General features: G+C 68.1%; 59 protein-coding genes and 3 pseudogenes (1 of these 62 running past the window's edge). 35 read left to right on the top strand and 27 right to left on the bottom strand.

The features are described 5' to 3' along the window. The 3 genes from AB0M59_RS47515 to AB0M59_RS47505 form a co-directional block, all read left to right on the top strand. Positions 1-378 carry the final stretch of a GRP family sugar transporter gene (locus AB0M59_RS47515; protein WP_364628974.1) on the top strand. Its footprint begins 459 nt before the window's first position, so the window shows 378 of its 837 coding nt (coding positions 460-837); the start codon falls outside the window, past its left edge; its stop codon occupies positions 376-378. Between the two features lie 236 nt (positions 379-614). After that, positions 615-812, top strand: coding sequence for a hypothetical protein (locus AB0M59_RS47510; RefSeq protein WP_364628972.1), 198 nt, complete (start codon positions 615-617; stop codon positions 810-812). A 135-nt stretch (positions 813-947) separates the two neighbouring features. Beyond that, entirely contained in the window at positions 948-1,385 is a 438-nt protein-coding gene (locus AB0M59_RS47505; protein WP_364628970.1) for a VOC family protein, read from the top strand. A gap of 339 nt (positions 1,386-1,724) precedes the next feature. Here the strand turns inward: AB0M59_RS47505 and AB0M59_RS47500 are convergent, their stop codons facing one another. The 4 genes from AB0M59_RS47500 to AB0M59_RS47485 all read right to left on the bottom strand — a co-directional run bounded on the left by AB0M59_RS47500 (position 1,725) and on the right by AB0M59_RS47485 (position 5,076). Next, on the bottom strand, positions 1,725-1,967 hold the full coding sequence (locus tag AB0M59_RS47500; RefSeq protein WP_364628967.1) for a hypothetical protein: 243 nt from the start codon (positions 1,965-1,967) through the stop codon (positions 1,725-1,727). A gap of 47 nt (positions 1,968-2,014) precedes the next feature. Continuing rightward, complete coding sequence (locus tag AB0M59_RS47495) at positions 2,015-4,006, bottom strand: WD40 repeat domain-containing serine/threonine protein kinase (RefSeq protein ID WP_364628965.1); 1,992 nt, start codon at positions 4,004-4,006, stop codon at positions 2,015-2,017. Then, positions 3,901-4,344, bottom strand: a complete 444-nt coding sequence (locus AB0M59_RS47490; protein ID WP_364628985.1) for a DNA cytosine methyltransferase — start codon at positions 4,342-4,344, stop codon at positions 3,901-3,903. Before AB0M59_RS47490 ends, AB0M59_RS47495 begins: the two co-directional genes overlap by 106 nt. 282 nt (positions 4,345-4,626) lie before the next feature. Further along, positions 4,627-5,076 carry a MarR family winged helix-turn-helix transcriptional regulator gene (locus AB0M59_RS47485; RefSeq protein WP_364628962.1) on the bottom strand — a complete coding sequence of 150 codons (450 nt, stop codon included), beginning with the start codon at positions 5,074-5,076 and terminating at the stop codon, positions 4,627-4,629. Between the two features lie 91 nt (positions 5,077-5,167). Between AB0M59_RS47485 and AB0M59_RS47480 the strand changes: the two genes are divergently transcribed. From AB0M59_RS47480 to AB0M59_RS47470, 3 genes are all read left to right on the top strand, one after another. Further along, entirely contained in the window at positions 5,168-6,385 is a 1,218-nt protein-coding gene (locus tag AB0M59_RS47480; protein ID WP_364628960.1) for an amidohydrolase family protein, read from the top strand. 321 nt (positions 6,386-6,706) lie between these two features. Then, positions 6,707-7,354 carry an MFS transporter gene (locus tag AB0M59_RS47475; protein ID WP_364628957.1) on the top strand — a complete coding sequence of 216 codons (648 nt, stop codon included), beginning with the start codon at positions 6,707-6,709 and terminating at the stop codon, positions 7,352-7,354. 46 nt (positions 7,355-7,400) lie between these two features. After that, on the top strand, positions 7,401-8,174 hold the full coding sequence (locus AB0M59_RS47470) for a class I SAM-dependent methyltransferase (RefSeq protein WP_364628955.1): 774 nt from the start codon (positions 7,401-7,403) through the stop codon (positions 8,172-8,174). Positions 8,175-8,354: 180 nt separating this feature from the next. Here AB0M59_RS47470 and AB0M59_RS47465 read toward each other — a convergent pair. Together AB0M59_RS47465 and AB0M59_RS47460 are read right to left on the bottom strand one after the other, a co-directional pair. Next, positions 8,355-8,945, bottom strand: a pseudogene (locus AB0M59_RS47465) (transposase); the annotation flags it as partial. A gap of 101 nt (positions 8,946-9,046) precedes the next feature. Beyond that, entirely contained in the window at positions 9,047-9,223 is a 177-nt protein-coding gene (locus tag AB0M59_RS47460) for a peptidase inhibitor family I36 protein (RefSeq protein ID WP_364628982.1), read from the bottom strand. 478 nt (positions 9,224-9,701) lie between these two features. Between AB0M59_RS47460 and AB0M59_RS47455 the strand changes: the two genes are divergently transcribed. From AB0M59_RS47455 to AB0M59_RS47445, 3 genes are all read left to right on the top strand, one after another. Continuing rightward, a complete protein-coding gene (locus AB0M59_RS47455) occupies positions 9,702-10,124 on the top strand; it encodes a hypothetical protein (protein WP_364628952.1) in 423 nt (140 codons plus the stop codon). A gap of 108 nt (positions 10,125-10,232) precedes the next feature. Then, the gene (locus tag AB0M59_RS47450; RefSeq protein ID WP_364628949.1) at positions 10,233-10,478 is read left to right on the top strand and encodes a Clp protease N-terminal domain-containing protein; all 246 of its coding nucleotides are present in this window, start codon (positions 10,233-10,235) and stop codon (positions 10,476-10,478) included. Between the two features lie 153 nt (positions 10,479-10,631). Beyond that, positions 10,632-11,798, top strand: a complete 1,167-nt coding sequence (locus AB0M59_RS47445; protein ID WP_364628947.1) for an aminotransferase class V-fold PLP-dependent enzyme — start codon at positions 10,632-10,634, stop codon at positions 11,796-11,798. Positions 11,799-11,892: 94 nt separating this feature from the next. Here the strand turns inward: AB0M59_RS47445 and AB0M59_RS47440 are convergent, their stop codons facing one another. Both AB0M59_RS47440 and AB0M59_RS47435 read right to left on the bottom strand, forming a co-directional pair. After that, positions 11,893-12,276 (bottom strand): hypothetical protein, encoded by a 384-nt coding sequence (locus tag AB0M59_RS47440; RefSeq protein WP_364628944.1) that lies wholly within the window; start codon positions 12,274-12,276, stop codon positions 11,893-11,895. A gap of 366 nt (positions 12,277-12,642) precedes the next feature. After that, positions 12,643-12,864 carry a hypothetical protein gene (locus AB0M59_RS47435; protein ID WP_364628941.1) on the bottom strand — a complete coding sequence of 74 codons (222 nt, stop codon included), beginning with the start codon at positions 12,862-12,864 and terminating at the stop codon, positions 12,643-12,645. 111 nt (positions 12,865-12,975) lie between these two features. Here AB0M59_RS47435 and AB0M59_RS47430 point away from each other — a divergent pair, with 111 nt between their 5' ends. Further along, positions 12,976-13,224 carry a hypothetical protein gene (locus tag AB0M59_RS47430; RefSeq protein WP_364628939.1) on the top strand — a complete coding sequence of 83 codons (249 nt, stop codon included), beginning with the start codon at positions 12,976-12,978 and terminating at the stop codon, positions 13,222-13,224. Between the two features lie 120 nt (positions 13,225-13,344). Here AB0M59_RS47430 and AB0M59_RS47425 read toward each other — a convergent pair whose 3' ends face one another. Together AB0M59_RS47425 and AB0M59_RS47420 are read right to left on the bottom strand one after the other, a co-directional pair. Next, positions 13,345-14,256: a hypothetical protein gene (locus AB0M59_RS47425; RefSeq protein ID WP_364628936.1), complete on the bottom strand. Its 912-nt coding sequence runs from the start codon at positions 14,254-14,256 to the stop codon at positions 13,345-13,347. 206 nt (positions 14,257-14,462) lie between these two features. Then, a complete protein-coding gene (locus AB0M59_RS47420) occupies positions 14,463-15,353 on the bottom strand; it encodes a hypothetical protein (protein ID WP_364628933.1) in 891 nt (296 codons plus the stop codon). A gap of 351 nt (positions 15,354-15,704) precedes the next feature. On the opposite strand from AB0M59_RS47420, the gene AB0M59_RS47415 reads away from it, so the two are divergent. After that, entirely contained in the window at positions 15,705-16,055 is a 351-nt protein-coding gene (locus tag AB0M59_RS47415; RefSeq protein WP_364628931.1) for a hypothetical protein, read from the top strand. A 1,237-nt stretch (positions 16,056-17,292) separates the two neighbouring features. On the opposite strand, the gene AB0M59_RS47410 is transcribed toward AB0M59_RS47415, so the two are convergent. Beyond that, positions 17,293-17,445 carry a hypothetical protein gene (locus AB0M59_RS47410; RefSeq protein ID WP_364628929.1) on the bottom strand — a complete coding sequence of 51 codons (153 nt, stop codon included), beginning with the start codon at positions 17,443-17,445 and terminating at the stop codon, positions 17,293-17,295. 130 nt (positions 17,446-17,575) lie between these two features. Between AB0M59_RS47410 and AB0M59_RS47405 the strand changes: the two genes are divergently transcribed. Further along, positions 17,576-18,295, top strand: coding sequence for a hypothetical protein (locus AB0M59_RS47405; protein ID WP_364628927.1), 720 nt, complete (start codon positions 17,576-17,578; stop codon positions 18,293-18,295). Positions 18,296-18,748: 453 nt separating this feature from the next. Here AB0M59_RS47405 and AB0M59_RS47400 read toward each other — a convergent pair whose 3' ends face one another. From AB0M59_RS47400 to AB0M59_RS47375, 6 genes are all read right to left on the bottom strand, one after another. Then, positions 18,749-18,949 (bottom strand): hypothetical protein, encoded by a 201-nt coding sequence (locus AB0M59_RS47400; protein ID WP_364628924.1) that lies wholly within the window; start codon positions 18,947-18,949, stop codon positions 18,749-18,751. Positions 18,950-19,031: 82 nt separating this feature from the next. Then, positions 19,032-19,460, bottom strand: a complete 429-nt coding sequence (locus AB0M59_RS47395; protein ID WP_364628921.1) for a hypothetical protein — start codon at positions 19,458-19,460, stop codon at positions 19,032-19,034. A gap of 787 nt (positions 19,461-20,247) precedes the next feature. Then, entirely contained in the window at positions 20,248-20,802 is a 555-nt protein-coding gene (locus AB0M59_RS47390; RefSeq protein WP_364628918.1) for a 3-oxoacyl-[acyl-carrier-protein] synthase III C-terminal domain-containing protein, read from the bottom strand. Positions 20,803-20,811: 9 nt separating this feature from the next. Then, entirely contained in the window at positions 20,812-21,579 is a 768-nt protein-coding gene (locus AB0M59_RS47385) for a glucose 1-dehydrogenase (protein ID WP_364628915.1), read from the bottom strand. Positions 21,580-21,593: 14 nt separating this feature from the next. Beyond that, a complete protein-coding gene (locus AB0M59_RS47380) occupies positions 21,594-22,067 on the bottom strand; it encodes a cyclophilin-like fold protein (protein ID WP_364628912.1) in 474 nt (157 codons plus the stop codon). Next, positions 22,064-22,453 carry an SDR family NAD(P)-dependent oxidoreductase gene (locus AB0M59_RS47375; protein WP_364628909.1) on the bottom strand — a complete coding sequence of 130 codons (390 nt, stop codon included), beginning with the start codon at positions 22,451-22,453 and terminating at the stop codon, positions 22,064-22,066. Before AB0M59_RS47375 ends, AB0M59_RS47380 begins: the two co-directional genes overlap by 4 nt. Positions 22,454-22,581: 128 nt before the next feature. Here AB0M59_RS47375 and AB0M59_RS47370 point away from each other — a divergent pair, with 128 nt between their 5' ends. The 6 genes and pseudogenes from AB0M59_RS47370 to AB0M59_RS47345 all read left to right on the top strand — a co-directional run bounded on the left by AB0M59_RS47370 (position 22,582) and on the right by AB0M59_RS47345 (position 29,345). Beyond that, positions 22,582-23,490, top strand: coding sequence for a helix-turn-helix transcriptional regulator (locus tag AB0M59_RS47370; RefSeq protein ID WP_364628906.1), 909 nt, complete (start codon positions 22,582-22,584; stop codon positions 23,488-23,490). 200 nt (positions 23,491-23,690) lie between these two features. After that, complete coding sequence (locus AB0M59_RS47365) at positions 23,691-24,707, top strand: zinc-dependent alcohol dehydrogenase family protein (protein ID WP_364628903.1); 1,017 nt, start codon at positions 23,691-23,693, stop codon at positions 24,705-24,707. Between the two features lie 218 nt (positions 24,708-24,925). Further along, a pseudogene (locus AB0M59_RS47360) lies at positions 24,926-25,323 on the top strand (MFS transporter); the annotation flags it as partial. A 207-nt stretch (positions 25,324-25,530) separates the two neighbouring features. Continuing rightward, positions 25,531-26,166, top strand: a complete 636-nt coding sequence (locus AB0M59_RS47355) for a (2Fe-2S)-binding protein (RefSeq protein ID WP_364628979.1) — start codon at positions 25,531-25,533, stop codon at positions 26,164-26,166. Between the two features lie 6 nt (positions 26,167-26,172). Beyond that, positions 26,173-27,153 (top strand): xanthine dehydrogenase family protein subunit M, encoded by a 981-nt coding sequence (locus tag AB0M59_RS47350; RefSeq protein ID WP_364628900.1) that lies wholly within the window; start codon positions 26,173-26,175, stop codon positions 27,151-27,153. Next, the gene (locus AB0M59_RS47345; protein ID WP_364628897.1) at positions 27,150-29,345 is read left to right on the top strand and encodes a xanthine dehydrogenase family protein molybdopterin-binding subunit; all 2,196 of its coding nucleotides are present in this window, start codon (positions 27,150-27,152) and stop codon (positions 29,343-29,345) included. The genes AB0M59_RS47350 and AB0M59_RS47345 overlap by 4 nt, the downstream gene beginning before the upstream one ends. A gap of 124 nt (positions 29,346-29,469) precedes the next feature. On the opposite strand, the gene AB0M59_RS47340 is transcribed toward AB0M59_RS47345, so the two are convergent. Continuing rightward, complete coding sequence (locus AB0M59_RS47340; RefSeq protein ID WP_364628895.1) at positions 29,470-29,865, bottom strand: hypothetical protein; 396 nt, start codon at positions 29,863-29,865, stop codon at positions 29,470-29,472. A 598-nt stretch (positions 29,866-30,463) separates the two neighbouring features. Here AB0M59_RS47340 and AB0M59_RS47335 point away from each other — a divergent pair. The 6 genes and pseudogenes from AB0M59_RS47335 (at position 30,464) to AB0M59_RS47310 (ending at position 34,385) form a co-directional block, all read left to right on the top strand. Then, positions 30,464-31,075, top strand: coding sequence for a zinc-binding dehydrogenase (locus tag AB0M59_RS47335; protein WP_364628893.1), 612 nt, complete (start codon positions 30,464-30,466; stop codon positions 31,073-31,075). An 85-nt stretch (positions 31,076-31,160) separates the two neighbouring features. After that, positions 31,161-31,826, top strand: a complete 666-nt coding sequence (locus AB0M59_RS47330; protein ID WP_364628890.1) for an SDR family NAD(P)-dependent oxidoreductase — start codon at positions 31,161-31,163, stop codon at positions 31,824-31,826. A 291-nt stretch (positions 31,827-32,117) separates the two neighbouring features. Then, positions 32,118-32,366 carry a cyclophilin-like fold protein gene (locus AB0M59_RS47325; protein WP_364628887.1) on the top strand — a complete coding sequence of 83 codons (249 nt, stop codon included), beginning with the start codon at positions 32,118-32,120 and terminating at the stop codon, positions 32,364-32,366. Between the two features lie 39 nt (positions 32,367-32,405). Then, entirely contained in the window at positions 32,406-33,671 is a 1,266-nt protein-coding gene (locus tag AB0M59_RS47320) for an MFS transporter (protein ID WP_364628884.1), read from the top strand. A gap of 233 nt (positions 33,672-33,904) precedes the next feature. After that, positions 33,905-34,030, top strand: a pseudogene (locus AB0M59_RS47315) (glycerate kinase); the annotation flags it as partial. A 52-nt stretch (positions 34,031-34,082) separates the two neighbouring features. Next, complete coding sequence (locus AB0M59_RS47310) at positions 34,083-34,385, top strand: glycerate kinase (protein WP_364628976.1); 303 nt, start codon at positions 34,083-34,085, stop codon at positions 34,383-34,385. 151 nt (positions 34,386-34,536) lie between these two features. Here AB0M59_RS47310 and AB0M59_RS47305 read toward each other — a convergent pair whose 3' ends face one another. Together AB0M59_RS47305 and AB0M59_RS47300 are read right to left on the bottom strand one after the other, a co-directional pair. Further along, a complete protein-coding gene (locus AB0M59_RS47305; RefSeq protein WP_364628882.1) occupies positions 34,537-36,036 on the bottom strand; it encodes an aldehyde dehydrogenase family protein in 1,500 nt (499 codons plus the stop codon). 32 nt (positions 36,037-36,068) lie between these two features. Beyond that, positions 36,069-37,097, bottom strand: coding sequence for a zinc-binding dehydrogenase (locus tag AB0M59_RS47300; protein ID WP_364628879.1), 1,029 nt, complete (start codon positions 37,095-37,097; stop codon positions 36,069-36,071). A 379-nt stretch (positions 37,098-37,476) separates the two neighbouring features. Between AB0M59_RS47300 and AB0M59_RS47295 the strand changes: the two genes are divergently transcribed. From AB0M59_RS47295 to AB0M59_RS47255, 9 genes are all read left to right on the top strand, one after another. Further along, positions 37,477-38,919 carry an MFS transporter gene (locus AB0M59_RS47295; RefSeq protein ID WP_364628876.1) on the top strand — a complete coding sequence of 481 codons (1,443 nt, stop codon included), beginning with the start codon at positions 37,477-37,479 and terminating at the stop codon, positions 38,917-38,919. Positions 38,920-38,979: 60 nt separating this feature from the next. Beyond that, positions 38,980-39,864: an ABC transporter permease gene (locus tag AB0M59_RS47290; RefSeq protein WP_364628873.1), complete on the top strand. Its 885-nt coding sequence runs from the start codon at positions 38,980-38,982 to the stop codon at positions 39,862-39,864. 14 nt (positions 39,865-39,878) lie between these two features. After that, entirely contained in the window at positions 39,879-40,895 is a 1,017-nt protein-coding gene (locus AB0M59_RS47285) for an ABC transporter substrate-binding protein (RefSeq protein WP_364628870.1), read from the top strand. Continuing rightward, entirely contained in the window at positions 40,886-41,779 is an 894-nt protein-coding gene (locus tag AB0M59_RS47280; protein ID WP_364628867.1) for an ABC transporter ATP-binding protein, read from the top strand. The genes AB0M59_RS47285 and AB0M59_RS47280 overlap by 10 nt, the downstream gene beginning before the upstream one ends. Before the next feature lie 53 nt (positions 41,780-41,832). Beyond that, positions 41,833-43,314: an aldehyde dehydrogenase gene (locus AB0M59_RS47275; RefSeq protein ID WP_364628864.1), complete on the top strand. Its 1,482-nt coding sequence runs from the start codon at positions 41,833-41,835 to the stop codon at positions 43,312-43,314. Between the two features lie 89 nt (positions 43,315-43,403). Next, a complete protein-coding gene (locus AB0M59_RS47270; protein WP_364628861.1) occupies positions 43,404-44,168 on the top strand; it encodes an SDR family NAD(P)-dependent oxidoreductase in 765 nt (254 codons plus the stop codon). 39 nt (positions 44,169-44,207) lie between these two features. Continuing rightward, entirely contained in the window at positions 44,208-44,885 is a 678-nt protein-coding gene (locus AB0M59_RS47265) for an aspartate/glutamate racemase family protein (RefSeq protein WP_364628858.1), read from the top strand. A gap of 41 nt (positions 44,886-44,926) precedes the next feature. After that, the gene (locus tag AB0M59_RS47260) at positions 44,927-46,183 is read left to right on the top strand and encodes a four-carbon acid sugar kinase family protein (RefSeq protein WP_364628856.1); all 1,257 of its coding nucleotides are present in this window, start codon (positions 44,927-44,929) and stop codon (positions 46,181-46,183) included. Continuing rightward, positions 46,180-47,028 (top strand): class II fructose-bisphosphate aldolase, encoded by an 849-nt coding sequence (locus AB0M59_RS47255; RefSeq protein ID WP_364628854.1) that lies wholly within the window; start codon positions 46,180-46,182, stop codon positions 47,026-47,028. The genes AB0M59_RS47260 and AB0M59_RS47255 overlap by 4 nt, the downstream gene beginning before the upstream one ends. Before the next feature lie 147 nt (positions 47,029-47,175). On the opposite strand, the gene AB0M59_RS47250 is transcribed toward AB0M59_RS47255, so the two are convergent. The 7 genes from AB0M59_RS47250 to AB0M59_RS47220 form a co-directional block, all read right to left on the bottom strand. Then, a complete protein-coding gene (locus AB0M59_RS47250; RefSeq protein WP_364628851.1) occupies positions 47,176-48,624 on the bottom strand; it encodes an MmgE/PrpD family protein in 1,449 nt (482 codons plus the stop codon). 11 nt (positions 48,625-48,635) lie between these two features. Continuing rightward, positions 48,636-49,436 carry an MFS transporter gene (locus AB0M59_RS47245; protein ID WP_364628849.1) on the bottom strand — a complete coding sequence of 267 codons (801 nt, stop codon included), beginning with the start codon at positions 49,434-49,436 and terminating at the stop codon, positions 48,636-48,638. Continuing rightward, positions 49,382-49,984: an MFS transporter gene (locus tag AB0M59_RS47240; RefSeq protein ID WP_364628847.1), complete on the bottom strand. Its 603-nt coding sequence runs from the start codon at positions 49,982-49,984 to the stop codon at positions 49,382-49,384. Before AB0M59_RS47240 ends, AB0M59_RS47245 begins: the two co-directional genes overlap by 55 nt. 62 nt (positions 49,985-50,046) lie before the next feature. Further along, on the bottom strand, positions 50,047-51,033 hold the full coding sequence (locus AB0M59_RS47235) for a 2-dehydropantoate 2-reductase (protein WP_364628844.1): 987 nt from the start codon (positions 51,031-51,033) through the stop codon (positions 50,047-50,049). A 28-nt stretch (positions 51,034-51,061) separates the two neighbouring features. Continuing rightward, complete coding sequence (locus AB0M59_RS47230; protein ID WP_364628841.1) at positions 51,062-51,853, bottom strand: aldolase/citrate lyase family protein; 792 nt, start codon at positions 51,851-51,853, stop codon at positions 51,062-51,064. Between the two features lie 32 nt (positions 51,854-51,885). After that, positions 51,886-53,337: an aldehyde dehydrogenase family protein gene (locus tag AB0M59_RS47225; RefSeq protein ID WP_364628838.1), complete on the bottom strand. Its 1,452-nt coding sequence runs from the start codon at positions 53,335-53,337 to the stop codon at positions 51,886-51,888. 26 nt (positions 53,338-53,363) lie between these two features. Next, on the bottom strand, positions 53,364-54,188 hold the full coding sequence (locus AB0M59_RS47220) for an SDR family oxidoreductase (protein ID WP_364628836.1): 825 nt from the start codon (positions 54,186-54,188) through the stop codon (positions 53,364-53,366). A gap of 89 nt (positions 54,189-54,277) precedes the next feature. Between AB0M59_RS47220 and AB0M59_RS47215 the strand changes: the two genes are divergently transcribed. Continuing rightward, entirely contained in the window at positions 54,278-55,117 is an 840-nt protein-coding gene (locus AB0M59_RS47215; RefSeq protein WP_364628834.1) for a hypothetical protein, read from the top strand. Positions 55,118-55,259: 142 nt separating this feature from the next. Next, the gene (locus tag AB0M59_RS47210) at positions 55,260-56,039 is read left to right on the top strand and encodes an IclR family transcriptional regulator (RefSeq protein WP_364628831.1); all 780 of its coding nucleotides are present in this window, start codon (positions 55,260-55,262) and stop codon (positions 56,037-56,039) included. The last annotated feature ends 720 nt before the right edge of the window (positions 56,040-56,759 follow it).

The raw sequence follows: 56,759 nt of genomic DNA, 5'->3' as shown, positions 1-56,759 counted from the left end.
GCCGGGATCGGCTTTGCGCTGCAGAACATCGCGCTGGGACAGGTCGACCCAGCCGCGGGGATGTGGCCGATCGCTATCAGCCGGCTCGTGTCCGCGCTCACCTTGTTCCCGGCCGTCCTCTCCACACCGCAACGATTCCGCGTTCCCCCGCGACTCCTCCTGCCCGCCGCGGTGACCGGTATCGTCGCTGCCGCCGCGATCGTGCTCTACACGTTGGCCACCCGGCAGCAGCTCCTCGCGATCGCGGTCGTTCTGTCGTCGCTGTACCCGGCAATCCCGGTACTGCTAGGAATCTCACTGCTCAAAGAAGAGCTGCGCGCTACGCAGGTACTGGGGTTGGTCGGGGCGGGAGCCGCGATTGTGTTGCTGGCAATCTGAGTCGCTATCGGACCGGTACGGATCCTGGACAGGACGAGTAGCTCAAGTGATCGCCATGGCTGCAGGGCACCACAAAGGTTGTCGGCATAGAAGCTTGCGACGTCACCCTCCGAACCTGAATTTCAGGCGTGCCAGGGTTATCGTCGCGTTCCGACGGCTCAAAGGGGAGAACCCAGCAGGTCGCCCAGCGCTACAACCGTGACGCGACAGGCGTGGTTGCTGGTGACGGTGGCGTCGTGAGCAGGCGTGAGCCGCGGCCGTGTCAATGGCCGGCGGTGTCACTGGTGTGGGCGCTGGACGAGGTGTTCATCGGGTTCGCGGGCCGACCGGTGGCGGTGGTCCGCCGCGAGCTGGAGGATGCCTGCGAGGTGTTGGACTGCCGGCTGGACGACGACACGTTGGACGTGTTCGCGGCCGAGCTCGGCCGCCGGTGAGCGACCACATCAAGCAATGGCGAGGACTCGCGGACCGATACGACAAGCACGCCACCGTCTACCGCGCCGGGCTTGTTCGATCGAGTCCGGGCTCACCACCGGAGCTAATCGGCCCGGCTCGGTAGCATGCAACACGTGACCATCAAACTTGAGAACGTCGGCATCACCGTTCGCGACCTCGAAGCAGCGATCTCCTTTTTCACAGACCTCGGTCTCACGGTCGTCGGCCGTGACACGGTCAGTGGTGAGTGGACCGACACTGCCGTCGGCCTTGATGGCAACCACGCCAACATTGCAATGCTCCAGACGCCAGACGGTCACGGTCGCCTTGAGCTCTTCGAGTACATCCACCCCAAAGCGATCGAGTCGAATCCCACTCGTCCCAACGAGATTGGGATGCACCGCGTCGCCTTCTCAGTCGATGACATCGACGAAGCCCTCAAGATAGCCGCGAAACACGGATGTCGTCCGCTTCGGGGCGTGGCGACCTATGAGGACATCTACAAGCTCACGTACGTCCGCGGTCCCAGCGGCATCATCGTGATGCTCGCCGAGGAGCTGAAGAAGAACTGACGCCCGATCGGCACAATCAGGATGTGTTGCTAACCTCCTCGGGGCTATAAGCAGACAGCCGAAGAGTTTTCGCTGGTGACAGCCCACTACGTGCCATCCGCAGGCTATTTCCCCCTGCCGGATGGGCCGGGCTCGTGGTCCTCTGCGGCTACACCGCGGCTGTACTCGGCCTCGCCGCTTTCCGGCTACGACAGCGGAACCCAGCTCACCACCGCAACCGGAATGGGGATAGCGAGGGCATGGCTGAAGAGTGGCTGCCGGCCTCGACGCTTGTTAGCGCGAATTCCTGCCCGACCAGCCTCAGGCCCGGGACGCGCGGCCGGACGCGGGCTGACGTGCTCACCGGCCGCGGTCGCGATACTCCCGCCATGCGCACTGCAGCTCGACAACTGCGGCGTCCTCGTCGACGCCCGGAAGCGGAGGATCCGGTTCGCATGGCTCGCCGTCGTCGGCGACGAGCTGATGCAGTTGCTCCAGCAGCCCGATGCCGCAGTCGTAGTGACTCAGCTGCCGCGGCCGGACGAGATCACGAGCGAAGACCAGGTCGGGACGCTGTGGTGTCAGCTTGAGCCGATAGGGCACCGGGCGGGTGGCGTGGCGCCGCCACGGTTCCCTGGGCGCCGTGACGCTCAGCCGATCCGCACCAGCGAGAGGGCGAGCGAGTCCCGGGTCACGGTCACCGCGACGTGCCCGTCCGGACCGAGCACCAGGCCGTCGAGCGTGGCCGTCCCGGGCAGCTTCGCCTCGCCCTTGAAGGTCGGTTCGCCGCCGTCGGGAACGTCCCAGAGCCCGACTGTGCCGACGTGGGTGGTGAGGGTCAGGACGCGGCCGCCCGCACCGAACGCCAAGCCGCCGGCTCCGTACTCGTGCTGCTGAGCCGGACCGGCCGTCCGGGCCGGAGCCGCGGCCGTCCAGAGCTGGACCGAACCCCACTTGGCGAGCGCGAAGCCCCGGCCGTCGGGGCGCACCGCCACCGCCGCCAGGTCGTCCTCGTCCGAGCTGCTCGACGTCGTGATGTGCGCCGGGTCGGGCACGTCCAGCACGAGCACCGGGCCGACGTCCTCCTGGCCGGCGACGAGGGTGCGGCCGTCGGGGCCGAACGCCATCAGCTCGGCGGACGAAACACCGGTCAGCTTCACCGAAGAGCCCAGCTTCGCCGGGTGGGCGGGGTCGGCGACGGTCCACAGCTGCACCTCGCCCGAGCGGGTCACCGCGAGTGTCCGGCCGTCCGGGCTGAACGCGAGGGCGTTGATGGCGCAGCACGGCAGCTCCCGCGCCGACAGCTGCCCGAGTTGCGCCGGGTGCGCCGGATCGGCGGTGCTCCACAGCTGGACGTTCTCGTTCTGGTCGTCGGTCACGGCGAGCACGTGGCCGTCGGGGCGGAAGGCGGACCGCTCGGCGTAGGGCTGCTTGCCCAGCCCGGGCCGCGGGATCCGGCCCGCCGGGCGCGGGTGGCCCGGGTCGGCCAAGTCCCAGAACTGCACGGCCGACTCGACCGCGGTGACGAGCACGCGCCCGTCGGGACTGAACGTCGCCGCCTGCGTGACCTCGGTCCCGCCCAGCGCCACCGCGCCCGGCAAGTCCCCGAGCGCGGTGACGGGCACGACGGTCACCGGCGGCTTCTTGTCCCCGGGGTTCGCGATGGCCAGCACCACCACGAACGCGACGACCAGCCCCACGATCGTGAGCACCACAGGGAGCTTCACCCGTGATGGCGCCGGGCCGTGGGGCACCGTCGCGGCGACGGTCGCCTTGGGGTGCGGCACCGTCGGTTCGGTGCCGGGCGCCTGCGGGGCGGTGACATCGGAACCCAGCAGCGCCAAGGCCTGCTGGGCCGTCAGGCGCCGCCCGGGTTCGCGGACCAGGCACCCGGCGACGACCCGCCCGAGCGGGCCGCCGCACGGGGGCGCCGGGACCTCGGCGTAGAGCACGGCGTGCACGACGGCCGCGGCGGCGGGGTGGTCGAACGGGCCGCGGCCCGCGAGTGCGTGGAACAGCGTGGCCCCCACCGACCACAGGTCCGCGGCCAGCGTGGGATCTTCGCCGTGGAACAGCTCGGGCGCCATGTACGCGGTGGATCCCATGACGCCGTCGCGGGTCAGCCGGGTCTCGTCGACCGCGTGCGCGATGCCGAAATCGACGAGCTTCACCCGGTCGCCGGGCAGGACGAGGATGTTGCCCGGCTTGACGTCCCGGTGCACCACGCCGATCCGGTGGGCCGTGGCGAGCGCTTCCAGGATTCGCACCGCCAGCGCCGCGACCCGCGCCTCCGGCAGGCGCCGGTCGCGCTCCAGCACCTGCGCGAGGGACGGGGCTTCGACCAGCTCCATGACGACGTACACCGCATCGTCGTCCTCGGTAGCGGGCAGGACGTCGTGGATGGCGACGACCCCAGGGTGGCTGATCTGCCCGGCGGTGCGCGCCTCCCGCAACGCGCGGCGCCCGACCAGCGCTTTCTCGTCGGCCGGGAGCCCGGGCGGCGGCCGCAGCTCCTTGACGGCGACGGCGCGCTCGATCAGCTCGTCCGTTGCGCGCCACACCTTGCCGAAACCGCCCTCGCCGAGCACCGAGCCCAGTCGGTAGCGCCCCCGGAGGAGCTGCGGCGACGCAGCTTCCACCATCGACTCTCCTCGCCCCGGATCCCCAGTTGATCGGTCGCAAGGTAACAGGTGGCGGCGGTTTCCTCAGGCGTAACAGCCGGAAAGGACGCCGAACGCGGCCTTCGGCTCCCACGGCACGCCCGGGTACGGCGTCCCGTGACGAGCGGGCGGTAGGTCGGCGTCGGTAGCACGGTCGTGCCGGACCGCTTCGCCACGAGGATCGCGCGGGAGCGGGTCTGTGGGACGCCGAACTCCTCGGCGGCGAGGAGCCCGGTGTCCACTGAGTAGCCCTCGCGGCGAAGCACCTCGGCGACGGCCTCCCAGACCGGCGGCAGGGGGCCTGCTCGAACGCAACCCACTCCGCCGAGGTCGAGGAGCGCGAGGAGCCACTGGAGCGGCTGCAGCACGAGGGCGGTCCTCTCGTCAGCGAAAGCGGACGTGTCGACGACCTGACGGGCTTCGAGACTCTTGATTCCGATGAGGACGAGGTCGAGAGCCTTCCGCCAGGCGCCCTTCCCTGTCGGCGAGAAGGTCTGGCAGGGAAACCCTTACCTGACCGATGACGATCCGATGCGCCTGGCCTTCCTGACAACCCCGCCGGGCCCCGAAGTCACCGCCGCGTCGGCATCGACGCCCCTCCGTCACCGCGCTTTCGCCGCCCGGCGGCGGGACCACGCGCCGGCGTCAGCGGTGTAGCGGACCAGGAGCCGCGCAAACTGGGCGCGTTCCTCCGGCGACCAAGTGGCTGTGATGTCTTCGAATGCCGCGCGCTGGTCGGCGGCGAACCGGGTTCGCTCGGCCTCGCCGCGTTCGGTGAGCTCGAGCACCGTCCGGCGACCGTCGGCCTGGGAGGCCGCCCGCCGCAGCAAGCCGTCGGCGATGCAGGCCGCGACCGTCCGACTCGCCACCGGCTGCACGACACCCATCTCCGCGGCGAGCCCGCCGACCGTCAGCTCACCCGGAGCGTCGGCGACCACGTTCAGCACCAGGTTGCGGGACATGTCACGGCTCGTGGCCGGAGTGCGGCGGCGCAGCCGGGACAGGGCCGGGCCGATCTGGTCCAGCAGGGAATCTTCGGCGGAACTGCTCACCTCCCGGATCGTAGTACCCCGCGCATTTGCATACCAAGTCAAAACTACATAGCATCAGGTATGTAACTACGAGCGAGGAAGCGAGGCTGCCATGGCCACCACCGCCATCACCGGAGCCCGGGTGTTCGACGGCGAGAAGACGCTGGGGGTGCAGACCGTCGTCCTCGACGGCCGGACGATCCGCAGGATCGGCGGCGAGGTGCCCGACGGCGCCGAGGTCGTCGACGGCCGGGGCGCAACCCTGCTGCCCGGCCTGATCGACGCACACGTCCACTCCGGCCCCGGCACCCTGGGACTGGCCCTGCGGTTCGGCGTCACCACCGAACTGGAGATGCAGGGCATGAACACCCGCGAAAACCGGGCGCACATCACCGAGGACGACACGGTCGCCGACGTCCGCTCGGCCGGCTTTGCCGTCACCCCACCCGGAGGTCACCCCAGCGAACTCATGCCCGAAGGGTTCCGGCCGGCCGGCGACCTGCCGCCGGTGATGCCGCTGATGCCGTTCTCCACCACCCCGGAAGAGGCCGCCGCGTACGTCCCGCAGTTGCTGGCGCGCGGCTCCGACTACATCAAGTTCATGATCGACGACGGCAGCGTCGAAGGACACCCCGGCCTGCCGATGCTCGACCAGGCCACGCTCGACGCGGGCGTCGCCGAGGCCAAGAAGTACGGCGCCCTCACCGTCGCTCACACCCTGACCCTCGACGCCACCCGCATGGCCGCCGAAGCCGGCGTCGACGGCGTCGTCCACGTATTCATGGACCAGCCGCACACCACGGAAATCGTGGACCTGATCGCCGAAGCCGGAATGTTCGTCGTGCCGTGCGTCTGCCTCGACGCGTCGATGATGGGCATCACCGGCAGCGACCTCGCCGACGATCCCCGGGTCGCCCGCCGCCTCGACGACAAGTGGGAAAAAACCCTGCGATCCAGCTACAACCGTTACCCGCAAGGCAAACTCGACGACGTCCTGGCGACCGTACGGGCGCTGGCCGTCGCAGGCGTGGACCTGCTGGCCGGCACCGACGCCTCCATGGCCGAGACCTTCTTCGGCGGCCTGGCGCACGGCGCCAGCCTGCACCACGAACTGCAGTACCTCGTGGCCGCCGGCCTGGCGCCCGCCCACGCGCTGCGCGCTGCGACGGCGACCGCAGCCCGCCGATTCGGCCTCGGCGACCGAGGCCGAATCGCCGAAGGACTCCGCGCCGACCTGCTGCTCGTCGACGGCGACCCGACCGAGAACATCGGCGACACGCTCAACACCCGCGCGATCTGGCGACGCGGCAGCCGACCCGAGCAGGCGTGACAGCGCCGGTCTTCCTGGGTGCCGCACACCCAGGAAGACCGAGATGACGAAATGCTGGACTACGTGCGCACGCAGGGCCGCGGTAGCGTGATCGCGGCCGGTCCTTGCTTCCGGAGCACCGACCGGCGACGCCCGCGAACACGCTCCAGAGCCATCGTGCAGACCGACCATGGCGACAGCATCGAACCTCTGAAGTAACCGATGAGCGATCACGCGAGCAGCTGCCCGGGAACAGCGTCAAGGCGATACGGTAAGCGCATGTACGTGACGCCGCCGACGCCGCATGTCACTCGCCCGGTTGCCGCGCCTGCCTGGTGGCAAGTGTTCGGACCCGGGCTCGCCGCGCTGATCGGGCTGTTCATGCTGACCGTGATCTACCGGTTCGACGGCATGTCGGAAATCCAGCGCAACCTCGGCTTGTCCAGCCAGAGCCTGCTCCTGATCGGATTGGTCTCCTATCTGGTCGGGGCAGCGCTCGCGGTACCCGTCGGGCTCCTGCTCGGCGCCCGCTTCCCCACGGCGGTGACCATCCCCGCACTCGGCTTCCTGTTCTTCGGCGTCCTGCTGGCCGCCTTCGCCGACGCCGGCGGGCTCCTGCTGGTCGGCCGTGCCTTTACGGGGCTCGGCACCGGCGCGGCCGCCGGTGCGACGGTCGCGCTGATCCTGAAGCTCCGCGAGCGACGCGGCGTCGTCGCCGGCGTGACCGCCGCGCTCGCCGTACTCGCCCTGGTGCTCGCGCCGGTCATCGGCCAGCTGATCTCCGAAGCGGTGGGGTTCCGGGTGATCCAGCTGGCCGCGATTCCGTTCCTGCTGATCGCGCTCATCGCCAACGCGGTCCTCGGCTTCGTCACGCTCGCCGCGGCCAAGCGCCAGGTTCCGCCCATCCCATACGGCATGCCTGCCCCGCCGGCGGGACCCGTCGGTCCGGCCGGGTTCACCGGCGACCCGTGGCAATCGGGCGGCGCCTGACGACTTGCTCCGCTGATGTACTGATGTGCCACCGTGAGTCTGCCGCGTGACGGAGGTAGTAGTTGTGACGGGTTATGACGCGCTTGCCGAGGTGTACGAGTGGCTCATCTCCGATGTGAAGCTGACTCCGGCCGAGTTCGCTGCGTCGTTCGATGACGTCCTCAGTCTCCTGCCGTCCAACGCTCACGTCCTCGATTGTTCGTGCGGAACCGGGCAGTTGGCGGTTGGCCTCGCCGGTCTTGGTATGCAGGTTGTCGCAACTGACGCCAGCGAAGCGATGGTTCGTCGGACTGCGGAGTTGTCTGGGGAGTTCGGGGCATCTGTCCGGACAGTGCGGGCGGACTGGGAAGAGTTGCCCGACCATTTCGATGACGTCACCTTCGACATGGTGTTCTGCGTTGGCAACTCGCTGCACCATGCCGTGGGCGCGAGAGGCAGGGTTGCTGCTCTGGAGTCGATGTCACGGCTTCTGCGCCGTGGCGGGCACTTGGTGCTCACTTCCCGCACGTGGGAACTCGTGAGGGCCAGAGGTTCCCGACTGGACATCAGTGACCGACTCGTCCGCCGGAACGGTCGTGATGCCGTCGTGGTCTACCGCTGGGAGATTGCACCGCTTTGGGAGGAGGAGCACCACATCGAGATTGCGGTCGCGCAAGTTGATGCGGCTGGGTCGGTTCTTGTCCGCTCGGAACTGCTGTCGTGCTGGCCCTACCGATACGACGAACTCGAAGTCGAGTTGCACCGGGTCGGACTTCGGGCGGAAATGAGCACGTTCAACCCTGAGGCCGAGAACTACATGGTGGTGGCGAGCAAGGTCTGAGTAATAGTCAAGACCTGTGGATGATGTAGAGGTCGTGGCCCATGCAGCTGAGGCCTCCCGCTCCTTGACCAGGACCAGTAGAGTGCGCGGATGATCGTCCGTATCTGGCGGGGCTGGACAACCCCCGAGAACGCCGACGCGTACCGGTCGATCGTCAGCACGAGGGTCTTGCCGGCCATCGCCATCGGTCATCGCGATCAGCTCCTTCGTGCCGTCCGCCCGCACGCCCATCAGCGCCAGCACGGCCGACTTGGCTTCCTCCAGGCGGATGCGCAGGCGGATGCCCTCCGCCCAGACATAGACGTAGTCGGTCGCGGACAGGTCACGGTCCTGGAAGTCGGCGTGATCAGCCTGCCACTGCGTGGTCAGCCGGGTCACCGTCGCCGGCGAGAGGCCGGCAGCGGAGCCCAGGAACTGCTCGAGTGCGGGCACGAAGTCGCCGGTGGACAGCCCGTGCAGATCGAGCAGCGGCAGCACCTCGCTGATCCTCGGGGACTTGCGGCATCAGGGCGGCAGGATCGCCGAGGAGAACCGCCGACGTTCGCCCGTGGCCTCGTCGATGCGCTTGTCGTTGATGCGCGGTGCCTTGACCTCGACCGTCCCGGCGGCCGTGGTGACCTTCCGCGGCTGGTGGTGGCCGTTGCGCACCACCAGACGGCGGCCTGCCTCGTCGCGCTGATCGGCCAACTCAGCTATGTAGGTATTGACTTCCGCGTCCAGCGCGGCGGCGAGCATCCGCCGCGCGCCCTCGCGGACGATCTCGTCGATCAGGGAGCCGTTCGGGAGCCATCGGCATTGATTACGCTCAGCACGGGCGTTGCCTTCCCGACCGACGTTCGCAGCGTCGGCCTACTCGGGTGACCATCAATCGATCACTCGGGAAGGTACGCCCACCGCGCGCCTCCCGAGCCCCGATCCACAGGTACTGAGCATTGCTCCTGTAAGTCCCCGAGATCCGGAACACTGAGCTGGAAGGTTGCCGTCCTCCCGGTACCGCCGGAGCCTTCCCATACGCAGAACCATTCAGCCGGGCGGTCGTCGAACGCCATGATCGATGCGCGTTCGTCGGTGTTCAGGAGCCTCGCCGGGCTGGCGGTTGCCGGCGCGACCGCCACCAGCGCGATGAGTCCCACCGCGGCGTAGAAAGTGACTAGCCAACGCATCACCGTTGCTCCTCGTTCTCAGCGGGCGCCGGTGCGCAAGGAGCCGATGTTGTCGTTGCGGTTGTAGTGAGACGTGTTTCCCTGCCAGTTCCCGACCGGCCACGGGCCTCCGTCGCGGTTGATGTTCAGCCAGGTGCATCGCCGGCACGGTTGTTCACCCCGACCCGGCAGGAATGAATCATCATCAGGTCTCCGACAAATTTGCGATATTCGTATCAGGAGTCTATTTCGTGATCAAATCACCCGATCGGATCTATGGCGCCATCTGATCACGAGAGTACAGTTCACGCCCATTGGGGAGAGGAGGTGATTTTCTCACAGCCGACAGCAACGGAGTTGGATCACCAAAAAGAGGGGAAATATCGTGCGCAAAGCATTGGTACTTTTTGCGGCCTTTGCACTGACGTTCCTGGCATTGACCGTCACGTCAACCCCGGCCAACGCGACAGAGAAGGCCTCAGCGTCAACATCGACCACCGCTTCCACCATCGTCGCCGTCCACGATTCTTCAGCCAAGCCGGCCTCGGTGGAGTCGAATGCCTACTGCAAGGAAGGGAACACCAGCATCTACCAATGTCCCTGGATGCCCGACTGCGGCGCGGCAAACGACGGTCAGTGGATCCACGACGACAACGGGCAACTATGGCGTTGCGAGTTCTTCATCAACTTCGGCGGTTTCGCTTGGTACAGCGATCAAGGATGCCTCGCGCCGACCGACCTAGCCGGTGAGGGGCAGGTCGACACTCGATACGGACAGGGATTGCCCTCCAAAACATTAATGTGCTGACAGATGCCGTGAATCTGTAGCCGAACCTTCTCGACGGTCGATTTACACCGCGCGCGGGGAGCAGTAGGATACTTCCGCTTCCCGCACGCGGATTCGAGAGGACCGGACATGGACTCAACAGCCGATCTCAAGATGACACCCAGGTACGTCGAGGTGTCCGAAGCGGCACATCGTATCGCCGAGGAGCTCGGCCACTCCCACGTCGGCGTCGAACATGTCTTCCTGGCCATCATCAGGGACGACTCCGCCATTCCCAGCCAATTGATCGAACGCCATATGCGGCGAGACACTCTCGAACAGGAGGTATTGGAACTCATGGCGTCCAAGGGGTACCAGGGAAAGCGGCCCGACTGATTGCGAGGTTTCGTGCACATCACAGAGGGACGGCTACCCGGTTCGCTTTGGTCCAGGCGACGCGTGATCGCGGCGGCTACAGCGAGTGCGATCACGGGCTTTCACAGGTCCCGCCCGGACAGTGGCCCGCCAGTTGGGCCGGGCGGCGGTTCAGTGGACTGGGAGTGGGTCAGAGCCCAGTTCGCTTTGAGGACCGACCTGCTCCACTTCGCTCCGTTCATCATCGCCAGCCACCCCCGGGTCGTGCGAGAGGCCATCGAACTGCACCGGACAGGGCTGGACCGCGACCCGGTCGGCTACTACCGGCAGAATAAACTCCGTGAAGAAAAGGGGCGGGCCGAACTAGCCGGATACCTGGATTGCCCACCGGAAGAAGTGGCACTCACCGACAGTACGACGATGGGCCTTGCCCTCGTCTACCTCGGCCTTAAGTGCCGTCCCGGTCAGGAAATTCTGACGACGAGCCACGAATTCTACTCAACCTATGAATGCCTGCGCCTGAAGAGCACCCAATCGGGTACGACGGTCCGCCAGGTCGATCTCTACTCCGAGCCGCGTTCCGCCGAGGAACACCAGATGGTGGCGGCGCTCATCGGCTCGATCACCGGCAACACCCGATGCCTAGCTCTGACCTGGGTCCATTCCGCGACCGGAGTCAAGATTCCCGTCAAGGAAATCTGCGGCGAAATCCGGCGTATCAACGAAGATCGTGCGGAGCACGAACGAATAGTCGTCTGCGTGGACGCGGTCCATGCTGTCGGAGTCGAAGATTTCTCGATCAGTGAACTGGGCTGCGACTTCCTCGTGTCCGGGGCGCACAAGTGGCTCTTCGGCCCGCGAGGAACCGGATTCGTCTGGGGAAGCACCGCAGGCTGGAACAACGTTCAGCCGTTGATACCGAACTTCGGTGTCATGTCCGGCGAACAGCCGACCGGATTCCCGGGAATCATCGGCACCCCCGGCGGGTTTCACTCGTTCGAGCATCGTTGGTCTCTGGCTGACGTCTTCCAGTTCGTCAATCCGATCGGCAAGCCTGCGATCAGTGAGTACATCAGCGACCAGGTGACCCAGATGATCGGCCTGCTCGGCGCTGCGGGGGTCGAGGTCGCAACTCCCGCGGACGCCCGCCGACATGCCGGCATCGTCTCCTGCAAGATCGCCGGGCGCGATTCGGCGAACGTCGTCGACGAGCTCCGAACCGACCATGGGATCGTGGCCACGACCTCACCTGGTGAAGGTGAATACGTTCGGCTGGCGCCGAGTATCGTGACGACGCCGGATCAGGTTGAATACGTGGCCGAGGCGATGAGCCGGCTCTGACCTGCGGCCGACGGTCCGGACCGCCGGGTGCTTTTCGGGCACCCGGTCAGCGCAGGATGCAGTCGACTCCGAGCCCGACCCCGGTGAGGACGTATTAGTAGACGCGCGACGCGTGGGCGGCGTCGGTCCCGGTGCACGCGATCGGGACGCCCAGCAGGTCGACCGAGCAGTAGGTGTAGAACGCGAGCCCGAGCCGTGGACCTTCATCAGCACGACGGTCGCACCGGCGTACGACGATGGCGTGCACCGAGATCTTGAACCGGAGGCCGAAGCTGACCGCCAGCGCGGCGACCAGGCAGGCGTGTTCCGCTGCGGCCAGCGCGATCATCTCATGCGGGGCGTTGCCGACCAGCAGGACGACGAAGCCGACCGCCAGCGAGCCGATGCACGCAGCGAACGGGATCAGCCGTCCGGCACGGTTGGTGACGTGGCGGCTGTCCCATTTGCCCTGCTTGGCGCCGCGAACGATGACGGCCATCCGAACCAGTGAGCCGGTCACCCCGACAATCAGCCCCCAAGCAGAGTCTCGCCCGGGTGGTGGTCAATTACCTGCCAGGCTACGAGAAGCGTCGACGCGCGCCCACACGACGCCATCTACACCGCCGGAGGCCACGAGTACACCCGCGAGGCCACCACGGTGCGCGGGTGCCGGCGGCCAGCTCGGCAACGTCGCCAACCGAGGTAGCCGCTACCGCACCGCGGGCACGGCGCGGCCTACCCCGGCGCAGCTGAGCAACACCGCCCACGACAAGACCAGCTGGTCGAGCTACTGCGCCGGCTCGACTACCTCCGCTGAGCACATCTGCTCTCAACCAAACTGAACCGACAGCGACACATTCCGAACCTAAATTTCAGATTGTTGAACAATCTGCCAATCCGTCCGTCGGAGAATTTTTTTTGAAGCGTCGCTGTCGGCGAGCCAGGCGCCGACACCCGCGCCAAGCATCGTGAGCAGCAATAAGGCCAGTTGCAACAGCAGGTTGCCGACCATTCCCGCGAATACCTGCGCACCACCCGAGCACGCCAGAGCGGCGACACCCCAGACGCGTGGCGAGAAGGTCTTCACCTTGCCATCGTCGCAGATCCTCATTCCAGGAGCCACGCCTATGACCGATTCCGTCGTTCCGGCGCACCGCCCGGCGAAGGTGCCGCTCCGCCGTCTGCTACCGATGCGTCGGTGTCCCGCACACAGACCGGTGCTCCTGCCACGGCGACCGAGCCACCGGCCGTCGACTACTACAACGCCCCGAACTTCGTGGGCGAGTCGTTCGCCCTGACCCCGACCGACACCCCGTTCCTGTCCGCGATCGGCGGGCTGACCGGCGGCAAGCGCGCCACGCCCGGGAACGGATCGCCGCCGAAAACGCGCCCGCGCCCCGCCGACGACCCGCCCGCAAGCAGCCGTCGCCACCCGACCTCGACGTAACCATCTCCTCGCTGCCGAAGGGAGGCGCGCCCCCCACGCGTTCCTTCGCCTCACGGCCGTGGGCAGACGTCAGGGCCGGAAGCGTGGGCTTCCGGCCCTGAACGTGGATGCGGTGTGCTGCTACTTGCCCAGGAGCGCGGTTGCCGACTCGAGGGTCCCCGGACCGTGCTGGGTCAGCGGGGCGGTGACCGCACCGGTGTTGTAGCGCCCGCCGTGGGTCAGCGGGGTGCTCCCGGCCAGCTGGGTCAGCCCGGTGAGCGAGGCCAACCGGGTCACGTCGGACACCCCGTTCAGCGCCGGCACCCCCGACGGGAGAACTCCGTTGGTGCTCGGCAGCAGTCCGCCCAGCAGCGGAAGCCCTGCTGCCGGCGTGTCCGCGCGCCGGTCGTAGGTCGGCATCGCGGGCGGCAGGACCGGCGCCGCCGACTGAACTGCCCCGGCCGAAGCGCCGGACGTGTGCAATCCGGTGACCCGGGTGCCTGCATTGGGGTTCAGGGGCTGGGTCGAGACCTCTCCGCGCAGCGGCAGCGCCGTCAGCTGACCGTCGACCGGCGTGACCGTTGCCCGGCCCGGCATCGTGTCCGGCGTCGCCGTCAGCGGCGCGGTAACCGGCAGAACGGGCAGGTCGGTAGCCGCCAGCTCACCGCCCAGCGGTGCGTTGAGGTCCTGTTCCGGCAGATCGCCGTCCACGTCGGCGCTCGGCGCCGGATCGTGCTGGAGCAGGTGCACCGGCACCATGTGCAGGACCCCGGCGGGGACCGGAGCCTCGGCGGCCGGGGCCGGGCTCTGCTGAATGGCGGCGGGCAGCACACCGGCCGCGGCCTGCGACTGAGTCGCCTCAAGGCCGTTGGTAACGCCGTTTACCGCGTCGGCGACACCGTGCTGCCCGGGGTTGATGACAAGCTGGTCCAGCGACGAGGCCGGCACATCGGGAGTGACAGTTTCGGCCGCGGACGCGCCGCCGGTGCCCACCATCAGCAGGCCGCCGCTGGCCAACGCGACCTGCAGGGTCCGCTTCGTCTGGATACGCATGACAAATACTCCTTCGAACAACACAATAGAAAATGGCAAACGGTTACTGAATAACAGCAAAGGCGTCGACGGATGAACCGCCGGCAACGAAAGCGCACGCCGGCTTCACCCGCGGAAGTCCGGTATGGGTCGGCGCCGTGACGACACCCGATGCGAGCAGGCGAACTGCCGACGCGGGTTTGCGGGCCGGAGGGCCGGAGTGTGTGTCAGTCCGGCGTGATGCCGGGCTGGATTTCCGCCGCTGTCACAGCTCGGCGCAGCACATCATTTCGGCGGTGCGACGGCTGCGGGTGGTCCGCGGCAGGTGGCTGCACCGCGTCGCCACAACCGCGGTCGTGGCCGGCGCTGAGACCGGCATTGGCCGGAACCACGCAGGACGGCAGCCAGGAACGTCCGCGCCCAGTTGCGCCGTGATCGGATCCGTGGTCAGCGTGCGCCTGACCGGCGATCGCTGTCGTGGCGGCGCGGACTGGGATCGCCACCGGGGAGAGCCCGGCCGATCGTTCCCGCGTTCCGCTGTCCGCCGGTGCGCGCGTGGCGTCGTTCCGCCCCACTACATCGGGACCAAGGGGCGACTGTTCGACGTGGTCGCGTGGGGCGTCGGCCTGCGCAGCCAGTCCCGTCAGGTCGGTCGCCGTCACGGCGATGCGCCCGACCGCGAGGACGGTAGCGGGAACCGAAGCCGCCGCGTGAGTGACGCTTGTTTCGAGGACGTCAGCCAAGCGGCCCGTCTGCGCGGCTGCTCCAGACAGGTCGCGCACACGGGCAAGGGTGGGTGTCGCGGCGTCGTGAGCGCGCCGCACCAGGGGAACGGAGCCAGTCACCTGCGCGAGCATGGGCGACTGCGCGTCGCCGGCGGTTGTCACGACGGCCTGGGTACCCGACCCGATCGGCCCATCCGTGACTTGGGTGACAGTGCTGGCCGATGCCGTTGCTGTCAGCCACACGATCGCGGAGACCGCAGCAGCGCCCCCGATCACGACCAGCGCACGCGCGAGGATTCGACCGGCATGCACCGTGTCGCCTCCCCGCCTCGTCGCACTCGTCACGATCTCGATCCCCGTCTGTTTACCGACGCTTCTGCCATCGGCGATCAATCACGCCGATTCGGCCGCTCCACCATAACCACACGCCATTCACCACTTCTGCTTTACCCCACTCAGGGAGCCCGACGGATCCGAATTCAGTCCATTCGAGCACCGCTAGCCACGTCGCCGACCAGCAGGAACTCGCTTCCAAGATCGAATAAGCACACATCGAGCATGACGTAGTCGATTCACCCGATATAGCTACAATGTCGCTGGATTTCGAAGACTTCCCGCAACACGATCGAGGGGCCTGCGCGTGAATCGCGGCCGCGGCGTGCACCCTCCCCACCGACGACGCTTTCACCACCCGGTCATCCGACGTCGTCGATCCCCGTTTCGTTCTCACTCGAGGAGATCTCCATGATCAAGAAGATCGGCCTGATCACCGGCGCCCTCGCCGCCGGCGCGTTCCTCACCGGCGGGGTCGCCGCTGCCGACACCCCTGGCGACCTCGGCCAGCACGGCGTCGACTCCGGCCAGGTCGGCCTGGTCAATCTCGACAACACTGATGTCCTGCACAACGTCAACGTGACGCCGGGCATCTGCGGCAACGACGTCAACGTCCTCGGCGTGCAGGTTCCGATCCGTGACTCGCTCAACGGCATCGGCGTGCCGATCCTGTCGCCGGGCGAGCACGAGGCCGACGGCGAGAACCCGTACAACTGCGCCGCCGGCGCGATCACCGACGGCGGCACCAGCCAGGGCAACTGACCTCGCAGCACAATCCACGATGTCGGGGCGGACACCTGCGAGGTTGCCCGCCCCGACGTGATAATCAGAGATGGACGCGCATGGCGCGTCGTCTCACTCGGTCGACTTCTTCCGTGGTGTCGGCTTCCGCGCCGGCTTCTCAAGTGCGCTGCCTCGGGCGCGCCGCGGGCGGCACGTTCCGCTTCGTAGGCCTCGATCAGCTCGCTCGACGGCCGGCCGCGTTCGGCGACCTCGTAACCATTGGCTGCGGCCACTCGCGAATCTGCCGGCGTCGGGCTGCTTGGGGAGGTCGGGCAGTTTCTGCTGGGCTCCGGGCCACGGGCGCGTCAACCATCTCTGTCCGTCGGCCAGCGCTTCGTCGAGCAGGACCTCCGACGCGAGCCGAGAGGTCCACAGCTCGAATCCGCTGGTCATCGCGCTGTCCCAATCGAGCAGCACGTGGGGAGCCAACTCGTTGGCCCCGTCCACACTCGTTGCGGTGCGCGTGGGTCCGTTACGCCAGCGGGCTATCCCCCCGGGATTTGCGGCTCGCGTGGCCTGGTTGCGCGAACTCCCGGCTCCCTCCGGCTCCTCACCCTCCCCGAAGAGTCGCAACAGCCAGGCGGAGTGCTGCATAGTCCGGGGGAATCCTGGATCCGCCTGGCATATAGGGACACCGCACCCGGCCCACGAGCGGCTACCTGGTGTGGACGCGTCACCGGTTTGACTCGGGCGGTCCTGGGAAGGTCGCCACGGTGGCGATGAGTCGGATGGTCCACGTTTCGACGTGGCGAAGCCAGTTCGCCTCGCCCAGCCGGGCCGCTGCGTTGTATCCCCGCACGGTGACCTCAGCGGTATAGGTCCCAGGATGGGGCAGGGCGAGATAGCGGACGACCGGATCGGTGCTACCCGCATGGTCGGGGCCAGGGAGATGGACAATCGGACCGCTCACGGTGGTGCCGAGGCAAAGCCGATGCCCGGTGACGATGAAGATTGTCGTGCGTGCGCATCGCCCGGCACGTCCTGATCAGGTGGGCTGGTCCAGAGTTCGACTCGGACGCGAGCGTAGTGATCAGTTCCGCCGCTGTGCAGCCACAGCGCGCCGGGGGTGGCGGTAGCGACGTGGTGTGGTGGATCCCCGGGGTCCTCCCGGGTGCGCATGTCGGGGTCGAGGAGGGGGAACGTGCGGTGTTCGACCAGCACGTCCTCCTCCACGACCGCGTCGGGGCGATGAGCTTGCATCACGGTGGGATTGTGGTCAGCCGAGGCGAGACTGAGCGAGGACGATCTCCTGACCGGGGACGACGACGATGCCGCCGACCACGACTGGAGGTCTGACCACGCGAACGGCGTTCTGCACAAGGTCGCCTCGGCTGTTGGTCGTGGTTTCGTTCAGGTAGAGCGAGGCCACCCGGCGGCCGTCGGCGTCAAACGATCTGGCCTTTTCCGGGAACTCGCCATGCGTCCATCCGATTAGGTACCTGGAGCTTTCGGCACCTGGGGCGGCGACCGTCCTGCAGCCGCCGTCGGTGGAGGCCCGGGTGTTCTACGTCGGGTTCGCCGGAGCCCTGGACGCGTCCTTCCGCGTGTGGCACGACGTGCTCCAGGTCCACCTGTGGGAAGCAGTCGCGTTCTTCACCGTCGTCGAAGTACTCCTGCTCGGCTCCGGCTTCGCGATGCGCTCGAACCTGAAACGAACCGGCCACCCCGGCATGTACGGATCAGTCGTCTCGCTGCTCTCCGGCTTCGGCGTCGTCGCCGCCCTGCTCGTCTCGGAATGGCCCGGCAGCCTGTGGCAGGCCCTGGGCGGGCCGGTGACGTCCGTGCTCGCGCTGCATCTGGCCCTCGGACTCGAACTACGAGCCGCAGGCGCCCGCCAACGGTTCAGCCGATTCGACCAGGTCGTGCGGTCGGTCAGCGAGCACCTGCTGTCCTACGTGGGCGCGGGCACCGGCGACCAGACGTGGATCGTGATCCGCCGCGAACGAGCCCTCGCCCGCGCGGCCCGACTCGCCTCGAAACCGAAGCTGCCCCCTGGAGCCGGTACCGGCTCGCCCGGGCGACACGAGCTTGCGGTGCCGGCCGATCCGACACGGCGACCGCAGACCTCCTCAGAGCACTCGCTGCGGAGCGAGCCGCCCGACGCGTTGCTGACCATGCCAACCCTGTCGCCATGGGATAGCACCACCTGGATCGACGCCGCCGCGGCCGTCGCCCGCTGCCCCCGCCAGCCAAAACACGCCAAGTCCACGACCGACTGATCACGGTCGTACGGGACGCGTCCGGTACAGACCACCGGTCATCGGACACCCATCCGGGCGCGCCCCGACAGACGACACCACAATCCGACATCCCAGCTCAGCAAACTGGCAGAGCCGTATCCGGCGACACAAGGTGCCCAGGGACGCAGCTTGCTGCAACCAGGCCGCGAGCTCCGCACTCCTGCCGTCACCGCGTAGTGGCGCCAACCGCACATCCGCGTCGAGCAATCCATCAGGCACGGTCGCGGCCGACTGCGTGACCGTGCTGCAAATACGCGCGGCACGGCACTGGGCGCCCGCGGGCCCCACGCGTGAAGTGCGGCGACCTCAGTCGAACGTGTAGGGCCGGAGGTCGTTGATCTGCGTCCCATTGTAGATCCCGCGCCAGGCGCCTTCGTAGTCGCTGCCCCAGTACACGAATACGTCGTCATATGAGCCCGGGTACCCGTTGTTTCACACCGACTGGACTTCGTTGGCGCAGCCATAGTAGGACCAGTCGGGCTCATTGCCCTTCCAGCGATGGCAGATGGACTGAAGGTTGAGGTCGTAGTAGGCGTTGAAGTACCCGTCTGCAGCGATCGATTCCGAGGCGGTCGGCGCGGCGGACGCCGCCGGGGCGTTGACCGCCCCCACCGCGACCGCGAGGACGGCCACTGCGCATCCCGCGAACGCGCAACGTCTCCTGATCACGGTTGTTTCCTCTCTCCGATTTACCCAGCCGCCGGTCGGCAGCCGGTCAGGGGCCCGTGCTCTCGGCACGGACCAGCTCCCGGGCTCGCGGCAACGCGGCCTGCTCCAGGCGTTCGGCGGTGCCCACGTCGGCTTTGAACTTCTCCGTCAGCCGAGCGCCGTAGCGGGCGTCCAGCGTGCTGGCCGTCGAGGCCAGCCCCGAGCTCGCCGCGCAGTCCGCCTCCGCCACCGCCATGTGCTGTTCTTCCGGGGACGGCAACGGTTTCTCCGCTGGTGGCAGGTGGCCGCGCAGCTCCGCCGGGGTCGCGTAGGGATAGCCGGCTGCTCGCATGCAGCTCGCCCAGGGTCTGGCCGCTTCGGCGAATCCCGGGTCGGCCAGGACGGCGCCGGTCCGCAACGCCTTGAGGCCGTCTCTGGTCACCCGGGCTTGGAACCAGACGCGAGCGTCGCCGTAGAGTTCTTGCTCGGACGTCACCTGGCAACCCCGATCGCTGCGTTGGATAACCGTGCCGCTCGGACCCTTGGCACTCATACCGGTCGGTTGCGGCCCGTTGGCGGCCTGAAGCGCGGCCACCCGACGGCCGATGGGCAAGCTGCGGAAGTACTGCTGGTTGGGATCGGAGTTCCGGAGGTTTTCCCGGGCCAACTGCAGGTCCGTGCCGAATCCGTGCCGTCGTGCCCATCCGGCGTCGTCGATGACGTAAGGGAATTCTCGGTCATCCGGAATCCTTGGTGACGCTTCCACCTGGTAATCGAATCCAGTCTGTTCCATGCACTTGCGTAGCAAAATCTGTCGGGCCAGGTCGAGAGTCTCGGAATCGGATATTGCGGCCGGAAGGTGCGTTCCATGCCGCGCGGCCGGCCCACACGCGGTCAGGGCGATCAGCAGGAACACTCCCAGCGCTGCGGTGCAGGATCCCTTTTTCCGGCTAGTGGTCCGTGCGCGATCCATGACCTTCCTCCGAGTCTCCTGCTCCGGCAGGCGGTGTGCGTTGCAAGACCCGGACGCGGGCTGCTGCGCTGCTTCGCCGACGTGACCATCGCGGGTCTCCTCAGTCTTCTGAGGTGGGTCTATCCGGTGATCGGCGTTCCCGGCGTTGTTGATCAGTAGGTTTCGGCTCCGACCCGCAGCGGCGGCGCGGCAGGAGCTGAGGGCAGGTGGATCCGCAATGTGCAGGGAGACTGGCAGCAGCCCCGACAAATCTGACGTGCCAGCACCGCCGGTAGTGCGGGTTCGGCGAGCCGGATCAAGAGGAGAGCCGTTACCTCCAGATGAAGTGCGCGGCAGAGACCGTTACGCCGGGGCCGATACCGATGGCCAGGCCATGTGCACCCGGGGGCGGAGGGCTCGCGTAGGTTCTCGCGAGGACATCCAGTATCGAGACGGCACCGGTGTTGCCCACTTCTTGCAGGCTTTGCCGGGAAGGGTCGAGCAGTCCGGGGTTACAACCGAGCTCCTGGACGAGTCGGTCCACAATGCGGGGCCCGCCAGGGTGGGCCACAACGAAGCCGATCCCGGTCTCGTCGATGTCGGGGAGTTTTCCGAACCAGCGGAGTAGCTCCTGGACGGCGCGGCCGCTGGTGGTGCCAGTAGCCGCCGGCGGCCAGGACCCGCGGTTCGTCGCCGGTAGCGAGCCATCCCTGCGTCGCGTGTCCGAGGCGGAGGTCGTCCGGGTGCCCCGGTCCAAGGCGGCCACGGCCGTCAGGTGTTCGCTGCTTCGCACATGGACGACGACATCGTGCCCGTCGTCCAGCAGGGTCCGCGCAGCCGCGTGACCGAGGCCACCGGCCGAAGCGGTGAGGAAAACACGTGCCATGGATCCTTGCTACCGAGCGACGTAGCCGCCATCGACGGGCAGGGCCACCCCGATGACGAACCCGGCTCCGGGGCTGCACAGCCACAGCACGGCCTGGGCGATCTCCTCGGCGGTGCCGAGCCGGTTGATGGGCTGGCCGGCCTCGGCTTCGGCGCGGTCGAGCTCGCCCTTGGCGATCATGTCGCCGACCATCGGAGTGTCGATGGTGCCGGGGCAGATCGCGTTGATGCGAATGCCGCGTGGGGCGTACTCGAGGGCTGCGCTGGTGGTCAGCCCGATCACCCCGTGCTTGGAAGCGTGGTAGGAGGCACGGCCCGGGATACCGACGAGACCTCCCAGCGAGGAGCAGTTGACGACGGCGCCGCTGCCCTGCGCTCGCATGTGCCGCAGTTCGTGCTTCATGCAGGCCCACACCCCGCGCAGGTTGATCGCGTTGACGCGGTCGAACCGCTCGGCGGGTTCGTCGGCGGCGTCGCTGGGCGGGATCTGGATGCCCGCGTTGTTGTAAGCCAGGTCGAGGCGGCCGAAGGTGCCGACGGTGCGGTCCACTGCGGCGGCGACCTGCGCTTCGTCGGCGACGTCGCAGGTCAGGGCGAGAACCCGGTGTCCCGCATCGGTAAGGTCCTTCGCCGCCGCGTCGAGCGCGGCTTCGTCGACGTCGGTGAGGGCGACGGCCGCGCCGGACTCGGCGAACGCGCGGGCCGTGGCCAGCCCCATCCCGGCCCCGGCGCCGGTGACGAAGGCGACCTGGCCGCTGAAATCGTACGTGGGGTTCATCTCGTCTTCTCCGTTCAGCGTTCGATGGTGACCCGGCCGGCCGTGGCGAACACCTCGGCGCCGCCGTCGGCCAGGCGACCGAGGATGACCACGCCGTCCGCGCGGGGGGCATCGCGGTAGTAGATGGCCAGGTTGCCCCAGGGGGCGTAGAAAGCGATATCTCCGGCTTTCGGTTCGGCGCTCTGCGGGGCGCCGTCGGTGGACAGCCGCCGGGGCAGGTCGGAGTTCCGCTCCGTCTCGTGGAAGTCGCTCAGGTTCAGCGTGAGCGGGAGCAGGGAGGCGAAGGCGCGGGCGGCCGCGCTGTCGTTCAGCGTCGCGTCGACGACGCGACCGTCGACGGTGAGGCGGATGTTCATGGCGGTGCTGCTCCCGGTCGTGGGTGCGAGGGTCGTCGAGGGCGCCTGAGGTGCCGGCGATGGCGGTGTTTCGGCGCTGCAGGCGACCGCGGCCAGCAGGACGGTGGCAGGGATCGCGCGGGTGAGGATCACGGGATCTCCCGGTGAGTTTGGCGTGGGTTCGGCGAAGTGACGGGAGCCGTCACGCTTCTGATGGATGTCGAACAACGCTCGGCAGTGCGTCCGGGCTGCTCTTCTCCGCGTCGGGCCCGGATGGCCCCGGGGACGATCAGCTGGGCGAACTGGAGGATCTCGACCGGCCCGGCCGCTTGCAGCGCGGTGGTGAGCGACCCACGATCGAGCACGTCGGCCTGGAAGGCGCGGGCCTGGACCCCGTCGCGTGACAGGCTGGCCGTCAGCACTTCCAATCGCTCGGCGTCGCGGGCGATGAGGGCGACGGTGTGACCGGTGGCTCCAAAGCGCCGCGCGGTGGCAAGCCCCAGTCCGGGGCCGGCACCGACGAGAGCGAAGGTCGACATGGCGACTCCTTGATCAGCTGGGCTTCCGCTTCCCAGGGAACCAGGGGCTCGCGTGCACAGGGAGGTTCTCCCGAAAGGTGTACTGGCAGAGCACCCTTCGTCCAGATGAGCGGACCTATGGTGATGAGGTGGACAATCGCCAGGAAGTCCGCGAGTTCCTCGTCTCGCGGCGCGCCAAGATCACCCCGGAGCAGGCCGGGCTTCCCGCCGGGAGCAAACGCCGGGTGCCGGGACTGCGCCGCAGCGAGGTCGCCATGCTGGCCGACGTCAGCGTCGAGTACTACGCGAAGCTCGAACGCGGAAATCTCGCGGGTGTCTCGCCGTCCGTGTTGGACGCGGTGGCCCGGGCGCTGCAGTTCGACGACGCCGAGCGGGCCCACTTGCTCGCCCTTGCCCGCACCGCCGACGGCACCAGCGCGATCCTGCGGCGGCGGCCGAAGAGCAAGCGCTGGACCCCGCGCCGTAGCCTGCAATGGGTCCTCGACGCGATCACCGAAGGACCGGCGTTCGTCCGGAACGGGCGGATGGACCTGCTGGCGGCGAACCGGCTGGCGCGAGCGTTCTACTCCGAGGTGTACGCGAGCCCGCAGCAGCCGCCGAACATCGCCCGGTTCCAGTTCCTGGACCCGGCGTCGCACCGGTTCTACCCGGACTGGAGCTTCTTCGCCGACGTCTGCGTCGAGATCCTGCACATCGAAGCCGGCCGCAATCCGCACGACAAAGGCCTGCACGACCTGGTCGGGGAACTATCGACCCGAAGCGAGGAGTTCCGTACGCGGTGGGGCGCGCACAACGTCCGCCACCACGGCAGCGGGTCAAAGACCTTCCATCACCCCGTCGTCGGGACGCTCACTCTCGCCTACGAAGGCCTTGAACTGGCCGCCGAGCCCGGACTCACCCTTACGATCTACACCGCGGAGCCCGGCTCGCCGTCGGAAGAGGCATTGCGGTTGCTCTCGTCCTGGGCTGCGACGCAAGAATCTGAGCACTCTACTGTGGACAGTGAACGGTCCGCGCACCCCGGTTCGTCGGTGTAGCCCACACGGGTGAAGTTGGCGTAGTCCTCGTCGCCGACGCGGCCGGCGAGCGACGGCGCGACCGTTCACGTCACCACCACACGGTGGGGTGTACTACCGGTACACCCTTCGTCAGTGACTCGCTGCGGGCACGAAAAAGCGGTTGCCTGGACTCAGGGGCCGCCCGGTCCCGCCACCGTCCACAGTGCGAGGAGCCAACCATGCGCGGAGCTGTCATCCACGCTCCCGGCGACGTCCGGTTCGAACAGCTCGACGACCCGAAGATCGAGCAGCCGACCGACGCGATCATCCGCACCGTCCTCACCTGCGTGTGCGGCTCGGACCTGTGGCCCTACCGCGGCCTCGAGCCGATCGACCGGCCACACCCCATGGGACACGAGTACGTCGGCATCGTCGAAGACGTCGGCAGCGAGGTGACCGCGGTCAAGCCCGGCCAGTTCGTGGTCGGTTCCTTCGCCACCTCCGACAACACCTGCGCGAACTGCCGCAACGGCTGGCAGTCCTCCTGCCTGCACCGCGAGTTCATGAGCACGTGCCAGGCCGACCTCGTCCGCATCCCCAACGCTCAGGGCACCCTCGTCGCCACGGCCGAGCACCCGGACGAGGAGTTCCTGCCCAGCCTGCTCGCCGTGTCCGACGTCATGGGCACCGGCTGGTACGCCGCCCTTGCCGCCGAGGTCAAGCCCGGCGACACCGTCGTCGTGGTCGGCGACGGCGCGGTTGGGCTGTGCGGCGTCATCGCGGCCAAGGAGCTCGGCGCCGAGCGCATCATCGCCATGAGCCGCCACGAATCCCGGCAGAAGCTGGCCACCGAGTTCGGCGCCACCGACATCGTCACTGAACGCGGCGACGACGGCGTCGCCCGCATCAAGGACCTCACCGACGGCATCGGCGCCGACGCGGTGCTGGAATGCGTCGGCACCGCCGAGTCCATGCAGCAGGCCCTGCACGCGGCCCGACCGGGCGGCAACGTCGGGTTCGTCGGGGTCCCGCACGACGTCCAGATTGCGGGCGAGGAGCTGTTCTTCTCCCACGTCGGGCTGCGCGGCGGCCCGGCACCCGTGCGCCGCTACCTGCCCGAGCTGATCGACCAGGTCCTGACCGGCCACATCAATCCAGGCCTGGTCTTCGACCTCACCCTGCCCCTGGACCAGGTGGCCGAGGGCTACCGGGCCATGGACGAGCGGCGTGCCATCAAGACCCTGCTCGCGCCCTGACCGGAGAACGAGCACGCCCGGTCCGGGCCGCAGCGACGGCGGTGCGGCCCGGACCGGCGACGCGCTCGGCAAAGGACAATTTCCCTGCACACCGGGACGACGCCCAGCAGGCTGCCCGCCGTCGTGTGGGTGCTCGCCGCCGGCGCGTTCCTGATGGGTACTACTGAGGTCGTATCGTCGGCCTCCTGCCGGAACTGGCCGGCGACCTCGGCGTCAGCGTGTCGCAGGGCGGTCTGCTGATCACCGCGTTTGCCATCGGCATGATCATCGGCTCGCTCACGATGGCCTTGGCCACCCAGCGGCTGCCCCAGCGCCGGAACGTGGTGCCAGCCCTGGCGGTGTCCAGCCTCGGGAACGTCGTCGCGGCGCTCAGCGGCTCGTTCGCGGTCGCCTTGGCCGCCCGGGTCGTCACCGCGTTGGCGACCGGGGCGTTCTGGTCCGTCGGGTCGCCACCGCCGCGGCCGGTCCGCGGGACTCGACGCGCGCCATCGGCGTCATGATGAGCGGCCTGACCTTGGTCAGCGTCATCGGCGTGCCGATCGGCTCGCTGGCCGGTCAGTTCGCCGGGTGGCGAGGTCCGTTCCGGGCCCTCGCCATGCTGGCCGCGCTCGCCGCCGCGCTGCTGCCCCTCACCGTCCTCGCCGCCCGCTCGCGCACCACGAAACCGGCGGCCCCCGACCACGAGAACGAGGGAAGTCGCCGTACCGTGCTGACCGAGCCAACCGGCCAAGATACCGGCAATTTGCCTGCTTTACGAGGCCCTGCCAGTACACCTCTTCTCAGGGACTTCCACCCTTCGCGGGCACCTGGTGGGGTCGGCTGCATGCCCCCCGAAAATCCCCTGCCGCCCGGTGGCACCGAGGCGGAGCCGCCCACGGCCCACTCCCGGCGGACGTTCATCGCGGCGTCGGCGGTGGGTGGCGCCGTCGCCGTGGCCGGACCTTCGCTGCCGGGCTCCGAGCCCGCGGCTGCCGCCGCCGACGCGACCGGCGCACTGAACAGCCGGGTCTCGTTGACCGTCAACGGAACCCGGCAGACCGTCACCGTCGACAACCGAACCTCACTGCTGGACCTCCGGCGGGAACACTTCGAGCTGCCCGGAACGAAGAAAGGGTGCGATGCCGGCGCCTGCGGCGCGTGCACCGTTCTCGTCGACGGCCGGCGGGTCAACGGGTGCCTCACGCTGGCGGTCCGCCTGGACGGCGCGCAGGTCACCACCATCGAGGGATTGACGCCCCGTGATGACGGGCCGTTGCACCCGCTGCAGCAGGCGTTCGTCGACCAGGACGCCTTCCAGTGCGGCTACTGCACTCCCGGCCAGATCATGTCCGGCGTCGGCTGCCTCAAGGAGGGCCACACCGGATCTCCGGAAGAAATCCGGGAGTGGATGAGCGGCAACATCTGCCGCTGCGGCTGCTACGTCAAGATCGTCAAAGCCATCCAGCAGGCGGGGAGCTGACCGGCCGTGGAACCCTTCTCCTACACCAAGGTGCCCGACATCAGGGCGGCCGTCGCCGCCGGGCAGCGGGGCGGACGGTTCATCGCCGGCGGCACGACTCTGGTCGACCTGATGCGCGAGACCGTGGAACGCCCCGGCACCCTCGTCGACATCACCCCGCTGCCGCTGGCCGGCATCTCCCCCACCCCGGGCGGCGGCCTGCGGATCGGCGCGCTGGTGCGGATGGCCGACGCCGCCGCGGACCCGCGGGTGCGCCTTGCCTTTCCGGTGGTCTCGGAGGCACTGGAGCTGAGCGCGTCCGCCCAGCTGCGCAATATGGCCACCATCGGCGGCAACATCATGCAGCGCACCCGCTGCACGTACTTCCGGGACGTGACCGCGAACTGCAACAAACGCCAACCGGGCTCGGGATGCGCCGCCCTCGACGGCTACAACCGCGGCCACGCCATCCTCGGCGGCTCCGCAGCGTGCGTCGCCACACACCCCTCGGACGTCGCGGTCGCGTTCGCCGCACTGGAGGCGATCGTGCACCTGCAGGGCCCCGGCGGCGAACGCGCCGTTCCCTTCGCCGGCTTCCACCTGCAGCCGGGCAGCACCCCGGACCGGGAACAGGCCCTGCGGCCGGGCGAGCTGATCACCGCCGTGGAACTCCCGGCACTTCCGCGCCCGGCGCGGTCCGGCTACCTCAAGGTGCGGGACCGGCAGAGCTACGAATTCGCCCTGACTTCCGCGGCCGTGGCGCTGTCGATCCAGGGCGGAGTGATCCGCGCGGCGAAGGTCGCGGCCGGCGGTGTCGGCACCGTCCCGTGGAAACTGCCCACCGTCGAACGGTACCTGCTCGGCAAGCGGCCCTCGGATTCGCTGTGGACCGAGGCCGCACAGCGAGCGGCGGACGGCGCCCGTCCGCTGCGGCACAACGGTTTCAAGGTCGAACTGCTCAAGCGCACGGTCGAACGCCAGCTGCGCGTCGTGGGAGGCACCCGATGACCCAGCCCCGCACCGCCGTCGGCACCCCGCAGTCCCGAGTGGACGGACGCCTCAAGGTCACCGGGCGCGCACGCTACGCCGCCGACCACCCGACCGACGGAGTCCTGTACGCCGCCGTCGTCGACAGCAGCGTCGGACGCGGCCGCGTGACGGACATCGACGACAGTGCCGCCCGCGCCCACCCCGGTGTTCAGCGGGTGATCAGCCACCTCAACGCACCCCGGCTGCCGTATCTGGACAATCCGGGATCGAACAACCCGGCGCCCGACTCGCGGCTGCGGGTCTTCCAGGACGACCGGGTCCGGTTCTTCGGCCAGCCGGTCGCCGTCGTGGTCGCCACCAGCCACGAGGCCGCCCAGCACGGCGCCCGCCTGGTAAAGGTCACCTACGCCGCCGAGCAGCCGGTCACCGACCTGGCCACGGCCCCGGCCGACCCGCCGGCGACCTACGCACGCGGCGACGCCGACAGCGCGCTGGCCACCGCCCCGGTCCGGCTGGACCTGGCCTACCGGACCGCCCGCAACCACCACAACCCCATGGAACCGCACGCCACCATCGCCCAGTGGACCGGCAACCGGCTCACGGTCTGGGACAAGACCCAATGGGTGGTCGGTGGCACGCAGCAGGAACTCGCCGCCGTGTTCGGCATCCCGCAGACGTCGATCCGAGTGATCTCGCCCTTCGTCGGCGGCGCGTTCGGCAGCGGCCTGCGGGCCTGGCCGCACACCACCATCGCCGCGCTCGCCGCCCGCCAAACCGGCCGCCCCGTCAAGCTCGTCCTCGCCCGCCGGCAGCTGTACTTCGGCACCGGCTTCCGGCCCGCGTACTCCTACCGGCTCCGGCTGGGCAGCGATCGCACCGGGCGGCTCACCGCGATGACCCACGACATCCGCGGCGAGACCTCCAGCTACGAGACGTTCACCGAAGCGATGCTGGCGCCGGGCCAGATGCTCTACTCCATGCCGAACGTCCGCCAGGCGTACGCAACCGTCCCGCTCGACGTGAACACCCCGATCTGGATGCGCGGACCCGGCTACGCCTCCGCCGCCCTCGTCATCGAAACCGCGATGGACGAACTCGCCCACGAACTCGGCATCGACCCCATCGAACTGCGCAAGCGCAACGAACCGGCGGCCGATGAATCCACCGGGCAGCCGTTCTCCACCCGCCGGCTGCGCGAATGCTACGACGTCGGCGCCCGGGAGTTCGGCTGGCAACGCCGGAACCCCAAGCCAGGCGCCACCCGCGACGGCGACTGGCTGATCGGCACCGGCATGGCCGCCGCGGTGTACGACACCGCCCGCGCCGCCGCGCAAGCCTACGTCCGGCTCAACACCGACGGCACCGCGCTGGTCCAGTCGGCGACCAGCGACATGGGGCCGGGCACGTACACCTCCATGCCCCAGGTCGCCGCCGACGCCCTCGGCCTGACCATGGACACCGTCCGGTTCGAGCTTGGCGACTCGCTCATGCCCCCGACCCCGCCCCACGGCGGCTCCATGACCATGGCCAGCGTCGGCTCCGCCGTCCAGGACGGCTGCGACAAGGTGCGCCGCCAGGCCATCACGCTCGCGGTCAACGACCCGCGATCCCCGCTGCACGGCGTCAGCCCCGACGAGATCATCGTCCGAAAAGGACGAATGTCCGTAAAGAACGACCCCACGCGCGGGGAGACCTACCGGCAGCTGCTGGCCCGCACCGGCCGCGATCACCTCGAGGTGATCGGGTCGTGGGCACCACCGGAGCATGACCGGTTCTCGATGTACGGCTACGGCGCCGTGTTCGCCGAAGTCGCCGTTGACGCTCGCCTCGGGCTGATCCGGATCCGGCGCATGCTCGGCGTCTACGACGCCGGCCGCATCGTCAACCCGAAGCTCGCCGACAGCCAGGCCCTCGGCGGCATGGTCGGCGGCATCGGCGCGGCGCTGCTGGAGCACACCGTCACCGACCCGCGGGACGGCCGGATCGTGAACGCGAACCTCGCCGACTACCTCGTCCCGGTCAACGCCGACATCACCGACCTCCGGGCCATCTACCTCGACGGCGAAGACCGCGAAGCCGATCCCCTCGGCGTCAAAGGCCTGGCCGAACTCGTGCTGGTCGGCGTGGCCCCAGCGATCGCCAACGCGGTCTTCCACGCCACCGGACGACGGATCCGCGAGTTCCCCATCACCGCCGACGCTTTGCTGTGAGAGTGGTGGCCGCCCAGGTGGCCAGCAGCCGAAGGCGTTCGGCGGAGTCGCTGTCAGGGCGGGGGCGTAGGCGTGAGGGTGAGCCCGGCGTCGGCGGACAGCTCCATGGCTTCGAAGTCCAACGTCAGCTCGACGACGGCCGGGTGGCGGATCTTCGTTCCCGTGCGGTGCAGGCGGACGTCAGAGCGGCCCAGCGAGTGCGGAAGTCCTCGCTACGCGTGGACAGCTCGCCGACGAGGTCGGACAGGTCCCGGTTGTGCGGGTCACGTCCGGCCTCGGTGCGCAGAATGGCGACCGAAGTGTCACAGGACTTGGGATGATCGGGAAAGTAGTCGTCGGCCGCCGGGTCGAGAAACCCGAAGCGCGTGAGGTCGGGCAATGCCGCCTCGCTGGTACGGGTAGGGCTGTCGAACACCGGCGAATAGAGCGCCCGGCCGAGCAGGTTGGTGGCCAGGATGTCCAAGCGTCCGTTGCGGACGAACGCGGCAGTGGTCGTCATGCTGTCGCGGATCTGCTGCACGACCGGCCTGACCCGCTGCGGCGCGCGCCGCTTCAGCTCTCCACGAGACCGACCATGCAGTCGGCGCTCTGGACGCCCGAGTTCTGCTGCTAGTCACCGGAGGACCCATGACCAACCGGTGTCCGGCCCACCACCATTTCGCGCCGCAGGCCCGGTCTACGAACGGTTTGCCGAAAACTCCTCGGTCGCGGGAGGAGAGCGCCGGACGTGGGATGTCTGATCAGTCACCGCGGCAACACGTGGTCACCGGTCGGTATCAAGCCGGGTCGAGAGCCACCGCACGCCGCTGACCGCCCTTGCGGACACCGAAGACTTCCCTCATCACCGACATCGACCCCCACCTCGGCCGCGCGGCCCGCACGCCACGCGAGGGATGTACCGGCAGTACACCGCTCACTGGTAACTCGCTGCCCGTACTGAAACCCGGTTAGCTGGATGACGTGGCGCTCCCCCGTCGGGCTGCGAACGCAGCCGGGCGGGACGCCCGGTTTCGGGCCACGCCGGGCGGCGTCTCACCGCCTGTGCCGGACAGGTAGCTGCACCAGTCGTCTGTCGGTACGCACGTGTGCCGAACGCCTCGACACGTCAGGAGCTCCTCATGCGCGGAACGATGATTCACGCCCCTGACGATGTGCGCTTCGAGACTCTGGACGATCCGAAGATCCTCCGGCCGACCGATCCGATCATCCGAACGGCTGTCACCTGTGCGTGTAGTTCTGATCTTTGGCCCTACCGCGGCTCGGAGGAGATCGGCGAGGCGCACCCGATGGGCCACGACTATGTCGCTGTGGTGGAGGAGGTCGGTAGCGAGGTCAGCACCACCGACATCGTCACCGAGCGCGGCGACGAGAGCATCGCGCGGACCAAGGAACTCACCGACGGCATCAGCGCCGACACGGTGCTGGAATGCGTCGGCACCGCCCAGTCCATGCAGCAGGCCCTGCGCTCCGCGCGTCCCGGTGGGAACGTCGGGTTCGTCGGCGTCCCCCACGACGTCGCCATCGGCGGCGAGGAGCTTTTCTTCTCCCTCGGGCTGCGCGGTGGCCCCGCTCCGGTGCGCCGCTACCTGCCCGACCTGATCGACCGCGTCCTGTCGGGCAAGCTCGACCCGGGCAAGGTCTTCGACCTGACCCTGCCACTGGACCAGATCGCCGAAGGCTACAAGTCCATGGACAAGCGCCGCGCCATCAAGACCCTCCTCAAGCCCTGATCTCCCAGCCGGGCTGCCAGGGCCGGGCACCTGTGCGACCCGAATTCGCCCATCGTCCTGCACGTCCCTCTCGTAAGGATTCACCATGACCACTTTTGCTCTTGTCGGCGCCGGCCCCGGTCTGGGACTGGCCACCGCCCGCCGCTTCGGCGCCGCCGGCCACAGCGTCGCGCTCATCTCCCGCAACGCCGACCGCCTCGACAGGCTCATCGCCACACTGACCATCGACGACATCCGGGCCCGCGGTTTCACCGCCGACGCCCTCGACCCCGCCTCCCTCACCAACGCCCTCCACGCAGCCTCCGACGCTCTGGGGCCGGTGGAGATCCTCCAGTACAGCCCGGTACCTCGCGCCGACTTCATGAAGCCGGTCCTCGACACCCAACCCGACGACCTCGACGCCCCGCTGGGCTTTTCCGTCAAAGGCCCGGTCACCTGTGTGCACGCCGTCCTGCCCGGCATGCGAGAGCTCGGCCGCGGAACCCTGCTGTTCGTCAACGGCTCCAGCGCGGTGCGCCCGCACCCCGATCGGGCCGGCACCTCCATCGCGTTCGCCGCAGAAAGTGCCTACGCCCGCATGCTCCACGACGCGCTCGCCCCGGCGAACATCCACGCCGCCCAGCTGATCATCCCCGGCGCCATCGACCCCGACGCCGAACACAGCAGCCCCGACGTCCTGGCCAAACGCTTGTACGCCATCCACACCGAGCGCGACGGCTTCCGGCACTACGCCGAGCCCCTGCCCGAATGAACGGGAGAAGGCCCATGCCCCGTGCCGTCCTTCGCGCCGCTGCCCGAGCCGCTCCGGCAGCCGTCCTCCTGCTTGCCGTGACGGCCTGCGCCGGTACCACCGCGGCATCCCCGCCGCAGACGTCCTCATCCGAGCCGTCGCACACCTCGACGGCCCAGGCCCTCACCACACCGTCCGACAGGAACGCCGTCATGACCATCCGCCTGACGATCGACGGCCTCAGCGTCGCCGCCACCTTGAACGACAGCGCCGCAGCGCGACTTCGCCGCCCTGCTTCCGCTCACCCTGGAGATGGCGGACTTCCACCGGACCGAGCGGATCGCCGACCCGCCACGCAAGCTCGACACCGCCGGCGCACCGGAGGCGTCCGACCCCAAGGCCGGTGATCTGGCCTACTACGCGCCGTGGGGCAACCTGGCCTTCTTCTACCGCGACGGGGAGCACTCACCGGGTCTGGTCATCCTTGGCCGCCTCGACAACACCGGTGACACCGAGCGGCTCGCCACGGCCGGTCGCGTCCGCATCGAGGCCGTCTCCTGACCATCCACCGACCAATAGCACGGAAAGAAGCACATAAGCATGCCTTCCACAGCCGAGACCGCCTCGGGCAAGCTGCCCTTCGTCGTCTGGGTGCTCGCCGCCTGCACATTCCTGATGGGCACCACCGAGTTCGTCATCGCCGGACTGCTCCCGGAGATTGCCGATGACCTCGGTGTCAGTGTCTCCCACACCGGCCTGCTGATCACCGCCTTCGCCATCGGCATGATCGTCGGCGGGCCGACCATGGCCATGGCCACCCTGCGCCTGCCCCAGCGCCGGACCCTCGTGCTGGCCCTGACCGTCTTCGCGCTGGGACACGTCGTCGCTGCCGCCAGCGGCTCCTTCACAGTCGTGCTGATCGCCCGCGTAGTCACCGCGCTCGCCACCGGCGCGTTCTGGGCCGTCGGATTTGTGGTCGCCACCGCCGCCGCAGGCCCCGGCAAATCCACTCGGGCGGTCGGCGTCATGATGGGCGGACTCACTCTGGCCAACGTCATCGGCGTGCCGATCGGCTCCCTGGCCGGGCAGGCCACCGGCTGGCGCGGCCCCTTCTGGGCCCTCGCCGCTCTCGCCGCTCTCGCCGCCGCGTTCGTCGGCCGCTTCATCCCCACGACCCAGCAGCGCACCCAGGTGTCGGTACGGGCCGAGGTGCAGGCGCTGAAACAAGGCAGGCTCTGGCTGGCCCTGGCCGCCGCAGTGCTGATCATGGGCGGTGTCCTGGCCGCCTACACCTACATCACCCCGCTGCTGACCGACCGGGCCGGCATCCCGGCAGGAGCCGTTCCGCTGGTGCTGATCGCCTTCGGCGTCGGTGCTCTGGGCGGCACTGCCATCGGAGGACGCCTCGGAGACCGCCGCCCCATGGGCACCACCATCATCGCCGCAGCGGCCACCGCCCTGACGCTGCTGTTGCTGATCCCGCTGTCGACCAACCCCGTCACCGCCGTGGCCCTGGTCTTCCTCGTGGCGCTGACCGGGTTCACCCTCAACCCCGTCGTCACTTCCCTCGCCGTCCGCTTCGCCGGCGGCGCCCCCACCCTCACCTCGGCGCTGACCACCTCCGCCTACAACACCGGCGTCGCCGTCGGGTCCGCCCTCGCCGGCCAGGCCCTGGACTCCTCCCTGGGCCTGACCGGACCTGCCCTGGTCGGCGCCGTCTTCGCCGCCCTCACCCTGCTGCCGCTGATCGCGCTCGCCATCCGCGGTACACGTCGAACCCCCCGGATCGGGGCCCAGCACACCCGCCGCACGCCCGGCACGCCCGATTCCGACACACCGGCGGCACCGGCACTGGTCCAGCACTGAGACGCCCGCTCACCCCGACACCCCAGAAGGGACCGCATAAACCCGACCTACGACTTCACCGGCAAGGTCGCCTTCGTCACCGGCACTGCATCCGGCATCGGCCGCGCCGCCGCCCTGGCGTTCGCCCGCGCCAGCGCCCGAGTGGCCATCGCCGACCTGTCCGGCGACGCACTCGGCGCGTCCGGTACCGATCTCGGCGCGTCCGGTACCGATCTCGGCGGCCTGCGGGACTGTTGCAAGCCCGCCTGGTCGCGGCTTGTGACGTCACCAATCCCTTGTGTGGCAGGGACGGCGCGGCTCACGTGTACGGACCGCAGAAGGGCGCCGGACCGGCCGGGGCTACGGTGCTCGACGCCGCGCTGGCCCGTTGGGCGGACGACCTGCACTCGGCCACCGGCGCCGCGGTGCGCGATCTCCCCCGGCAGCGGCGCGGCCGGCGGCGTCGCCGCGGCGCTGTTTGCGCTCGGCGCGGAGAGTCGGCCGGGCATCGACCTTGTCTTGGAGCTCACCGGCTGCACACGGTGTCTGGCCGACGCCGGTCTCGTCGTGACCGGCGAGGGTTCGCTCGACCGGCAAACCCTCAACGGCAAGGCACCCGCAGGCGTCGCCGCGGCCGGCATCCCGGTGATCGCGGCTTCCAGGCGGGTGCTGCTCGGCGGCATCGTCAGCGTCGGCAACTCCGCAAAGTCGGTGTCACCGCGTAAAGCGCCCTGACCTACTTCCTGGACCGACGAGCAGTATCAGGCAGCTGCGCGGTCTGCTCGGTGATGGCCGGCGGCCGAGCTATTGCGCCAAAAGTCTCTCAACGGCCCGAGGGAGGCGCGTCGGCAGTTGCTGACACCGACGTCACTCCGCACCCGCTTGATCACAGTTCCATGTAGACGCTCTTGGTGTACAGGTAGTTGTCCATGTGAGCGGCGCTTCCCTTCGAGCCGTAGCCACTCAGCTTCGTTCCGCCGAAGCCGACCATCGGATCGATGTGGCCGTAGCAGTTCACCCACATCGTGCCGGTGTGCACGCCGTGGACCACCCGAAGTGCGGTGGACAGACTTTGCGACCACACCGCTCCGCCGAGGCCGTACTGGCTGTCGTTGGCGATGGCGATGGCCTCGTCCACGTCGTCGAACGGCAGGATCGACAGCACCGGGCCGAAGATCTCTTCGCGGGCGATGCGCATCTCGTTGGTCACGCCGCCGAAGACGCTCGGCTGCACGAAGTACCCGTTCTCGAGTTCACCGCCGAGCCGTTGGCCGCCGCGAAGCAGTTCGGCCCCTTCTGCCCGGCCGACATCGATGTAAGACAGCACCTTGTCCAGTTGAGGCTGCGAGATGACCGGGCCCAAGGTGGCGGCGTCGTCCAGGCTGTACCCGACCCGCAGGGTGTCCATGAACGCCAGCAGCTGCTCGGTGAACTCCTCGACGATGGGCCGCTGGACCAGTACCCGGGTGCCGGCGAAACAGATCTGGCCGGAGTTGGCGAACACGCCCATCGCGGCGCCCGGCACCGCCTTGTCCAGGTCCGCGTCCGCGCACACGATGTCCGCCGACTTGCCGCCCAGTTCCAGCTGCAGCTTCTTGATGTTCACGGTGGACGCTTCGATGATGCTGCGGCCGGTCTGGGTCGATCCGGTGAAGGCGATGCGATCCACATCGGGGTGAGCCGCCAAGGCGTGTCCGGCCTCCTTGCCCAGGCCGGTGACGACGTTGACGACGCCGTCCGGCAGTCCGGCTTCGTGCAGGATCTCGGTCACCCGCAGCACCGACAGCGAAGCCTCCTCGGAGGGCTTGAGCACGGTGGTGCATCCGCTGGCCAGCACGGCACCGACGATCCAGAACTGACCGTTGAGCGGACCGTTCCACGGGATGATCCCGCCGACGACCCCCACCGGGGCCTTCAACGTCATCGTGGCGACAGTGCCGGGGATGCCGTTCATCAGCGTCTCGCCCGCGATGTTGGCCGCTTGGGACGAGAAGAACGACAGCATCTTCATCAGAGCCGGCTTGCTGGCACGCAACCTGGAGACCGGGGCGCCCATGTCCATTGCTTCGATCTGGATCAGTTCCTCGAATCGTTCGTCGAGGAGCTGGGCGATGCGCGCCAGCAACGCCTGGCGCTGGTAGGGAGTCCAGGTGCGCCACGGGCCTTCGAACGCCCGGCGAGCAGCGATGACCGCGCGGTCGACGTCGGCCGCGTCGCCGGCGGCGAGACGTGCCAAGACCTCGCCGGTCGACGGGTCGACGGTGGTCAGCGTCTGCCCGGACATGGCCGGAACGCGCCGGCCGTCGATGACGAGATGATGCACGTCGCGGGCCAGGAAATCCTGAGCCTGCTCGGACCGGGCGAAGTTCTGCTGGAATGTCGTCACTGGTTCCCTCTCACGTGGCGTTCGGCAAGCGGTCAGTCGAAGAGGAAGACGCCTTTGCCGATCCGGCGCTGGTCGAACAGCTCGTAGGCGTGCTCCGCCTCGTCCAGCCGGAACTCGTTCGTGAACAGCGACTCCACGTCCAGACCGCGCTCGGCCACGAACAGAGCGCATTCCTCCTGCAGGTTCTTGCTGAAGGTAAGCGTTCCCACAACGGTCTTCTGCAGCTGAATGAGTTCCTCGCTGTCCAGCTCGACCTTGCCTAAGACGCCGACCATGCACGCGGTTCCCCAGCGCCGGAGCGCTTGGACCGACTGCTGCCGCACCGCGGCGTTGGCACTGCACTCGATCGACTTGTCCGCGCCTTCGCCGTCGCGGGTCAGTGCACGAACAGCGGCCACGGAGTCCTGCTCCCGGGCGTCGACGACGTGGTCGGCGCCGAAACGTTCGGCCATCGCCAGCCGAGAGGGCTCGACGTCGATCGCGATGACCCGAGCACCGAAAGCCTTGGCCAGCATGGTGCAGCTCAAGCCCACGGGCCCCTGCCCGAATACTGCCACGGTGTCGTCGGCGGATAGGCCGACCCGCTTGATCGCCCCGAAGGCGGTCCCGGTGCCACAAGAGATGGCTGCACCGGTCTTGAACGAGAGCGAGTCGGGCAACCTGATGAGCGTGTGCGCGGGAACCTTCATGAAGTCCGCGTGGCCACCGTCGCCGTCCAGCCCGCCGTACACCGTGCGCGCCTTCGGGCAGTACTGCGTCCAGCCCGACCGGCAGTACCGGCAGGTACGGCACCCGTCGTAGTGGTGGACCATCACGCGGTCGCCGACTTTGGCCTCGCTGGGCCGCACGGCGTCACCGACGAGCTCGACGACCCCACACGGCTCGTGCCCTTCGATCACCAGCTCGGTTGCGGTGCGCGGCGGGCCGTGGAGGTGGTTGAGGTCGCTCCCGCACATGCCGGAGGCCTTCATCCGGATGACGACTTCGTCCGGACCGGGCACCGGGTCGGGCAGCTCGCGGACGTCGAGCTTGCCTTCACCCAGGAAGAGAACAGCTTTCACGTTCAACGCTCCTCAATCGAGACGCCGTCGGCGGAGCCTCGACTATTGACGATGTCCCATAATACAGGATATCGTCAAGCACCGCCGCGAGGAGCCGTGCGCCGTCGCTGCCGAACCACCGCCAGGTCGCGCCACCGCGTCGAGGCGGTGCCGGCAGTTCATCTTGATCGAGAACGAGACGGTCCAACCGCCAAGAAGGGCTGCTCACCAACACACCGTCGTGTTCGCGCCGTTGCGCACCGAACACCAAGCCAAAGGTAGTCAGACGCATGACCGGACAATGTCGATCGAACCCATGCGGAACCGCACATCCAGCCCGGCCGACCGTCACCGGTCCCGGCTCCGCGTCGGCCCCGGCGCGGCTCGGAGGTGCCGGCCGATGACCACGAACGCCAGCGCGGGCCTGAGGCTCGACAACCTTCCGATCGGCAAGTTCCATCGTCGCTTGGCGCTCCTGGTCGGCCTCGGCATGTTCTTCGACTCGTTCGACAACACGCTTTCCGCCGCGGTGCTGGCATCGATGCTGCCCACCGGCTTCTCGACACTCGAGCTGAACTCGCTCTTCTTGTCGGTGACGTTCGCCGGCCTCGCGATCGGAGCAGCTTTCGCCGGCTGGCTCAGCGATCGGGTGGGGCGTGCCTTCGCCTTCCAGTTCAGTCTGGCACTGTTCGGGGGCCTGGCCCTGCTCGCGGCGATGGCACCGTCGATGCCGGTGCTCATCGCCCTGCGCGGCGTGATGAGCATCGGCCTGGGGGCCGAGTACGTCATCTGCTACGGCATGATCACCGAATTCATCCCGCGTCGCCGTCGCGGCCGGTACCTGGGCCTGCTCGGGATCTTCGGCGGGCTCGGCGTTTCCCTGTCGTCGATCCTCGGCTGGGTGGTCATCCCCGCGTTCTCCTGGCGCGGGATGTTCGTCATCGGCGGCGTGGGCTCGCTGATCGCCTGGTGGCTGCGCCGCGGGATGCCGGAGTCCCCGCGTTGGCTGGAGTCGCGCGGGCGGCACGGCGAAGCCGAAGCCGTCATCCGGAGCATCGAGAGGGAGTCCGGCGTCACCAATCCGACGGGCAGCCCGGCTCCGGTCGCGCCCCAGGCGGCCGGCGCAGCGGACGAGAAGGCCGAGTGGGTGCCGGTCACCGTGCTGTTCTCCCGCCCGGTCATCCGGCGGACCTTGATGGCCCTGATCTTGACCGTCACCTGCCTGTTCGGCTCTTACGCCGTCACCGGCTGGATGCCCACGTTTTTTGTGAAGCAGGGCATGACCGTGTCGAAGTCCCTCGGGTTCAACGCGGCCATCATGGCGGGCTACGTCGCGGGACCGCTGCTGTGCATGTTCATCGTTGACCGCCTCGGGCGGAGCCGCAGCATCGTGATGTTCGGGACGCTCGCGGCAATCTTCGCCGGCCTCTACCCGTTCATGAAAGCGCCCGCGCTGGTCATCGCCATCGGCTTCGTCCTGGTGGCCACGGTCGCTTCGTTCCTCACCCTGGGGCTGGGAACGACTCCGGAGTTCTTCCCGACCGCTTTCCGCTTCCGCGGCGGCGGCTTCGCGCAGACCGTCGGCCGCATCTGCCTGATCTTCTCCCCCTTCCTCGTCCTGTGGCTGTTCAACAGTTATGGCGTCGTCGGCGTGATCCTGGCCGTCTCGGGCATGTACATCGTCATCACCCTGCTCAACGCCTTCGCCGGGGTGGACACCTCTCGCGAGGCGCTGGCGCAGATTTCCCCGGACGGCGACGCCGAGGACGCTCCCGCCGCGGCTTCCAGCCCCGCGCCGGTCGGCTCGTCCCACACCCCTCGACCGGATGACTCCCGAGGCTGAACCTCACCGCTCCCGGCCGAGTGCGCCGCCCACAGCTCGTCTATCAATGGAGATCGTTCAATGGCCAACACAAGCCCCCCGGTCGAGACGACCAGGCCCGGCGCGGGGACCACAGTGACGACGAAGGACATTCTTTCCTCGGAGTCCCGGCGTGGCCGGGGCAGGAGGCAGACGCTCGCGTCGGTCGGCTGGGCCGCGCTGCCGCTCATGACTTTCGTGATCATCGTCCTGCTCTGGGCCGCGATCGTGGAAGTGTTCGACGTCCCGTCCTATCTGCTGCCCGGCCCGCTGGCGGTTCTCGATCGAATGTTCGCCGAGCGGGACAACCTGCTCACGCAGGCGGTACCCACCTTGCAGGCGCTCGGAATCGGCCTGCTGCTGTGTCTCGTGATCAGCATCCCGGCCGGCCTCGTCATCGCGCTTTCGAAGGTGGCCAAGCGGACGATCTACCCCGTCGTCATGCTGATGCAGCTCGTGCCCAAGATCGCCATCGCTCCCCTTCTCCTCGTCTGGTTGGGCTTCAGCGTCCAGACGAAGGTCAGCCTGGTCGTCCTCATCGCGTTCTTCCCGCTGCTCATGTCGAGCATCGCCGGTTTCGTCAGCCTGGACGACAGGCTCCTGTACCTGACCCGCTCCATGGGGGCCTCGAAGATGCAGACGTTCTGGCGACTCCGGATGCCCGCCGCCCTCCCCATCATCTTCTCCGGCATCAAGACGTGCGCGACGATCGCCATCACCGGCGCGCTGGTCGCGGAGTTCCTCGGGTCCAACGAGGGCCTCGGTTACGCACTCCTGCGAGCCGGATCGCAGCTGGACACCACTTACATCTTCGCGATCCTCGTGGTCCTCACCGTGATCGGTATCGCCATCAACTATCTGATCGAGGCACTCGAGTGGTGGCTGACCCCCTGGGAGCGTCACCAAAAGAACCAGGGAAAGAAATAGAGGTAGGCCGAACCATGAACATCAAGACAGCGGTAACTTCGACGCTGAGCGTCGCTTCTCTCCTGCTCCTCAGCGCCTGCGGTGGAGGTTCGTCGCAGGCGGGAAGCGGCGGGCCGGGGGAAACGTTCCAACTGCATTGGTCCTGGTCGCCTTCGACCGCCGGCTTCGCCGTCGCGCAGGACAAGCACCTGTACCAGAACGACGGGCTGAACCTGTCCATCACTCCTGGCAAGGGGTCCGGCACCGCGGTGCAACTGGTCTCCACCGGCAAGGCGGACATGGGCATCGCGGATTCCGTGGCGATCACCCAGGCGGTCCAGCAGGGCGCGCCGTTGCTCGTGGTCGCGACCATCAACCAGGAAACCAACACGGCCATGCAGGTCCTCGACTCCTCCGGAATCAAGACCATCGCCGACCTCAAGGGCAAATCGGTCGCCGTCCCGCCAGGCGGCGCATACTCCTTCCTCTTCCCCATCTTCCTGCAGTCCCGGGGGCTGACCGAAAACGATGTGAAGATCACCACCATGCCGTTCGAATCGATGGTGCCCTCGCTCATCGCCGGCCGGGTCGACGCGATCGTCGGCGGACAGGACTCCCACGTCGCCCTCGCGGCCCAAGGAACGAAGTTCACCGACTTCCCGTTCGGCCAGAACGGCGTCAACGCCGCGGCACACTCGATCTTCACGACGAAAAGCTACGCCTCGAACAACAGCGACGTCGTGAAGAAGGTCGTCGCCGCCAGCCTGCAAGGGTGGAGTGATGCGCGGGCCAATCCGCAGGAAGCACTCGCCGACATCAAGAAACTGGCGCCCGACACGGTCGAGAACAACGCGCGAGAGGAACTGAATGTCCTGCTTCCGCTCCTGTGCGCAGGCAGCGCGAAGTACATCGGACTCACGTCCCCGGAGCGGTGGCAGCAGACTGTTTCCCTCCTCCAGCGCGCGAAGCTCGTGACGAACGCTCCCGACCCGAAAACGTTCGTGTCCTACGACTACCTTCCGCCGCAAAGCGCGCTGAAGCCTTGCAACTGAACGCCGTCGGAAAAGGGAAAATCGTGAAGGATACAGTGGCCGGAGCGACAACGGGCAGGTCCATCTCCATCCAAGGCGTCACAAAGGTCTACGGACATGGCTCTGCCCAAGAGTTCGAGGCGCTCAAGCCCGTCTCGATGGAGATCAAGCCGGGCGAGTTCGTCTCGATCGTCGGGCCCTCGGGATGCGGCAAGAGCACGCTGATGTTGATGGTGGCCGGACTGCTGCCGAGGTCTTCGGGCCTCATCGAAATCGGCGACCGTGCGGTGACAACGGCGTTCACCGACGTCGGCATCGCGTTCCAGGACCATCTGCTGCTGGACTTCCGGACGGCGTTGGACAACGTCCTACTGCAAGCGGACATCCGCCACATCGACAAGGACCTGCTGCGCACCAGGGCCGTCGATCTGTTCCGGCAGCTTCACCTCGAGAAGGCGACGGACAAGTACCCGCGACAGATGTCGGGCGGAATGCGGCAGCGGGTTTCCCTCATCCGCACCATCGTCCACGAGCCACCGGTCTTGATGTTGGACGAACCGTTCGGCGCACTGGACGCCCTGACGCGTCTCCAGGTGAGGTCCGACCTGGAGTCGCTTTGGCTGCGGAACAAGCCCACGGTTCTCTTCATCACCCACAGCGTCGAGGAGGCGGTCGGGCTTTCCGACCGGATCTTCGTCATGAGCCCCAGTCCCGGTGAGATCATCGAGGAGATCACGGTGGACCTGCCGAGGCCCCGGCCCATCTCGCTCACCGGTTCGCCCGACTTCGGGAAGTACGCGGATCACATCTACGCGCTGTTCGAGAAGATGGGCGTTCTCCACGGTATAGCGCCTGTCGCTCATGGCAGTGGTGCGCAAAGCGCTCCTGCTCGAAGCGCGCAGTAGGCGGTCAGCCGCGCGTCGCGGGCGGCATCGTCGTGAACAACAAGGGAGAGTCAGTGCAGCAGGACCAGATGTACATCGACGGCCAATGGATCGATGCTGCCGGGCGGCAGCGGCTCGACTGCACGGACCCCTACAGCGGTGCGGTGTGGGCGAGCATCCCGGCCGGAACCGCGGCGGACGCGGACCGCGCTGTCGACGCGGCCCGGAGGGCCATGACCACCGGCAGGTGGGCGGCCCTGTCCGCGTCGGGACGCGGACGGCTCTTGCGTGCCGTCGCGGACCTCATCACGGAGAACGCGGACCGGCTCGCGGGCATCGAGGTGCGGGACAACGGCAAGCTCCTCGCCGAGGTGCAAGGCCAGATCACCTCCGTCGCCGAGTGCTGGCACTACTACGCCGGCCTCGCCGACAAGATCCAAGGTGCGACTATCCCCACCGAGAAGGCCCACGCTTTCGCCTTCACCACCCGGGAGCCGATCGGGGTCGTCGCGGCTCTCACCGCATGGAACTCGCCGCTCTGGTTCGCGACCGTCAAGGCCGCTCCGGCCATGGCGGCGGGATGCGCTGTTGTGGTGAAACCGTCCGAATTCGCCTCCGCGACGACCCTCGAGCTCGCACGTCTCGTCGAGCAGGCCGGCCTCCCGGAAGGGGTGTTCAACGTCGTGACGGGACTGGGCGGGGACGTCGGCTCCGCTCTGGTCGACCACCCCGACGTCGCCAAGATCGCGTTCACCGGATCCGACGCCACCGGAATCCGGATCTACCAAAGCGCGGCGAAGTCGTTGAAGCGCGTCGCCCTCGAACTCGGCGGCAAGTCACCGACGATCGTCTTCGAAGACGCCGACCTCGACCTGGCCGCCGCCGGTGTCATGTCCGGCATCTTCGGCGCGGCCGGGCAGATGTGCGCTGCCGGGTCCCGTCTCCTCGTCCATGCCGCGGTCAAGGACAAGCTCCTCTCGAAGCTCATCGAGTTGGCCTCCGACATCCGCCTGGGTGATCCTCGCGACCCGCACACCAACGTCGGTCCCATCTCGACACCTCCGCAATATCAGAAGGTCCTCGACTACCTGGACATCGCGCGCGCCGACGGTGCCCGGTGCGTCCTCGGCGGCAAGCCCGCCGACGGCCCGGATCTGGGGGCCGGGCAGTTCGTGGAGCCGACCATCCTGGTCGACGTCCGCAACGACATGCGCATCGCCCAGGAAGAGGTGTTCGGGCCCATTCTCTCGGTCATCGAATTCGAGGACGAGAGCGAAGCGGTCAAGCTCGCCAACGAGATTCCGTACGGCCTGGTCGCCGGCGTCTGGACCACGAGCATTCCCCGCGCCCTCCGCCTGTCGAAGGCACTCCACGTCGGCACCGTGTGGGTCAACACCTACCGCAGCTACAGCTACATGGTCCCCTTCGGGGGCACCAAACGTTCCGGGCTGGGACGTGAACACGGAATCGAAGCCATCGACGAGTACCTCGAGACCAGAAGCGTTGTCATTTCCACCGACGACGGGCCGCCAGTCAACCCGTTCATCATGCGCTGAACGTCCGTGCCTGACCGTCGACGGCGTCGAGCGCTCCGCAACCGCCCGCTACATCACCTTCCCAGCAATCGTTTCGCAGGAGTCCGCCCTTGAGCACCGCATCAGACACTTCCTCACCGGAGCGGCAGCAGCCGTCGGCACGGCGCCTGGAAGGCCGGCGCATCGTCGTCACCGGCGCCGCCGCTGGCATCGGGCGCGCGGTCGCGCACCGTTTCGCGCACGAAGGCGCCACTCTCGCCCTGTTCGATCGTGATGCCGACGGCCTCGCCGCCACCGCCGCTGACACCGGGGCCACCGCCTTCCCCTTGGACATCACCGACGAAGAGGACGTGGCGTTGGCTGCCGGCAGAGCCGCCTCGGCGCTGGGCGGCATCGACGGAGTGGTCAACAGCGCGGGGATCATGTACCGCGGGTTGGTGGGTGACGTGCCCGCCGAAGACTGGCGCCGAGTCCTGGACGTCAACCTCACCGGCACGTACCTCGTGACCCGTGCCTGCCTCCCGTGGCTGCAGCAGGCACCCGGGTCGACCGTCGTGAACATGGCATCCGGTCAGGGTTTGCTGCCCAACTCGCCGGGTTACACCGCCTACGCGGCGTCGAAGGGCGGCATCGTCGCGCTCACCCGGGCGCTGGCCGCCGAACTCGCTCCCGGAGTCCGCGTCAACAGCGTCTGCCCGGGCATGGTCGACACGGCCATGGCCGACGGGCATCGCGACAACGCCGTGCACTACGCCCTGAAGCGGCTCGCCGACCCTTCGGAGATCGCCCAGGTCATCCTGTTCCTCACGAGCGACGAGTCGTCCTACGTGACCGGTGCCGCGCTCGCCGCGGACGGTGGCCGCACCTTCCATTAGCCGGAAATTCCGACATCGACAAGAAAGACGTGATTCACCGTGCCGAAGAAGATCGCCATCCTGCACACCAGCTTCGTGTTCGTTTCCGTGGAGCCGGTGATCAACGATCTCATCGCCGAACTGGTCCCCGATGCCGAAGTCATTCATTTCGTCGACTCCGACGTCCTGGCCACCGTCAATCGTGAGCAAGGGATCTCGCCGGAAAGCGAGGCCAGGATGAAGCACCTCGCGCAAGCCGCGGAAGCGGCGGGTGCCGACATCATCTTCTCGGCGTGCTCATCGCTGGGCCCGGCCGTGACCGCGGCGGCTCAGAGCGTCCGCACGCCCGTGGTGAAGATCGACGAGGCGATGGCTCTGCGGGCCGCCGGCGAAGGAGCGCGTATCGGCGTGTTGGCGACGGTGCCCACGACACTCGGCCCGACCTCGGATTTGATCGAAGCCAAAGCCGCCGAGATCGGGCGCAGCGTCACCCTCGAGCGACGACTGTGCGAAGGAGCGTTCTCGGCGCTCATGTCCGGTGACCGCGACAAGCACGATGCCATCGTCGTCGAGCAGGCCGCTGATCTCGCGGACAAGGTGGACCTCATCGTCCTCGCGCAGGCCTCGATGTCCCGGCTCGCCGGAGTTCTCCAGGAAAAGACCCATCTGACCGTCCTGTCGAGCCCGCGAATCGGCGTCGAGTACCTCGCTCGTCGCGTCGCCGAGCTTCCCGCCTGACGGGTCCGGGTCAGACAGCCACCAAGACAAGGAAAGACCTCATGAAGACCGTTGTCCTCGATGACGACCCCACCGGCACTCAGTCGGCCACCGGGGTGACCGTGCTGTTCGAAGCCGGGGTGGACCAGCTCGTCGCCGCCCTGCAGGAGGCCGACGCGGTCTACGTGCAGACCAACAGCCGCGCGCTTCCCGAAGAGGAAGCGGTAGCCCTGGTTCGGAGCATCAGGGTGAACGCCGAGGAGGCGGCGACACGTCTGGGCGAGCAGGTTCGCTTCGTCCTCCGCGGCGACTCGACCTTGCGCGGGCACGTCTTCGCGGAGTCGGAGGTCTTTCTGGGTGGCGACGCCGTCATGCTCTTCGTTCCGGCATTCCCCGAAGGGGGTCGCACCACGAACGGAGGCGTGCACTACGTCCGCGTCGGCGAACGGAATCTTCCTGCCCACGAGACCGAGTACGCCGACGACCCGGTGTTCGGCTTCTCGACCGGCGTGCTGGCCGACTACGTCGCGGAGAAGTCCGGACGGCTGGGGATTCCGGTCGCGCTCGAGCAGGTCCGGGCCGGGGAACTCGCCCGGGTTCTCGCCGAGGCGCCTGCGGCCGCCGTGGTCGTCCCGGACGCTGTGGATGCCGAAGACATTTCCGCCATCGCGCGCGCTGTGGACGCCGCCACGGCGGGCGGCCGTCGTATCGTAGTGCGTTCGGCGGCGCCTCTGGCCGCCGAGATCGCCGGCGTCACGAGCGACGGACTGCTCCCCGCGCCACTAGCCGACCGATCCGAGCGTGTCCTGCTTGTCTGCGGCTCGCACACGCGGGGGGCGACCGCGCAGCTCTCGCAGGTCATCGCAGCTTGGGGCGCTCCCGCCGTCGTCGACACGACCGCGGCGCTCGACGCTCCCGTCGACGCGGGACTCGAGACAGCCGCGGCGGCACGTCGGACGTTCGCCGGAGAACCGGTCGTCATCCTCGCGACGGAGCGCGAACGCTCGTCCCAGCACAACACCCTCTCGCACGGCGAGCGCGTCATGGCAGCCCTCACCACGGCGGTCAGCTCCCTTCTCCCCGAAGTCGGGGTCGTCGTCGCGAAAGGTGGCATCACGTCCGCTGAGGTGGCCCGTACGGGTATCGGTGCGACCTCGGCACTTGTCCTCGGGCAGGTCCTTCCCGGTGTCTCGGTATGGCGGATGCGCGCCCGTGATGGGCGAGAAGTCCTCTACGTCGTCGTTCCCGGCAACGTCGGCGGACCGGATACGCTCAGCCGCGTCCTCGACGCTCTCGACGTTCGCGTACCGGCCGCATGAGGGCCGCACTTCACCAGATCGTGCGTGAGAGGCTGGCCAGGTGTGCGGCCGTCCCGGCGATCACCTGCTACGGCGCCTCGACCGCCGTCTCCGTCGTCGAAGCTGCCGAGACAGCCGGCCTGCCCGTCGTCGTGCTGGTGCCGCCACGCCTGCCCGCCGCCACCGAGGGTCTTCGCACCATTCGCGCCATGCGCGCGATCGCGGACTCCGCGGCCGTGCCGGTGTCGGTCCAACTCGACCACGCCACCGACCCGCACCTCATCGAGGCCGCCCTCGGCGCGGGTGTCGATGCCGTCCTCGCCGACGGCTCCAAGCTCCCTCCGGCGGACAACGCGGCCTTCGTGCGGACGATTCGCGAGCTGAGCGGTCCGGACATCACGATCGAAGCCGAACTGGGAAGCATCGCGGGCGATGAGGATCGCGCTATCGCCATCGACCCCGACGCCGCGGGCATGACCGATCCCGGGGAGGTTGCCGAATTCGTCGAGCGCTCCGGATGTGACCTTCTGGCGGTCGCCGTCGGCAACGTCCACGGGCGCTATCGAGGCCGCCCGCTGATCGACCGGTCCCGGCTGGCATTGATCCGCGCCGTTTCGCCGGTTCCGCTGGTCCTGCACGGTGCTTCCGGGCTGCCGCAAGAGGACCTCGTGCGCGCCGGATCTGCGGGCATCGGCAAGGTGAACGTCAACACCGAGCTGCGCGGAGCCGTCCTCGATGCGCTCGACGCGGGGCTCGCCCCCGCACGCGAGGCAGGCGACGACGTCGCAGCACTCACCGAAGCCCGCGCGGACGCCACGCGTCGGCTCACCACGTCGATCCTTCGCAGGCTGGCCGGCAACGGTTGATTGCGGCCGGCTCGGCGCGACCGCAGGCAAGATCGACTCTGGGTCGCCGTCGGTCGGGAAGCTTCGCCGTCGGCACGCGTCAGCACCTGAAGGTGGTGCACCTGCCCATGTGCTCGGCGGATTCCTCGCCGAGCGCATGGGTGGCTCTCAGGACCGCGTGTCGGCAGGGACGAGATCGGCGAACAGCTCCGAGACGTCATCCACCTTCTCCAGGCTGAGGATCCGCTCGGCGGCTCGGTCGATCGCCGCGGGCGACAGGCACGCGCTCGCGTTGGCGCGGAACTTCCTGACGAGATCGTCGTCGCTCGCGCGGTACCGCTCGTTCTCGATCGTCAGCCAGTACGCGTAGTCCGCGGCCTGGCTGAACTCCGTACCGCGGGCCCGAACCCGGACGAGGCACGGCCGGCGTTCGATGTACTCCCGACCCTCCACCACGAGCTCCTGGTGGCGCGTTTCCTCGGCCCGCGGATTGGCCTCAATCGTCACCTTTCGCATGAACTCGCGGACGCTCGGGTTCTCCCGGTTGCCGCGGCTCTGCCAGGCGGAGGACACCGGGATCAGGTGCGCCGCCATCGCGAGGTTGTACGCGAGGTTCGTCTGGGTGTCGACGTTGTGGCGGAGCTGGTCGAACAGGAAGCGTGGCTGGAGCGCGAAAGCCTCGTTCTCGACGTGGACGGCGTCGATCTCGTGCGCGGCCAGGCCGTGGTCCTCGATGAGCTTGGTGAAAGCGCCCAGCGGCGCCTGGAGATTGCCCGCGCACGGCCAGCGCTTGTACATGACGCGGAGGAGGTTCCACCGGGTGCCGAGGGCCTCGGTGATCGCCGCGGTGTGGAACTGCGAGGACCCGGCCATCGCGGCGAAGCCGTGCTCGCCGTCCAGGACGGTCCGGTCGCCCTGGTATCCCAGCTTGGCGAGGACGGCGGCCGTCACGCCTCCTTGCGAGGTCCAGCCCGCCGGGCCGTACTTGGCCATGCCCCCGCCCTCGGGCGTGGAGAGGAACTTGTTGTGCGACGGCACCGGCGCGAGGTAGCCGGCGAGCCCGAGCGCATCCGTCGTCGCGGTCGTCGAGAGGTCGAAGATCTTGGCGGCTCCCGCCGCCGCACCGAACGCGTCGAAGCTCAGTCCCCAGGTCGGCGCGATCCCACCGGTCGCGATCCGCATGGAGTCGAGGGAGAGGCCGACGCGCGAGGCGACCTCGTGTGCGACTGCGACCCCGAGCACGAGAGCCGCACCAGGAGCCCGCTCTGCCTCCGCCACCGCCAGGGCGGGCGAAGTGACATAGGGCGAGATGTGCGCCGGGGGCAGGATGGGACAGTGGTCGGTCGCGTGGATCAGCTCGGCGTTCGCGAAGGCGGCGAGAGCGGCAGGTACCTTGTCCGCGGTCCCGAGGATCGTCGACTCCGAGCGCCCGCCGGTGAGCCGGGCGAAGTCGACCGCGATGCGTCCCTTCTCCAGCCCACCCGACCCGAGCGCACATCCGATGACGTCGAGCAGGATGCGCTTCGTCTCGTGGACGACGTCCCGCGGGAGCTGGTCGAACGTGGTCCGGGAGACGAACTCGGCGAGTTCCCTCGAGATCGTGGACGGTGTCGTCATTCCAGAACTCCTTACGCTGCGGGCAATTCGGTGACTGCCACTGCTGCGCTGCCCTTCCGCGGGCGCACCAACGCGAGGAGGACGATCGCGAGGGCGAGGCAGGTGGCCGGGATGACGAGCCCGAAGGCGATGTTGTCCTTGCTTGCCACCATGCCGATGAGCAGCGGACCGACGAAACCGGCGAACGAGGCGATCGACGTCATGATGGCGAGGACGACGACCCGCTGGTTCTTGTCGAGCATCTCGGTGACGTAGGCCCACATCGGCGGGCTGTACGAGACGATCCCGATCGCCAGGAAGCACAGGCTGACCGCGCCGAGCAATGCCATGTGGCGGAACAGCACCGTGGCCACGAGGCCGGCGACCCCGACGGCCAGACAGGCCATGACGATGAGGCGCCGATCCTTCGACCGATCGGAGGCGCGGCCGACCAGCAGCATCGCGACCGCCGCGCAGATGTAGGGCAGGGCACCGACGAAACCGATGTTGGTCTGCGAATAGTCGGGATTCATCTGCTGCACGACCTGCGGGAGGAAGAACGCCATCCCATAGTTGCCGATACTGGCGAGGAAGGCGACGGTGGAGAGCGCGATGACCCGCGGATTCCGGAACGCGCGCAATGCTGTGCTCAGACGGTGGTCCGGCTGACCGTCACCCGAGGCAAGCGCGGTGTTCTCCGCGGTGATCCGGTCCTCCAGCCACGTGCTCTCCGCCGGCGTCAGCCACCGCGCCTTGCTCGGGCGGTCGGCGAGGAAGATCAGCGCGTAGATGCCGACGAGCACAGGCGGCACGCCTTGCAGGATGAACACCACTGCCAGGATGCGAGCCCGAACCAATGTGCGTGCTGGAGGATGAGCCCGCCGGTCGCGCTGCCGAGGATGAGGGCGACGGGCTGGGCGAACACCATGAACGCAAGCGCCCGCCCCCGGTTCTCTTGGAGGAACCAGAACGACAGGAACAACAGGAGCCCGGGAAAGAGGCCTGCTTCGGCGATGCCGAGCGCGATCCGCGCGATGTACAAGCTCGTCGTGTCCCAGACGAAGCCGGTCAACACGGTGACCAGTCCCCAGGTGATCGCGATCCGCGAGAGCCAGATACGTGCGCCGACGCGCGCCATGATCATGTTGCTCGGGACCTCGAGCACTACGTAGGCGATGAAGAAGATGGCCGCCGCCGTGCCGTAGGTCGCGAGGTCGATGCCGAGATCGGAGGACATCTCGAGCTGCGCGTAGCTGATTGTCGCGCGATCCATGTAACTGCACATGTAGAGCAAGAACGCCACGGGCAGGATCGAGCGCGTTACTCTCGAGGTAACTCGGGATCCGTCGATGACGGGCGGCACCGCTTTACTGGTCGACACGTGTGTGCCCTCTCCATTGAGTGGCTTGCAGCAAAAGTCGAGCCTGATCTCGTCGCGCTCGTTTATTCGTGGTCGTCGGAGTATTGGCCCGTGGCGCGGGCGCGCTGGGTGGCGAGCTCGATCACCAGGTCGAGGTTCGGCGCCGGTACCCGCGTCAGTTCGGCGAGGTCGAGGGGGACCCGGAACAGGGCATCGATCTCCATGGGTCGGCCGGCCTGCAGGTCTTGCGCGATGCTCTGGAGGTGGCCGGACGTCGCCAGCTTGTCCAGGCCGGCGGCGGGATCGCCGGGATCGCAACCCAGGGCACGAGCGATGGCGGCACCTTCGGCAGCCATCGCCTTGGCAGTTCCGGCCACCGCGGGCTTGTCGAGGACGTCTTTCATGGGCGACGCGGTGAGGACGGCCAGCGAGCCACCGACCAGGTTCATGGCCAGTTTGGTCCAGATCTCGTCCCGGATCTTCGGGGTGACGGTGACTTCCAGGCCGGTGGGGTTCAGCAGCGAGGCCAGTGCGTCCAGCCTCTTGTCGGGCCGGCCGTCGGGACGTCCGATGAGCAGGCGGTTGCGCGCGTTTTCGGCGCGAACGACCCCGGGCGCGAGCACGCTGCAGGCGGTGTAGGCGACGGCGCCCACCGCACGGTGAGGACCGACGTGCTCCCACAACGCCTGCCCAGGATCGAGCCGGCTCAGGTGGGTGCCGTCCCAGGTGCCGCCATGCGAGTGGAAGTACCACCAGGGGATGCCGTTCACGACGAACAGCGCCAAGCCTTCCGGTCCGAGCAAGGAACCGATCTGCTCGGCGATGCCGGGCAGGGCTGGGGCCTTGACCGCGACGATGACGATGTCCTGGGGCTCCAGATCGCCGGGCCGGTCGGTGGCGACCGGGTGCGAAACCAGCGTTCCGTCCCGGGTTTCCACGCGCAGCCCGTGCTGCCGGATCGCGGCCAGCTGCTCGCCGCGGGCGATCAGCGAAACCTCGGCCTGGCCCGCGGCGAGGCGTCCCGCGAGGTGACCGCCCACCGCTCCTGCGCCGTACACGCAGATTTTCACGTGCGCTCCCTGTCTCGTGCGTGCCGGATCAGTCGAACTGCTTGCGCTTCTGCGCCGCGGCGGCGGTGAGGAACGAGATGTCGTTGCCGGTGGAGACGTAGCCGCCACCGAGCTCCAGGTACTGCCGGATCAGATCCGGCCGCCCGCCCAGGCCGCCGATGCCCACGGTCTTCCCGTGTTCCCGGCAAGCTTTGATGACGCGCAGGAATGCCTCGTGCACCTCGGGGTGGTCCATCTGCCCGGCGACACCCAGCTCAACGCTGAGATCGTTCGCCCCCACCAGAAGGATGTCCACGCCGTCCACCGCGGCGATGGCGTCGGCCGCGTCCAGACCGGCCTGGGACTCGATCTGCGCCACCACCATGGAGGCGTGGTCGAGCTCGCGGACGGTCTGCTCGGCGGGCAGCGACCGGTAGTGCAGCTGCGGCGCTGCACCCGCCAGAGACCGCTCACCCCAGGGCGCGTGCTTGACGGCGCGGACCGCTGCGCGCGCCTCGTCGGCGGACTGCACGCCGGGCACGACGATCCCCATGGCGCCGGAGTCCATGACCCTGGCGATGAAGGACGGGTCCGGCCCGGGGACGCGGACGAGAGGGGTGACGCCCAGGTGGTTGCAGGCCATGCAGATCTGGCCCGCGGCCTCGAGGGGGAAGCTGCTGTGCTCCAGGTCGATGTAAACGGAGTCGAACCCCGCCGTATGGGCGATGGCGGCGATGTCGACGGTCCGCACGAGCCGGACGGTCATCGAGTACACGGACTCGCCCCGGGCGAGTTTTTCCTTGACCGGATTGCGCAGCAGGCGCGTGGTTTCGTCGTGCATTTCTTCGAAGCTCCTGTTCGACTTGGAAGGTCTCAGCCGAACAGAGTCGGCAACGTCTGTGCCTCGTCGTCGAACCCGTACACGGATTTGACCTCGAGGTATTCTTCGAGCCCGAACCGCCCCATCGAGCGGCCGATGCCGGACTGCTTGTACCCGCCCATGGGAGCGTGGGAGTCCGTGGCTGCGCCGTTGTAGCTGATTCGCCCGGCGCGCAACCCGTTCACGACGCGGCGGGCGTTCGCCCGGTCGCCGCCGAAGACGAACCCGCCGAGCCCGTAGGGCGAATCGTTGGCGATGCGCAAGGCCTCGTCCTCGTCGCGGTACGGAAGGACGACCAAGACGGGGCCGAAGATCTCCTCCCGGGCGATCCGCATGTCCGGGGTGACTCCGGTGAAGACCGTCGGTTGCACAAAATAGCCCCGGTCGAGACCGTCCGGACGCTCGAGGCCGCCGGTGACGAGGTGGGCACCTTCGTCCAGACCGCTCTGGATGTGCTCCCTGATCGACTTGTACTGGGCGGCACTGACGACCGGGCCCATGGTCGTCCCGCTGTCGAGCGGGTCACCGAGGCGGAAGCGGCGTGCCTCGTCGACCAGGAACGGTACGACCTGCTCCACCTGGCTTTCGTGCACCAGCATCCGGCTGGGGGCGTGACAGGACTGGCCGGCGTTGAAGAAGCAACGCTGGATGTTCCAGCGCGCGGCCTGTTCGAGGTCGGCGTCGGGCAGCACGATGTTGGCCGACTTCCCGCCCAGTTCGAGGCACACCCGCTTCACGGTTTCCGCGGCGGCGGCTCCGACCTGCCTGCCCGCGCCGGTGGATCCGGTGAAGGAGATCATGCCGACGTCGGAGTGGCGGGACAGCACATCCCCCACGTCGCGGCCGCGGCCGTTCACGAGGTTGAACACGCCCGGAGGCACCTCGGCCTCGTGCAGCACCTGGGCCAGGAGCGCGCCGCTGGCGGCGGAGTTGAGGCTGGGCTTGGCGACCACCGTGCACCCGGCGGCGAGCGCGTAGACGAGCTTGATCACGCCGGTCTGGATCGGCCAGTTCCACGGGGAGATCAGGGCGCAGACGCCGATCGGCTCGCGTCGGACGATCGCGTTGCCGACACGCGACTCGAAGGGGTAGTCGCGCACGATGTCGCGGGCGACCCTCATGTGCTGGGCCGGGCCGGTGACCTGGGCGCGGTTGCCGACCGGGATCCCGACCTCCCGTGCGATCAGCTCGGAGAACTCTTCGGCGTGGGACTCGTAGACGTCGATGACGCGGTCTATCACCGCGATCCGTTCGGCCACCGAGCTTTCGGAGAAGCTGTCGAACGCGTGCCTGGCCGCGGCGACCGCGCGATCCGCGTCCGCGGCGCCGCCGATGGCCACCCGGGCGAAGACTTCTTCGCGGGTAGGGTCGACCAACTCCACTTCGCGGGGCTCGAGCGGTTCCGTCCATCGGCCATCGATGTAGAGGTGCGGGTACTGCCGCATGAGTGAACTCTCCTGAGGCTGTGGGGTCAGCTGCTGTGGGTGTAGCCGCCGTCGCAGGCGATCGTCTGGCCGGTGATGAAGGCGGACGCCGGCGTGGCCAGGAAAAGCATGATGCCGACCAGATCGGTGGGAACCATGCCCCGCGGGATGCACTGCTGCGACGCCGCGCGCTCACGGCCCTCGATGGTGGGGTTCACGGTGCGCTCCACCTCCGTGGCGACCATGCCCGGCCGCACGCAGTTGACGGTGATCCCGTACCCACCCAGCTCGCGCGCCAAGGAGTTGGTCATGCCGATGACGGCCGACTTCGAGGTGACGTAGTGCAGGTAGTTGGCCGTGCCGCGGGTCACCGAATCGGACGAGATGTTGATGATGCGGCCGAAGCCCGTCGCGCGCATGTGCGCAGCGACCGCCCGGACGCAGAGGAAGGTGCCGGTGACGTTGACCTTCAGCACCCGCTCCCACTGCGCCACGGAGATCTGATCGAACGGTCCCTTGTCGATGCTCGCGAAGATCGACGCGTTGTTGACCAGCACGTCGATCCGGCCGCGCTCGTCGATGACGGACTCGACCATCGTCGCGACCGAAGACTCGTCGGCCACGTCCACCCGGACGGCCAAACCGGTCCCCCCGGCATCGTGGATCTCCTTGACGACCGACTCGGCCTTGGCGAAGTCGAGGTCGGCGACCACGGCGACGGCGCCGGCCGCGGCGAACTGGCGGGCCAGTTCACGACCAATGCCTTGCGCGGCGCCGGTCACGACGACCACCCGCCCTTCGACGTCGAAGTCCCGCGCCGACGCGGGCACGCCGGAGTCATGTGGAGTGTGAGTCAAGGGCGTCGTCGTCATGGGTTGAACATATCCTGTAATATGGGATATTGTCAATCGAGTGACCGGTCCTGCGGTGACGGGATGACATCGACTTCGAGGAGCACGAGATGCGCGTAGGCAAGGCGGCCGAGACCGGCAGCGAGCGGGTCGGGACCATGCGCGAGGGGACGCTCGACCAGAAGCACCTGCTGTTCGGCGAAGACGGCTCGCCCAACAACTTCGACCTGAACATGGGTCTCACCGGCGGCGGTGGCTGGCGCACCCCTCGGCACCGGCACAACTTCGACCAGATCCGCTACGTGATCCAGGGCGCACTCCCCTACACCGAAACGGACGTTCTGGAAGAGGGGTGGGTGGGATACTTCCCCGAGAGTGTCCACTATGGACCCCAGGAGCGCCCCGAAGGCCTGCGGACCATGGTGCTTCAGTGCGGTGGCGCGAGCGGAGCCGGCTACTTGAGCGTCGCACAGCGCGAGGCGACCAACGCCGAACTGGCCAAGACCGGCGAGTTCAAGAAGGGCAAGTACCACTACACGGACGCCGATGGCGTCACCCAGGTCGCGGATGGCTCACAGGCGATCTTTGAGCATGCCACGGGAAGCAAGCTCGAGTTCGCCACTCCGCGGTACACCGACGTCATCGCGATGAACCCGGAGGCCTACGACTGGCTGCCCCAGGGCGACTCGGACGTCTGGGAGAAGTGGCTGGGCACCTTCACCGAACGCGACCTGCGCATCGGGTTCCTGCGCCTGGACGCCGGCGCGGTGTACCAGGCCGGTCAGCATCCCTCGATCGAGATCCTGTTCCAGATCAACGGCCAGGTGTCGGCGGCCGGCGAGAAGTACGGCCCCGAGACCGGGTACGAGTTCTTGGCCAACGAGGGGCCGGTTCCCGTCGAGGCCGTCGAGCCGACCGAGTTCCTGCGCGCGGTGCTGCACAAGTTCTGAGCAGGCCCGGGCAACGCGGGGCACCGCGTTGCCCGGCCGCGTCCCGAGCCCTTCGAGACGCGGCGGTAATATGGGTTTGAGACCAAGGCTGGCCCGTGGCACGAATTGACAGAATCCCACATAGCGGGATATTATTCACATCGTGACCGCGACACCGACCACGGACAGCGCGAGCAGCCTCGCCAAGATGCTCCACATCCTGCAGCTGTTCACCGAAGCAGAGCCCGTCTGGTCGACCGCCGACATCATCGACGCGCTGGAGACGTCCCGCTCGACGGGGTACCGCTACATCAAAACCCTGCACGAGGCGGGCCTGATCAGCGCGGTGCGCAACGGCTACTACGCCCTCGGTCCGCGGATCATCGAGATGGATCTGCAGATGCGCCTGACCGACCCGCTGCTCCTGGCCAGCGAAGGCGTACTCGAGGAACTGGTGGACAAGATCGGGCACTCGGCTCTGCTGTGCACCGCGTTCCGCGACTCGGTCCTGTGCGTCGGCGAGTGCCGAGCTCCGCAGAGCCCGGCGAACCGGTTCAGGCGCGGGCAGCGGCGCCCCCTGTTCCAGGGGGCGATCTCGAAGATCATCCTCGCCTACCTGCCCCATCACCGCCTGAAAGCCATCTACCCGCGGCAGCGCAACGAAATCGAAGCCGCCGGACTGGGCAGCACGTGGAGCGAATTCCGCGCCACCTTGGGCAAGATGAAGAAGGACGGCTACGCCTTGACCGTGGGCGAGTTCAACCCCGGGGTCTACGGCGTCGCAGCGCCCATCCTCACCGATCAGAAGACATCGGTGGGCAGCGTGGGTGTCGCCTGGGACGAGCAAGTGCGGCGAGACGTCGACGTCGAGCACGCCGTGCTCGCCGTCAAGCTGGCAGCGACCACGATCTCGGAGCGACTACTGGAGCAACAGCGCGACTGAAGTCCCCCAAAGGCAAGGGACGATCGCCGACCTTGCCGCCGGCCTGCTCGGCACAACCTGAGCCAACCAGAGAAGTCACTTCCGTTGTCGCGCAACGAGTCGACGCATCGAGCTTCACACCACCGGGATCCGTTCACCCAAGCAGCTCCAGTCCGTGGATGCCCGTGGCCGCCCGCCACACGGCTTCCGCGCGCTCTGCTTCCCTGACAGCGTCGGTCGACTTCGACCGTTGACGAAGTCCCACATCACAGGATATCGTCAATCGGAAACCGCGAGCTGTGTGCGCCATCACAGCCACGGCGCGACACCGACTGAGACAGCCGGATCGAGCAACGTCAACGACCGAGCTTGATCGAGACGGCCCATCCGCGTCGGCAACGAACGGCTCGCCACATACACACCGTTGCGTTCGACGCTGTCAGCTCACGAACATCAACTCAAAGGCGTATCACGCATGAACGATCAATGCCGATCCCATCAATGCGGACTCCCCAACTTCGGCCCGGCCGACCTCTGAGGAGAACTCGTGTCCGACTACTCACAGCCCACACGAGTCTCGACCGCCGCCACCATCAAAGAAGATCCCAGAACGTTCATCTTCCGGCTGACCCTGATCGCCAGCCTCGGGACTGTTCCAAGATCGGTGTTTCCGGCCCGACACGCCGGGCTGAGGTCCGGTGGGATGGGCACTGTGAGTGATGACATCTGAGGTTGTGAGTC

This window comes from Amycolatopsis sp. NPDC051371, from assembly GCF_040682155.1.
Classification (GTDB): Bacteria; Actinomycetota; Actinomycetes; order Mycobacteriales; family Pseudonocardiaceae; genus Amycolatopsis.
The sequence above is the reverse complement of the archived record's forward strand: the minus strand, read 5'-3'. Positions and strand labels throughout refer to the sequence as shown.

Excerpts from the sequence above, each read along its gene's own strand:
- AB0M59_RS47495 (WP_364628965.1), bottom strand. The coding sequence starts at position 4,006 with ATGGTGGAAGCTGCGTCGCCGCAGCTCCTCCGGGGGCGCTACCGACTG.
- AB0M59_RS47480 (WP_364628960.1), top strand. The coding sequence starts at position 5,168 with ATGGCCACCACCGCCATCACCGGAGCCCGGGTGTTCGACGGCGAGAAG.
- AB0M59_RS47460 (WP_364628982.1), bottom strand. The coding sequence starts at position 9,223 with ATGGCGTTCGACGACCGCCCGGCTGAATGGTTCTGCGTATGGGAAGGC.
- AB0M59_RS47450 (WP_364628949.1), top strand. The coding sequence starts at position 10,233 with ATGGACTCAACAGCCGATCTCAAGATGACACCCAGGTACGTCGAGGTG.
- AB0M59_RS47440 (WP_364628944.1), bottom strand. The coding sequence starts at position 12,276 with ATGGCCGTCATCGTTCGCGGCGCCAAGCAGGGCAAATGGGACAGCCGC.
- AB0M59_RS47425 (WP_364628936.1), bottom strand. The coding sequence starts at position 14,256 with ATGCGTATCCAGACGAAGCGGACCCTGCAGGTCGCGTTGGCCAGCGGC.
- AB0M59_RS47415 (WP_364628931.1), top strand. The coding sequence starts at position 15,705 with ATGATCAAGAAGATCGGCCTGATCACCGGCGCCCTCGCCGCCGGCGCG.
- AB0M59_RS47390 (WP_364628918.1), bottom strand. The coding sequence starts at position 20,802 with ATGGCACGTGTTTTCCTCACCGCTTCGGCCGGTGGCCTCGGTCACGCG.
- AB0M59_RS47385 (WP_364628915.1), bottom strand. The coding sequence starts at position 21,579 with ATGAACCCCACGTACGATTTCAGCGGCCAGGTCGCCTTCGTCACCGGC.
- AB0M59_RS47375 (WP_364628909.1), bottom strand. The coding sequence starts at position 22,453 with ATGTCGACCTTCGCTCTCGTCGGTGCCGGCCCCGGACTGGGGCTTGCC.
- AB0M59_RS47365 (WP_364628903.1), top strand. The coding sequence starts at position 23,691 with ATGCGCGGAGCTGTCATCCACGCTCCCGGCGACGTCCGGTTCGAACAG.
- AB0M59_RS47355 (WP_364628979.1), top strand. The coding sequence starts at position 25,531 with ATGCCCCCCGAAAATCCCCTGCCGCCCGGTGGCACCGAGGCGGAGCCG.
- AB0M59_RS47345 (WP_364628897.1), top strand. The coding sequence starts at position 27,150 with ATGACCCAGCCCCGCACCGCCGTCGGCACCCCGCAGTCCCGAGTGGAC.
- AB0M59_RS47335 (WP_364628893.1), top strand. The coding sequence starts at position 30,464 with ATGCGCGGAACGATGATTCACGCCCCTGACGATGTGCGCTTCGAGACT.
- AB0M59_RS47330 (WP_364628890.1), top strand. The coding sequence starts at position 31,161 with ATGACCACTTTTGCTCTTGTCGGCGCCGGCCCCGGTCTGGGACTGGCC.
- AB0M59_RS47325 (WP_364628887.1), top strand. The coding sequence starts at position 32,118 with ATGGCGGACTTCCACCGGACCGAGCGGATCGCCGACCCGCCACGCAAG.
- AB0M59_RS47320 (WP_364628884.1), top strand. The coding sequence starts at position 32,406 with ATGCCTTCCACAGCCGAGACCGCCTCGGGCAAGCTGCCCTTCGTCGTC.
- AB0M59_RS47295 (WP_364628876.1), top strand. The coding sequence starts at position 37,477 with ATGACCACGAACGCCAGCGCGGGCCTGAGGCTCGACAACCTTCCGATC.
- AB0M59_RS47290 (WP_364628873.1), top strand. The coding sequence starts at position 38,980 with ATGGCCAACACAAGCCCCCCGGTCGAGACGACCAGGCCCGGCGCGGGG.
- AB0M59_RS47285 (WP_364628870.1), top strand. The coding sequence starts at position 39,879 with ATGAACATCAAGACAGCGGTAACTTCGACGCTGAGCGTCGCTTCTCTC.
- AB0M59_RS47260 (WP_364628856.1), top strand. The coding sequence starts at position 44,927 with ATGAAGACCGTTGTCCTCGATGACGACCCCACCGGCACTCAGTCGGCC.
- AB0M59_RS47255 (WP_364628854.1), top strand. The coding sequence starts at position 46,180 with ATGAGGGCCGCACTTCACCAGATCGTGCGTGAGAGGCTGGCCAGGTGT.
- AB0M59_RS47250 (WP_364628851.1), bottom strand. The coding sequence starts at position 48,624 with ATGACGACACCGTCCACGATCTCGAGGGAACTCGCCGAGTTCGTCTCC.
- AB0M59_RS47230 (WP_364628841.1), bottom strand. The coding sequence starts at position 51,853 with ATGCACGACGAAACCACGCGCCTGCTGCGCAATCCGGTCAAGGAAAAA.
- AB0M59_RS47225 (WP_364628838.1), bottom strand. The coding sequence starts at position 53,337 with ATGCGGCAGTACCCGCACCTCTACATCGATGGCCGATGGACGGAACCG.
- AB0M59_RS47220 (WP_364628836.1), bottom strand. The coding sequence starts at position 54,188 with ATGACGACGACGCCCTTGACTCACACTCCACATGACTCCGGCGTGCCC.
- AB0M59_RS47215 (WP_364628834.1), top strand. The coding sequence starts at position 54,278 with ATGCGCGTAGGCAAGGCGGCCGAGACCGGCAGCGAGCGGGTCGGGACC.